General features: G+C 65.5%; 55 protein-coding genes (2 of these 55 only partly in view). 19 read left to right on the top strand and 36 right to left on the bottom strand.

All coding sequences use genetic code 11. From position 1 onward, the window contains the following. Both AC1DZT_RS06845 and AC1DZT_RS06840 read right to left on the bottom strand, forming a co-directional pair. Positions 1–973, bottom strand: the 5' portion of a protein-coding gene (locus tag AC1DZT_RS06845; RefSeq protein WP_478005865.1) for a COG4223 family protein. It extends 101 nt beyond the left edge of the window; the window shows 973 of its 1074 coding nt (coding positions 1–973); the start codon lies at positions 971–973; its stop codon lies beyond the left edge, outside the window. A 55-nt stretch (positions 974–1028) separates the two neighbouring features. Beyond that, positions 1029–1733: a uroporphyrinogen-III synthase gene (locus tag AC1DZT_RS06840; RefSeq protein WP_478005864.1), complete on the bottom strand. Its 705-nt coding sequence runs from the start codon at positions 1731–1733 to the stop codon at positions 1029–1031. Positions 1734–1833: 100 nt separating this feature from the next. Between AC1DZT_RS06840 and tsaD the strand changes: the two genes are divergently transcribed. Genes tsaD through AC1DZT_RS06815 form a run of 5 tightly spaced genes read left to right on the top strand, consistent with a single transcriptional unit; the run spans position 1834 to position 5035 of the window. After that, complete coding sequence (gene tsaD, locus AC1DZT_RS06835) at positions 1834–2931, top strand: tRNA (adenosine(37)-N6)-threonylcarbamoyltransferase complex transferase subunit TsaD (RefSeq protein ID WP_478005863.1); 1098 nt, start codon at positions 1834–1836, stop codon at positions 2929–2931. Beyond that, positions 2928–3887: an NAD(P)H-dependent glycerol-3-phosphate dehydrogenase gene (locus tag AC1DZT_RS06830; RefSeq protein ID WP_478005862.1), complete on the top strand. Its 960-nt coding sequence runs from the start codon at positions 2928–2930 to the stop codon at positions 3885–3887. The genes tsaD and AC1DZT_RS06830 overlap by 4 nt, the downstream gene beginning before the upstream one ends. Position 3888: 1 nt before the next feature. Next, positions 3889–4161, top strand: a complete 273-nt coding sequence (locus AC1DZT_RS06825) for a YciI family protein (RefSeq protein WP_478005861.1) — start codon at positions 3889–3891, stop codon at positions 4159–4161. Then, a complete protein-coding gene (locus AC1DZT_RS06820; RefSeq protein ID WP_478005860.1) occupies positions 4158–4577 on the top strand; it encodes an EVE domain-containing protein in 420 nt (139 codons plus the stop codon). Before AC1DZT_RS06825 ends, AC1DZT_RS06820 begins: the two co-directional genes overlap by 4 nt. Positions 4578–4636: 59 nt before the next feature. After that, positions 4637–5035, top strand: a complete 399-nt coding sequence (locus tag AC1DZT_RS06815; RefSeq protein ID WP_478005859.1) for a DUF1761 domain-containing protein — start codon at positions 4637–4639, stop codon at positions 5033–5035. Between the two features lie 9 nt (positions 5036–5044). Here AC1DZT_RS06815 and AC1DZT_RS06810 read toward each other — a convergent pair whose 3' ends face one another. Both AC1DZT_RS06810 and AC1DZT_RS06805 read right to left on the bottom strand, forming a co-directional pair. Further along, a complete protein-coding gene (locus tag AC1DZT_RS06810; protein WP_478005858.1) occupies positions 5045–5467 on the bottom strand; it encodes a GlcG/HbpS family heme-binding protein in 423 nt (140 codons plus the stop codon). After that, entirely contained in the window at positions 5464–7641 is a 2178-nt protein-coding gene (locus tag AC1DZT_RS06805) for a malate synthase G (RefSeq protein ID WP_478005857.1), read from the bottom strand. The genes AC1DZT_RS06810 and AC1DZT_RS06805 overlap by 4 nt, the downstream gene beginning before the upstream one ends. A gap of 99 nt (positions 7642–7740) precedes the next feature. On the opposite strand from AC1DZT_RS06805, the gene AC1DZT_RS06800 reads away from it, so the two are divergent. Next, on the top strand, positions 7741–8511 hold the full coding sequence (locus tag AC1DZT_RS06800) for an IclR family transcriptional regulator (protein ID WP_478005856.1): 771 nt from the start codon (positions 7741–7743) through the stop codon (positions 8509–8511). Positions 8512–8524: 13 nt separating this feature from the next. Here the strand turns inward: AC1DZT_RS06800 and AC1DZT_RS06795 are convergent, their stop codons facing one another. Then, complete coding sequence (locus AC1DZT_RS06795) at positions 8525–10075, bottom strand: DHA2 family efflux MFS transporter permease subunit (RefSeq protein WP_478005855.1); 1551 nt, start codon at positions 10073–10075, stop codon at positions 8525–8527. A 12-nt stretch (positions 10076–10087) separates the two neighbouring features. Beyond that, positions 10088–11320, bottom strand: coding sequence for an HlyD family secretion protein (locus AC1DZT_RS06790; protein WP_478005854.1), 1233 nt, complete (start codon positions 11318–11320; stop codon positions 10088–10090). A 117-nt stretch (positions 11321–11437) separates the two neighbouring features. Between AC1DZT_RS06790 and AC1DZT_RS06785 the strand changes: the two genes are divergently transcribed. Beyond that, a complete protein-coding gene (locus tag AC1DZT_RS06785) occupies positions 11438–12124 on the top strand; it encodes a TetR/AcrR family transcriptional regulator C-terminal domain-containing protein (protein WP_478005853.1) in 687 nt (228 codons plus the stop codon). Positions 12125–12138: 14 nt separating this feature from the next. Here the strand turns inward: AC1DZT_RS06785 and AC1DZT_RS06780 are convergent, their stop codons facing one another. The 4 genes from AC1DZT_RS06780 to AC1DZT_RS06765 all read right to left on the bottom strand — a co-directional run bounded on the left by AC1DZT_RS06780 (position 12139) and on the right by AC1DZT_RS06765 (position 15147). Beyond that, the gene (locus AC1DZT_RS06780) at positions 12139–13176 is read right to left on the bottom strand and encodes an AI-2E family transporter (protein ID WP_478005852.1); all 1038 of its coding nucleotides are present in this window, start codon (positions 13174–13176) and stop codon (positions 12139–12141) included. Between the two features lie 100 nt (positions 13177–13276). Next, positions 13277–13633, bottom strand: coding sequence for a diacylglycerol kinase family protein (locus tag AC1DZT_RS06775; protein WP_478005851.1), 357 nt, complete (start codon positions 13631–13633; stop codon positions 13277–13279). A 1-nt stretch (position 13634) separates the two neighbouring features. Beyond that, the gene (locus AC1DZT_RS06770) at positions 13635–14699 is read right to left on the bottom strand and encodes a C45 family autoproteolytic acyltransferase/hydolase (protein WP_478005850.1); all 1065 of its coding nucleotides are present in this window, start codon (positions 14697–14699) and stop codon (positions 13635–13637) included. Positions 14700–14712: 13 nt separating this feature from the next. Further along, a complete protein-coding gene (locus AC1DZT_RS06765; protein ID WP_478005849.1) occupies positions 14713–15147 on the bottom strand; it encodes a PaaI family thioesterase in 435 nt (144 codons plus the stop codon). Between the two features lie 273 nt (positions 15148–15420). Between AC1DZT_RS06765 and purU the strand changes: the two genes are divergently transcribed. After that, positions 15421–16305, top strand: a complete 885-nt coding sequence (gene purU, locus AC1DZT_RS06760; RefSeq protein ID WP_478005848.1) for a formyltetrahydrofolate deformylase — start codon at positions 15421–15423, stop codon at positions 16303–16305. Positions 16306–16357: 52 nt separating this feature from the next. On the opposite strand, the gene AC1DZT_RS06755 is transcribed toward purU, so the two are convergent. From AC1DZT_RS06755 to AC1DZT_RS06695, 13 genes are all read right to left on the bottom strand, one after another. Beyond that, complete coding sequence (locus AC1DZT_RS06755) at positions 16358–17269, bottom strand: GTP-binding protein (RefSeq protein ID WP_478005847.1); 912 nt, start codon at positions 17267–17269, stop codon at positions 16358–16360. Beyond that, a complete protein-coding gene (locus tag AC1DZT_RS06750; RefSeq protein WP_478005846.1) occupies positions 17262–17480 on the bottom strand; it encodes a hypothetical protein in 219 nt (72 codons plus the stop codon). Before AC1DZT_RS06750 ends, AC1DZT_RS06755 begins: the two co-directional genes overlap by 8 nt. Before the next feature lie 56 nt (positions 17481–17536). Beyond that, complete coding sequence (locus AC1DZT_RS06745; protein ID WP_478005845.1) at positions 17537–18439, bottom strand: polysaccharide deacetylase family protein; 903 nt, start codon at positions 18437–18439, stop codon at positions 17537–17539. A 9-nt stretch (positions 18440–18448) separates the two neighbouring features. Next, positions 18449–19114: an aspartate/glutamate racemase family protein gene (locus tag AC1DZT_RS06740; protein WP_478005844.1), complete on the bottom strand. Its 666-nt coding sequence runs from the start codon at positions 19112–19114 to the stop codon at positions 18449–18451. Then, a complete protein-coding gene (locus AC1DZT_RS06735) occupies positions 19114–19953 on the bottom strand; it encodes an ABC transporter permease (protein ID WP_478005843.1) in 840 nt (279 codons plus the stop codon). Before AC1DZT_RS06735 ends, AC1DZT_RS06740 begins: the two co-directional genes overlap by 1 nt. Continuing rightward, the gene (locus AC1DZT_RS06730; protein ID WP_478005842.1) at positions 19954–20805 is read right to left on the bottom strand and encodes an ABC transporter permease; all 852 of its coding nucleotides are present in this window, start codon (positions 20803–20805) and stop codon (positions 19954–19956) included. It lies immediately after the preceding gene. Positions 20806–20883: 78 nt separating this feature from the next. Then, positions 20884–22149, bottom strand: a complete 1266-nt coding sequence (locus AC1DZT_RS06725) for an ABC transporter substrate-binding protein (protein ID WP_478005918.1) — start codon at positions 22147–22149, stop codon at positions 20884–20886. 37 nt (positions 22150–22186) lie between these two features. Further along, positions 22187–23164: an ABC transporter ATP-binding protein gene (locus AC1DZT_RS06720; protein WP_478005841.1), complete on the bottom strand. Its 978-nt coding sequence runs from the start codon at positions 23162–23164 to the stop codon at positions 22187–22189. 293 nt (positions 23165–23457) lie between these two features. Beyond that, positions 23458–24615: an ABC transporter substrate-binding protein gene (locus AC1DZT_RS06715; RefSeq protein WP_478005840.1), complete on the bottom strand. Its 1158-nt coding sequence runs from the start codon at positions 24613–24615 to the stop codon at positions 23458–23460. Position 24616: 1 nt separating this feature from the next. Then, complete coding sequence (locus AC1DZT_RS06710; RefSeq protein WP_478005839.1) at positions 24617–25618, bottom strand: GntR family transcriptional regulator; 1002 nt, start codon at positions 25616–25618, stop codon at positions 24617–24619. Positions 25619–25688: 70 nt separating this feature from the next. Then, positions 25689–26909: an amidohydrolase family protein gene (locus tag AC1DZT_RS06705; RefSeq protein WP_478005838.1), complete on the bottom strand. Its 1221-nt coding sequence runs from the start codon at positions 26907–26909 to the stop codon at positions 25689–25691. Continuing rightward, positions 26906–28117, bottom strand: coding sequence for an amidohydrolase family protein (locus AC1DZT_RS06700; protein ID WP_478005837.1), 1212 nt, complete (start codon positions 28115–28117; stop codon positions 26906–26908). The genes AC1DZT_RS06705 and AC1DZT_RS06700 overlap by 4 nt, the downstream gene beginning before the upstream one ends. A gap of 129 nt (positions 28118–28246) precedes the next feature. Continuing rightward, positions 28247–28699 carry a MarR family winged helix-turn-helix transcriptional regulator gene (locus AC1DZT_RS06695; protein ID WP_478005836.1) on the bottom strand — a complete coding sequence of 151 codons (453 nt, stop codon included), beginning with the start codon at positions 28697–28699 and terminating at the stop codon, positions 28247–28249. A gap of 91 nt (positions 28700–28790) precedes the next feature. Here AC1DZT_RS06695 and AC1DZT_RS06690 point away from each other — a divergent pair, with 91 nt between their 5' ends. Next, entirely contained in the window at positions 28791–30083 is a 1293-nt protein-coding gene (locus AC1DZT_RS06690) for an MFS transporter (RefSeq protein ID WP_478005835.1), read from the top strand. A 61-nt stretch (positions 30084–30144) separates the two neighbouring features. On the opposite strand, the gene AC1DZT_RS06685 is transcribed toward AC1DZT_RS06690, so the two are convergent. The 4 genes from AC1DZT_RS06685 to AC1DZT_RS06670 all read right to left on the bottom strand — a co-directional run bounded on the left by AC1DZT_RS06685 (position 30145) and on the right by AC1DZT_RS06670 (position 33076). Then, positions 30145–31716 carry a GMC family oxidoreductase gene (locus tag AC1DZT_RS06685; protein ID WP_478005834.1) on the bottom strand — a complete coding sequence of 524 codons (1572 nt, stop codon included), beginning with the start codon at positions 31714–31716 and terminating at the stop codon, positions 30145–30147. Between the two features lie 12 nt (positions 31717–31728). Next, positions 31729–32253: a Twin-arginine translocation pathway signal gene (locus tag AC1DZT_RS06680; protein ID WP_478005833.1), complete on the bottom strand. Its 525-nt coding sequence runs from the start codon at positions 32251–32253 to the stop codon at positions 31729–31731. A 20-nt stretch (positions 32254–32273) separates the two neighbouring features. Then, on the bottom strand, positions 32274–32669 hold the full coding sequence (locus AC1DZT_RS06675; protein ID WP_478005832.1) for a VOC family protein: 396 nt from the start codon (positions 32667–32669) through the stop codon (positions 32274–32276). 113 nt (positions 32670–32782) lie between these two features. After that, on the bottom strand, positions 32783–33076 hold the full coding sequence (locus tag AC1DZT_RS06670) for a ribbon-helix-helix domain-containing protein (protein WP_478005831.1): 294 nt from the start codon (positions 33074–33076) through the stop codon (positions 32783–32785). A gap of 171 nt (positions 33077–33247) precedes the next feature. On the opposite strand from AC1DZT_RS06670, the gene AC1DZT_RS06665 reads away from it, so the two are divergent. Both AC1DZT_RS06665 and AC1DZT_RS06660 read left to right on the top strand, forming a co-directional pair. Continuing rightward, a complete protein-coding gene (locus tag AC1DZT_RS06665; RefSeq protein ID WP_478005830.1) occupies positions 33248–33913 on the top strand; it encodes a GntR family transcriptional regulator in 666 nt (221 codons plus the stop codon). 180 nt (positions 33914–34093) lie between these two features. After that, positions 34094–36457, top strand: a complete 2364-nt coding sequence (locus AC1DZT_RS06660; protein ID WP_478005829.1) for a transketolase — start codon at positions 34094–34096, stop codon at positions 36455–36457. A 53-nt stretch (positions 36458–36510) separates the two neighbouring features. Here AC1DZT_RS06660 and AC1DZT_RS06655 read toward each other — a convergent pair whose 3' ends face one another. From AC1DZT_RS06655 to AC1DZT_RS06620, 8 genes are all read right to left on the bottom strand, one after another. After that, positions 36511–37554 (bottom strand): NAD(P)-dependent alcohol dehydrogenase, encoded by a 1044-nt coding sequence (locus tag AC1DZT_RS06655; protein WP_478005828.1) that lies wholly within the window; start codon positions 37552–37554, stop codon positions 36511–36513. A 22-nt stretch (positions 37555–37576) separates the two neighbouring features. Then, complete coding sequence (gene groEL / locus AC1DZT_RS06650) at positions 37577–39208, bottom strand: chaperonin GroEL (RefSeq protein WP_478005827.1); 1632 nt, start codon at positions 39206–39208, stop codon at positions 37577–37579. A gap of 51 nt (positions 39209–39259) precedes the next feature. Next, the gene (locus AC1DZT_RS06645) at positions 39260–40054 is read right to left on the bottom strand and encodes an iron-sulfur cluster assembly protein (protein WP_478005826.1); all 795 of its coding nucleotides are present in this window, start codon (positions 40052–40054) and stop codon (positions 39260–39262) included. A 5-nt stretch (positions 40055–40059) separates the two neighbouring features. Continuing rightward, the gene (locus AC1DZT_RS06640; RefSeq protein WP_478005825.1) at positions 40060–41085 is read right to left on the bottom strand and encodes an amidohydrolase family protein; all 1026 of its coding nucleotides are present in this window, start codon (positions 41083–41085) and stop codon (positions 40060–40062) included. A 79-nt stretch (positions 41086–41164) separates the two neighbouring features. Further along, positions 41165–41533 (bottom strand): MmoB/DmpM family protein, encoded by a 369-nt coding sequence (locus AC1DZT_RS06635; protein ID WP_478005824.1) that lies wholly within the window; start codon positions 41531–41533, stop codon positions 41165–41167. A gap of 24 nt (positions 41534–41557) precedes the next feature. Beyond that, positions 41558–42616 carry an aromatic/alkene monooxygenase hydroxylase subunit beta gene (locus AC1DZT_RS06630; protein ID WP_478005823.1) on the bottom strand — a complete coding sequence of 353 codons (1059 nt, stop codon included), beginning with the start codon at positions 42614–42616 and terminating at the stop codon, positions 41558–41560. A 39-nt stretch (positions 42617–42655) separates the two neighbouring features. Beyond that, positions 42656–43723, bottom strand: a complete 1068-nt coding sequence (locus tag AC1DZT_RS06625; RefSeq protein ID WP_478005822.1) for a 2Fe-2S iron-sulfur cluster-binding protein — start codon at positions 43721–43723, stop codon at positions 42656–42658. Positions 43724–43819: 96 nt separating this feature from the next. After that, a complete protein-coding gene (locus AC1DZT_RS06620; RefSeq protein WP_478005821.1) occupies positions 43820–45487 on the bottom strand; it encodes an aromatic/alkene/methane monooxygenase hydroxylase/oxygenase subunit alpha in 1668 nt (555 codons plus the stop codon). 386 nt (positions 45488–45873) lie between these two features. Between AC1DZT_RS06620 and AC1DZT_RS06615 the strand changes: the two genes are divergently transcribed. The 6 genes from AC1DZT_RS06615 (at position 45874) to AC1DZT_RS06590 (ending at position 51529) form a co-directional block, all read left to right on the top strand. After that, on the top strand, positions 45874–46158 hold the full coding sequence (locus AC1DZT_RS06615) for a hypothetical protein (protein ID WP_478005820.1): 285 nt from the start codon (positions 45874–45876) through the stop codon (positions 46156–46158). 13 nt (positions 46159–46171) lie between these two features. Next, entirely contained in the window at positions 46172–47278 is a 1107-nt protein-coding gene (locus AC1DZT_RS06610; RefSeq protein WP_478005819.1) for a WD40 repeat domain-containing protein, read from the top strand. Between the two features lie 22 nt (positions 47279–47300). Continuing rightward, positions 47301–47516, top strand: coding sequence for a hypothetical protein (locus AC1DZT_RS06605; protein ID WP_478005818.1), 216 nt, complete (start codon positions 47301–47303; stop codon positions 47514–47516). Positions 47517–47565: 49 nt separating this feature from the next. Next, complete coding sequence (locus tag AC1DZT_RS06600; RefSeq protein WP_478005817.1) at positions 47566–48147, top strand: hypothetical protein; 582 nt, start codon at positions 47566–47568, stop codon at positions 48145–48147. A 78-nt stretch (positions 48148–48225) separates the two neighbouring features. Next, positions 48226–50190: a sigma-54-dependent Fis family transcriptional regulator gene (locus tag AC1DZT_RS06595; RefSeq protein WP_478005816.1), complete on the top strand. Its 1965-nt coding sequence runs from the start codon at positions 48226–48228 to the stop codon at positions 50188–50190. Between the two features lie 154 nt (positions 50191–50344). Then, complete coding sequence (locus tag AC1DZT_RS06590; RefSeq protein WP_478005815.1) at positions 50345–51529, top strand: thiolase family protein; 1185 nt, start codon at positions 50345–50347, stop codon at positions 51527–51529. A 34-nt stretch (positions 51530–51563) separates the two neighbouring features. On the opposite strand, the gene AC1DZT_RS06585 is transcribed toward AC1DZT_RS06590, so the two are convergent. After that, positions 51564–52448: a LysR family transcriptional regulator gene (locus AC1DZT_RS06585; protein ID WP_478005814.1), complete on the bottom strand. Its 885-nt coding sequence runs from the start codon at positions 52446–52448 to the stop codon at positions 51564–51566. Between the two features lie 228 nt (positions 52449–52676). Here AC1DZT_RS06585 and AC1DZT_RS06580 point away from each other — a divergent pair, with 228 nt between their 5' ends. Beyond that, positions 52677–53501, top strand: a complete 825-nt coding sequence (locus AC1DZT_RS06580) for an aldo/keto reductase (RefSeq protein WP_478005813.1) — start codon at positions 52677–52679, stop codon at positions 53499–53501. A 10-nt stretch (positions 53502–53511) separates the two neighbouring features. Next, on the top strand, positions 53512–54524 hold the 5' portion of the coding sequence (locus AC1DZT_RS06575; RefSeq protein WP_478005812.1) for an MFS transporter. Its footprint extends 175 nt past the window's final position; only the first 1013 of its 1188 coding nucleotides appear in the window; the start codon lies at positions 53512–53514; its stop codon lies off the right edge, out of view.

Below are 54524 nucleotides of genomic sequence, written 5' to 3'. Positions count from 1 at the left end.
GGGCCGAAAGCTCTTTCAGGGCAGTGGCGAGGTCGCCCTTGGCGGTGGCAGCCTCGGCCCGCGACAGCACGGCATCGGGGTCGTCGCCCTCACGCGGGGCCAGCGCACGGGCGCCGGTCTGGGCGCGCAGGAAGGTCGCGACCCGCTCGGACCAGGTCTGGCCCATATGGGCGCGCAGGGCAGCCTCGAGGGCGGCGCGGGCGGCGGCGGGGAAATCGGCCTGCAGGCCTTGCAGCGTCGGCAGGCCCGCGCTGGCATTGTCGGTCAGCACGGCCGGCAAGGTGGCGCCTTTCAGGTCCGCCAGGGCCGCCGTATAGGGCGCGCCACTGTCCAGCGCCGCCGCGATCTGGCTGAGCGCCGCGCGTGCCGTGACGGCCTCGGCATTGCTTTGGGCAGCGGCTTCGATGGCGGCCAGCTTGGCCTCGGTGTCCTTGACCTTGGCATCCAGCGCCGCCTGCACCTCGGGCGAGACGATGCCCGCGCCATTGGCCTTCAGCGCCTCGACTTCGGCGCGCAGCTGGGTCAGGGCGGCAGGGTCGCCGGTCGTGCCGCTGGGTCGCGCTTCCAGGGTGGCAATCCGCGCCTCCAGCGCCGCCACCTGATCGCCGCCTTGCGCGGCGGGGGGCGCCGTCTCCAGCTTGCTGACGCGGTCGGCCAGGGCCGAGACCGTCTCGATCCGCTGGCCCAGTTCGACGATCTGTGCCTTGAGCGTCTTGACCTCGTTCACCTCGGCCGCAAGCTGGCTGGACAGGCTGGTGGTGTCCTGAACCGGCCAACCGTTCGGCACCACCTGCGCCAGGCCAAATCCCGCCGCCGCCGCCACGACCCCGCCGAGGATCGGCCAGAGGACGGAACGCGACTTCTGCGGTGTCACGGCCTGCACTGGCGCGGGCGCTTCTGCAAGCACGGGCTCGTCCTTGACCGGTTCCGCCTTGCCCAGGTCTGCAGCACCCGTGTCATCCGTATCGGCCATGGTTCGTCCTTTTCGCACTGCACTTCTCGACTCAAGGTAATGCCGGGCAGCGCCGCTATTCAAGCGCGCTGGCCTGCGACCAATGGGCTAACACCGCATCCAGCATCTTCGTTCCATCGGGATGGGCAACAATCTGCACCGAACCCTGGCCGAAATCGGCGGATCGGGCGACGGCCTCGCTCATCGCGATCAGGGTCAGTGGGGCAGTGGCGGCGATCCGGCGACACTCTGAACCAAGGATTTCGGCGCTGCGGGGCGAAAACAGCGGCACAATCAGGCGGGTGGTGCCGCGCAGCGCGGCCGCAGCCTCGGGCGCAAGGGGGCGCGGGTCCTGGGCATAGACCACAAGCTCCTCGGTGGGCAGGCCGCTGGCCGAAAGCCGCCGAGCCAGATCGCCCCGCGCCTCGCGCCCGCGCAAATGCAGAAGCGGGGCCTTGGGCTGCGAGAGAATCAGCGCCAGCAGATCCTCGGCATCGCCATCCGCGACGATGGGCGCAAAGCCCGCCGCTTCCGCCGCAAGGCCGGTCTTGCGCCCGACGCAGAAGGCGAGGTCGGGCAAGGCGGCCTTCATCCGCGCCGCAGCCTCGGCCCCGGTTTGCGAGGTCAGGATCACCGCCGCCCAATTGCCCTGCGGCACGGGCGGGTTCAGCAGGGCCGGCTCCAGCAGGGGCGAGGTCACGATCGCCATCTGAGGCGCCCGCTGCCGCAGTTCGGCGGCAAAGCTTTCCGACTGCGCCTGCGGGCGGGTCAGCAAAACCACAGGGAAAACCACGGGGCGAGAGGATTGTATGGCCATGACCAAGGTGTTACCTGCGCAGAGGTTCCGGGGCAATCTGGCCCGAACATTCGTGATGGATGCCATGGACGCAACCTTGACCTTTTTGGGCATCGAAAGCAGCTGCGACGACACCGCCGCCGCCGTGGTGCGCCGCTTTCCCGATGGCTCGGCCCAGGTGCTGAGTTCCGATGTCGAAGGGCAGTCTTCCCTTCATGCCGATTTCGGCGGTGTGGTGCCGGAAATCGCCGCCCGCGCCCATGCCGAGCGGCTGGATCACAGCGTCGAACGCGCGCTGGCCTCGGCCGGGCTGACGCTGGTGGATCTGGACGCGGTGGCCGTGACCTCGGGGCCGGGGCTGATCGGCGGGGTCCTGTCGGGCGTGATGATCGCCAAAGGGATTGCGGCGGCGACGGGCCTGCCGCTGCTGGGGGTGAACCATCTGGCGGGCCATGCGCTGACGCCGCGGCTGACCGATGGGCTGGCGTTTCCCTATCTGATGCTGCTGGTCTCGGGCGGGCACTGCCAGTTCCTGATCGTGCAGGGGCCGGACCTGTTCCAGCGTCTGGGTGGGACGATCGACGACGCCCCGGGTGAGGCCTTCGACAAGGTCGCAAAGCTTCTGGCCCTGCCGCAGCCCGGCGGGCCCTGGGTCGAGGCCGAGGCCGCCAAGGGCGACGCCAAACGCTTTCCCCTGCCGCGTCCTTTGCTGGACCGGCCGGGCTGCGATATGTCTTTTTCCGGGCTGAAAACGGCGGTGCTGCGGGTGCGCGATGCGCTGGTGGCCGAAAAGGGCGGCATCACGGTGCAGGACCGCGCCGATATCTGCGCCGCGTTCCAGGCCGCCGTCGCCGCCGTTCTGGCCGAAAAAACCCGCCGCGCCTTGGAGGTTTACCTCGCCCTGAACCCCGCCAGCCCGGCGCTTGCCGTGGCCGGTGGCGTGGCCGCCAACAAGGCCATTCGGGCGGCATTAGAGACGGTTTCCACCCGCCTTGGCGTGCGGTTCACCGCCCCGCCCCTGCGGCTATGCACCGACAATGCCGCGATGATCGCCTGGGCCGGGATCGAGCGTCACCTGATGGGTGCCGAAAGCGGCAGCGACCTGGTGGCCCGCCCGCGCTGGCCCTTGGACAAGCTGGCCGCCCCCCTGATCGGTTCGGGCAAGAAGGGGGCCAAGGCATGATCGGGGTCGTCGGCGCGGGAGCTTTCGGGACGGCATTGGCCATCGCTCTTGGGCGCGAGGGGCATGCGGTGACCCTGTGGGCACGCGATGCGGCACAGGTTGCCGAAATCGCCGCAAGCCGGGCCAATCAGGCGCGGTTGCCGGGGGTTAGCCTGCCCGAAACAGTCTCTATCACTGCGGAAATCAAGGATCTGGCTGGGGCCGAGGCCATCTTGCTCTCCCTCCCGATGCAGGCGCTTTCGGGGTTTCTGGCGGAGCAGGGCCGCGCGTTGGATGGTCTGCCGCTGGTGGCCTGCTGCAAGGGCGTGGACCTCAGCAGCCTGCGCGGCCCGACGGCGCTGATCGCCGAGCATTGCCCGCAAAGCCCCGCCGCGATCCTGACCGGCCCCAGCTTTGCCGCCGACATCGCCCGGGGCCTGCCCACCGCGTTGACCCTCGCCTGCGCGGGGCCCGAGGCCGAGGCCCTGCAGCACCTGCTGTCGACCCAGACCCTGCGGCTTTATCGCACCGCCGATGTGATCGGCGCGGAACTCGGGGGTGCCTTGAAGAACGTGATCGCCATTGCCGCCGGCGTGGTGATCGGCGCGGGCCTCGGCGAATCCGCCCGCGCCGCCCTCATCACCCGGGGCTTTGCCGAGATGCAACGCTTTGCCGCAGCACTTGGGGCCAAGTCAGAGACGCTTTCCGGCCTCTCCGGCCTTGGCGATCTGGTCCTGACCTGCACCTCGACCCAGTCGCGCAACCTGCGCTTTGGCCTCGCGTTGGGCGCCGGGCAAGGCTTTGACGCAAAGATGACCGTGGAGGGGGTTGCCACTTCGCAAGCGGTCAGACACCTTGCCGCAAGCCGGTCGATCGACATGCCGATTGCCACGATGGTGGCGCGGTTGATCGCCAAGGATATCCCGCTGGATCAGGCCATCCGCAGCCTGATGTCCCGCCCGCTGAAAGAGGAATGACATGCGCGTAGCCCTGATCTGCATCGACAAGCCCGATTCGCTTCACATCCGCACCGCCAACCGGCCGGCGCATGTGGAGCATCTGAAGAACAGCGGCGTGGTTGAACTCGCCGGGCCGTTCCTCGATGCCGATGGCGCCATGTGCGGCTCTCTCGTCGTGGTGGAGGTCGAGACGATGCAGCAGGCGCAGGACTGGGCCGCCGCCGACCCCTATGCCCAGGCCGGCCTTTTCGCCTCGGTCGAGCTGCGCGAATGGAAGAAGGTCATCGGATGAGCTACTGGCTTTTCAAATCCGAACCCGACACCTGGAGCTGGGATCTGCAGGTGGCGCGCGGTGCGGCGGGCGAGGAATGGCATGGCGTGCGCAACTATCAGGCGCGCAACAACATGCGGGCGATGAAGATCGGTGACCTGGGGTTCTACTACCACTCCAACATCGGCAAGGAGATCGTGGGCGTGGTCGAGGTTTCCGCCGAATCCGCGCATGACAGCACGACCGAAGACCCGCGCTGGGACTGCGTCCATATCCGCGCGGTGAAATCCTTCGTCACGCCGGTGACGCTGGAAACCTGCAAGGTCCAGCCGGGGCTGGAAAAGATGGTCCTCATCAACAACTCGCGCCTGTCGGTCCAGCCGGTCAGCCCCGAGGAATGGCGGATCATCTGTGGCCTTGGTGGCGTGACCCCGTGAAAACCGTTCCGCGCTGCCCCGCGACGCGCTAGGCTGCCCCGAAAGAACAGGAGAAGACGATGCAGATTTTCGCCGTGATCCTCGCCGCCGTGGCGGCCTATGGGTTCGGGGCCTTCTGGTACATCCGGATGTCGAAACCCTGGATGCAGGCGGCAGGCATCCCGCTGGATGCGACGGGCAAGCCGATGGGCAACCGCAGCCCCTTGCCCTTCATCGTGGGCTTTGTGGCCGAAGTGCTGGTGGCCGGCATGATGCGGCATATCTTCGTCAAGGCCGGGCTCGACACCCTGCCCGAGGGGCTGATGGGCGGCTTCGGCATCGGGACCTTCCTGATCACGCCCTGGGTCACGATGAACTATGCCTTCGCCGGGCGACCCTACAAGCTTGCGCTTCTGGACGCGGTCAATGCCGTGGTCGGCTGCACCATCATGGGCGTGATCCTGTCGCTCTTCCTCTGAAACCCCGGGTCAGAGGGTTTTGAGGAAGGCGTCGATCCCGGCCTGGGCCACGTCCTGATCCTGCGCGGGCGAGCCGGAAGAAACGCCGATGCCGCCCACGACCTCGCCCTTCACCAGAACCGGCAGGCCGCCGCCCACCACCATCAACCTGCCGCCGATCGCCGAGGCGATGCCGTAAGCCGGGGCGCCCGGCTGGCTCGCCGCGCCATATTCATGCGTCGCCTTGCGCGCGGCAGCGGCGGTGAAGGCCTTGTCGATCGCGATGGTGGAGGAGGTGACCTTGCCGCCATCCATCCGCTCGAAAGCCACCAACTGGCCGCTTTCGTCGGTCACGGCGATGCACATTGGCACCCCAATGGCCGTGGCGCGGGCGGCGGCCCCGGCGATCAGGATGCGGGCATCGGCGATATCAAGGCGGGTGATCGTGATCATTGGGCGGCCTCCTGGCTTTGGGTCATGGCGGACTTTGCCATACGGCGGGCGCGGTGCAACAGGGGTTCGGTATAGCCCGAGGGTTGGCTGGCGCCTTGCAGGATCAGATCGCGGGCGGCGTGAAAGGCCAGTCCGTCAAACCCGGGCGCCATCGGCGCATAGGCCGGATCGCCGGCATTCTGGTCGTCGACCCGCAGGGCCATCCGCCGCAGGCTCGCGTCGATCTGCGCCTCGGTGATCAGCCCGTGCAAGAGCCAGTTGGCGAGGAACTGGGCCGAGATGCGCAGGGTCGCCCGGTCCTCCATCAGCGCCACATTGTCGATGTCGGGCACTTTCGAACAGCCGATGCCCTGATCGACCCAGCGCACGACATAGCCGAGGATGGATTGGCAGTTGAGGTCGACCTCATGGCCGATCTCTTCCGCCGAAAGGTTGCGCCCGGTCAGAAGGGGCGGGGTCAGAAGCGCGTCGAGGCTGGCGCGCAACCGTGATGCCAGCGCGGTCTGGCGGGCGGCGACATCGACCTGATGGTAGTGGACCGCATGCAGGGTGGCGGCGGTCGGGCTGGGCACCCAGGCGGTGCTGGCGCCTGCGATTGGATGCGCGGATTTCACGGCCAGCATCTCGGCCATGGCGTCGGGTTTGGCCCACATCCCCTTGCCGATCTGGCCATGCCCCGGCAGGCCGGTGGCAAGGCCCGCATCGACATTGCCGGCCTCATAGGCGGCAAGCCAGGGGCTGTCCTTCATCTCGGCCTTGGGGACCACGGGGCCGGCCTGCATGCAGGTGTGGATCTCGTCCCCGGTCCGGTCGAGAAAACCGGTGTTGATGAAGACTAGGCGCTGCTTCACCGCCCGCATGCATTCCCGCAGATTGGCAGAGGTGCGGCGTTCCTCGTCCATCACGCCGAGCTTTACCGTATGGCGGGAAAGTCCGAGGATATCCTCGACCCGGGCGAACAGCCGGTCGGCAAATGCCACTTCCTCCGGCCCGTGCATCTTCGGTTTCACCACATAGACCGACCCCGCCCTCGAATTGCGCGGGCCGGTGGCACGGCCCAGGTCATGCAGGGCGCAGGCGACGGTGACCATCGCGTCCAGCATGCCCTCGGGCGTTTCGGCCCCGTTCCACAGCACGGCATCGGTGGTCATCAGATGCCCCACATTGCGCACCAGCATGACGGCGCGGCCCGGCAGGGTGAGGGGCGCGCCCTCCGGCGTGGCAAAGCGGCGGTCGGGGTTCAGGCGGCGGTGGATGATCTTGCCGTTCTTCGTCAGCGTCTCGGCCAGATCGCCCTTCATCAGGCCCAGCCAGTTGGCGTAGAGCGCCACCTTGTCGGCGGCATCGACGGCGGTCACGCTGTCTTCGCAATCCTGAATGACGGAGAGGGCGCTTTCCATCTCCACATCGCACAGGCCCGAGGGGCTTTGCGCGCCCACCGGATGGGTGGGGTCAAAGCCAAGCACGATGTGCAGCCCGTGGTTTTGCAACAGGATCAGGCGGCGGTTGCCCTGCTGCCCGGTTCCGGCGAACTGGGCGGGGTTGGCGAGGGGCACGCGCCTGCCATCCGCCGCCTGAACCAAAAGCGCAGCGTCTTCAATGCTATAGGCCAGGGCACCGGCGTGGCTGGCACCTTCAAGCGGCACGGCCTTGTCGAGGAAACCGGCCGTCCAGGCCACGACCTCTGCCGCGCGGGCGGGGTTCAGACCGGCGCCGGCAGGCTTCGTTCCCATCGCGTCGGAACTGTAAAGCGCGTCGTAAAGACTGCCCCAGCGCGCGTTCGCGGCATTCAGCGCAAAGCGGGCGTTGGAGACCGGCACCACCAGCTGCGGTCCGGAGAGCGTGGCAATCTCGGGGTCCACCGGGCCGGTCTCGATGCGGAAAGCGGGGCCTTCCGGCACGAGGTAGCCGATGTCGGTGAGAAAACCGCGCCATTCCGCAGCGTCCAGCGGCGCACCGCGTCGGGCCGCAAGCCAGGTGTCGATCTCGGCCTGCAGCGCCTCGCGCCGCGCCAGCAGGCGGCGGTTTTCCGGGGCCAGATCGGCCAGAAGTGCAGCATAGCCCGCCCAGAAGGTCCGGGGCTCTACCGCCGTGCCGGCCAGCACCGCACCTTCGATGAAGGTTGCAAGAGAGGCATCAACGCGCAATCCGGCGCGGGGAAGGTAATCTGGCATGGCGGGTCTCCGAACTATGGCAAGACCGCTATAGGCTTGCCCTTGCCCCGCGGCCAAAACATCCGCAAAGCTTTCCACCATGTGGAAAGGGGCTGCCGGATGGGGAAAGATTCCGAAGCGCAGGGCGTCCAGTCGGTGGAACGCGCCTTGCGGATCCTAGAGGCGCTTGCCGCAAGGACCGAGGGGGTGCGCCTGTCGGATCTGGCGCGCAGCCTGGATCTGGCGGTCTCTACCACCCACCGCCTGCTGACCACGCTGGAACAGCGCGGCTTTGCCCAGGCCTCGGCCGAAAGCGGGCTTTGGGTCGTGGGGCGGCGGGCCTGGTTCGTCGGCTCTTCCTATGCGCGAAGGGTGAATTATGCCGCCGTGGCGCTGCCCTATCTGCGCCGCCTGCGCGATGCGACGCGCGAGACGGCCAACATGGGCGTGCTGGATGATGGCGAGGTGATCACCCTGGCCCAGGTCGAAAGCCGCGAGATCATGCGCGCCATCGCCCCGCCCGGCGGGCGCGCCCCGGTGATCAATTCGGCCATGGGCAAGGCGATGATCGCGGCCTGGCCGGATGAGGCGATTGTGGCTCTGATCCGGCGGAACGGCCTGCGTCCGCTGACCGCGACCAGCCTGATGAAGACCGAGGATGTGCTGGAGGAAATCGCCCGGATCAGGGTCGAGGGCTATGCCGTGGATGACGAGGAATTCGTCACCGGCATGCGCTGCGTTGCGGCCTCGGTCCTGTCGGCCGAGGGAGAGCCCTTGTTCGCCATCTCGATCTCGGGCCTCGCCGCACGGGTCACGCCGGACCGCACCGCCCGTTACGGCCAGACGGTCCGTGCCATTGCAGAACAGCTGTCAGCGGCGATCGAGGGATAGCGCCGGGGCGGCTTCAGTGCCCCGACGCCACCGGCCCGCCCGGTTTGCGCATCAGCAGCGCAAAGCCCGAGAGCGAGGCGAAGAGGAAGGCCAGAAGGAAGAAGACGTCGATGAAGGACAAAAGCCGCGCCTGTTGATTGACCTGCGCCATCATCTGCGCCAGCGCCGCCTTGTGCCCATCCAGACCCTTGGCCGAAAACGCCTGCGCCATCGTGTCCAGCTGATGTGCCACCGCCGGATTGGACCAGCTGACATCATCGGCCAGCCGGGCAAAGTGCAACCGGCCCCGGTCCACCAACTGCGTATTGATCAGCGCCAGCCCGACCGCCCCGCCAAGGTTCCGCGTCAGGTTGAAGAGGCCGGAGGCATTCTTCATCCGCTCGGGCGGCAGGGTGCCAAGCGCCAGGTTGTTGACCGTGACCATGCAGAGCATCAGGGACACGCCGCGCAGGATCTGCGGCAGGAACAGCTCGCGGAAGTCCCAGTCGCCGGTCAGGCCGGTCAGCATCCAGCTGCTGACGGCAAAGCCCAGAAGCCCGATCATGATCATGATCCGCATGTCGACCTTGCGCGCCAGGATGCCGGCAAAGGGGGCGGTGAAGAACATGGCCAAGCCGCTCACGAACATCGTCTCGCCGATCATCATGCTGTCAAAGCCGCGGATCTGGCCGAGGTAGAGCGGGTAGAGATAGGTCATGCCATAAAGGCCGGACCCCATCACGAAAGAGAAGGTCGAACCGAAGGCGAAGTTCACGTCCTTGAACGCGCGCAGGTCCACCACGGGCTCTTCCGCCGTCAGCACCCGCCAGAAGAAGGCCACCGCGCCGATCACCAGCGTGATCGAAAAGAAGAACACCGTCTCGTCATTCAGCCAGTCGTTGCCCGGGCCCTCCTCCAGCACATATTGGAACGAGCCGAGGAAGGCGACCATGGCCACAAGTCCGGTCCAGTCGAATTTCTTGAACAGGGCGAAGTTCGGCTTGTCGAAGTCGACCAGCATCCAGACGGCAATCGTGACCGCAATGCCCGGCGGCACGTTGACGAGGAACAGCCAGTGCCAGGACAGGGTATGGCTGAGATAGCCGCCGATGGTAGGGCCGACGGTGGGTGCCAAGGTCGCCACCAGCCCGATGATCGGCGAGACGATGGCCTGTTTCGACTTCGGAAAGATCGTGAAGGCGGCGGTGAAGACGCTGGGGATCATGCCGCCGCCGAGGAAGCCCTGCAGCGTGCGGTAGACGATCATCTGGTCGATGTTGGAGGCCGTGGCGCAAAGAAAGCTCGAGGCGGTGAAGCCTGCCGCTGCCACGGTGAACAGGATCCGCGTCGACAGCACCCGGCTGAGGAACCCCGACAGCGGGATCATGATCACCTCGGCGATGAGGTAGGCGGTCTGAACCCAGGAAATCTCGGAGGAACTGGCGCTGAGGCCGGCCTGAATCTCGGCCAGTGATGCCGAGACGACCTGAATGTCGAGAATCGCCATGAACATGCCGAAGACCATCGCCAGGAAGGCAAAGACCTTGCGCTTGCTGATGGTCGTGGGGGCGGCGGGGCCAGCCATGATGCGAAAGCCTTATTTGTCTGCCGTACCGGTGCGGCTGTCGATGTCGATCACGACGCTCAGCCCGGCGCGCATCTTGCCGCTGGCCAGAACGTCGGCCGGCAGGCTGATCCGGACCGGAACGCGTTGCACGACTTTGGTGAAGTTGCCGGTCGCGTTCTGAGCCGGCAGCAGCGAGAACATCGAGCCCGTCGCGGGCGAGATCGAGGTGACCGTGCCGGTGAATTCCTGACCCGGCAGGCCATCGACGGCGATTTTCGCCGTGGCGCCGGTCTTGATCCCGTCCAGCTGGGTCTCCTTGAAGTTCGCCTCGATATAAAGCTGATCGGTCGGCACGATGGCGCCGAGGATCTGGCCGGGGCTGACCAGGTCGCCCTGTTGCGGCGTCAGGTTGGTGAAGGTGCCGGCATAGGGCGCGCGCAATAGGGTCAGGTCCAGGTTGCGCTGGGCCTGTTGCACGGCGAGGTCAAGGGCGCGCATCCCGCTTTGGGTTTCGGCATATTCGGCCTGCATCACCGCGACATTCGCCTCGGCGCTGGTGATCTTGGCCTCGGCCCCGGCGAGATCGGCGGTGGCCTGCGCCAGTGCCGCATCGGCCGAATCGACCTGGGCCCGCGTCGCCGCATTGGAGGCGGCAAGGCTGCGGGCGCGGTCATCGACCAGCTTGGCATTCTTCAACGCGGCGATCATCGCGTCCTTGTTGGCCTGTTCCTGCAGCACGGCGGCCTTGGCAGCCTGGGTCTGGGCGTCGATCCGCTTCAGGGTCTCGGTCTGGGTCGCGATCTTGCTTTTCGCCAGATCCAGCGCAATGCGGTAATCGCCGTCATCGAGACGCACCAGCACATCGCCAGCCTGAACCTTCTGGTTTTCCTGCACCGGAATCTCGCTGACATAGCCTTGGATCTTGGCCGAGACCTGCGCGATGTTGCCCTGCACATAGGCGTCATCGGTGGAGACCATGAAACGACCATCCATCCAGTAGTCGCGGCCATAGGTCGCGCCAAAGCCGACCAGCGCCAGCGCCACGATGCCAAGGATCACGGTCTTGCGCCGGCTCTTCGGCTTGGCGGGTTCGGCGGCTTTCGGCGGCGCCTCTGCCACGGGTGCGGCAGGGGGAGCGACGGGGGGCGCGACGGGGGCTTGCGTCTCTTTCAACGCGGGCGACTGAACGGCGGGGGTCTGGACAAGGGCAAGGCGCGCATTGCCGGTTCCGACGTTGGGCTGGGGTTGATCATCAAGCGACATGTGTCTATCTCTGTCCAGATCGAACTGATTGGTTCGGTTCAGCAGGTAGGACGGGTGCGCGGCAAAATCAACTGAAATCGAACCGCTCAGTTCGATTTATTTACAGAAAGTGTTCTGATGACCGATCCAGACGTTCCGGTGGCGCGCGACTGCCCCAAGAAGCCGATGGCGGCGACCGGGGGGCGCTGTGCCGCAGGGCAGGATGTGAACAAGCGCGAGCAGATCCTGTCGGGCGCGCATCGGGTGTTTTCCTCGATGGGCTATGACGCCGCCAGCATGAACGACATCACGCGCGAGGCGCAGGTGTCCAAGGGCACGATCTATGTCTATTTCAACAGCAAGGAAGACCTGTTCGAGGCGCTGATCGAACGCGAACGCGCCGTGCTTTTCGCCGGGGTCGAGGCGGCGCTGCAAGGCAGTGGCACGCTGGAAGAACGGCTGCAGCGCCTTGCCGCGGCGGTGATCCGCATCCTCTGCTCGGACACGGTGATCCGGGCGCATCGCGTGGTGATCGGGGTCAGCGAAAGGATGCCCGAACTTGGGATGCGCTTCTTCGATCGCGGCGCGGCGCGGACGGTGCGGCTTTTGGCTTCGGTCCTGCAGACCGAGATCGACAAGGGCATCCTTGCCATCCCCGATGTCGACTTCGCCGCCTCGCAATTCGTCGAACTCGCGACCGCGGGCCTGTTCCGCCGGCGTCTTTTCGGCAAGGTGACGACCCTGCCGACCGAGGCGGAAATCACCCGCAATGCCACCAGCGCCACCGCGATGTTCCTTGGCTACTATGGCGCCCGCGAGGGCTGAGCTGGCCTCCGCCCTCAGTCCCGCGGGCGGGCGAGGCAGGTCGTCCAGACCGCGAGGAACAGCGCTGCCATCACCGGCCCGGTGATGAAGCCCTGCATGCCGAAGGTGGTGATCCCGCCGAGGGTCGAGATCAGCACCAGGTAATCCGGCATCCGCGTCGCCTGCCCGACCAGCCAGGGCCGCACGATATTGTCGATCAGGCCTACGACCAACACACCATACAGCGTCAGCGCAAGGCTGTGCCAGATCATGCCCTTGGCCAGGAAATAGATCGCGACCGGCACCCAGACCAGCGCCGCGCCGAAGACCGGGAACAGCGACAGCACCGACATCAGCACCATCCAGAGCAGCACGGCATGGACGCCCAGCACCCAGAAGCCAAGGCCCGCCACCGTGCCCTGCAACAGCGCCACGACGATATCGCCGCGCACCGTGGCGCGCACCACGACGGTGAAGGTCTGCAGAAGGTCGTCGAGCAGGCTGCGCTCCATCGGGATGGCGGCCTTGATCCGGGCCAGCACCAGGTCGCCGTCGCGGAACAGGAAGAAGGTCAGGTAAAGCATCACGCAGAGTTCGACGACGGCCCCTGCCGTGCTTCGGCCGAAGGTCAGGAAGGCGGTGCCATTTGCGGCGAGCCAGTCGCTGGCGGCGGCGGGGATGCCGTCCTGCAGTGTAGTCAGGTCGCTGATGCCAAAGCGCAGCAGCATGTCCTTGCTCCAGCCGGGCAGGATGTTCATCAGGTCCTGGAACATCGCATGCAGGTCGATCTGGCCGGACTTCACCGCCTCGACCAGCGAGGTCGCCTCGCGCACCACGGCGGCCAGGATCATCAGCATCGGCAGGATGATCACCAGCACGATGCCGAGGACCATCGCGACCGAGGCGAGGTTGCGCCGCCCGCCCATCCGGGCCTGAAGCCGCCGCGACATCGGGTCGAAGACGATGGCCAGCGTGACGGCCCAGAAGATCGCGCCGAAGAGCGGCCAGATCATCCAGGCAAAGCCGAGGCTCACCGCGATGAGGAGGGTGGTGAAGGTCTTGCTGTTTGGCACTTTCGCCCTCCGTCGCAGAAGGCCCTTGCGGGTCCGGGTCAAAGTAGAAGGCGGTTTCGCGGCGATTTACAAGGGCTTGGTCAGGGGGCGTGGGGCCGGATCATACGAAGAGATAGGGCAGAAACACCAAGACCCCCACGACCGCCGCCCCGATGGCGGTGATCAGGACGCAGGCCGCCGCCAGATCCTTGGCATCGCGGGCAAGGCTGCTCCACTGCGGGCTGGCCAGATCGACGGCCCGCTCCACCGCCGTGTTGATCGCCTCGGCGGCCAGGACGGCGGTGATGGCCAGGACCAGAAGCGCCCAGTCCCCGCCGCTGATCCGCAAGACCCAGCCGAGGGCGACGACAAAGACCGCCGCCGCCAGATGAATCCGCGCATTGGGCTGAGCCAGCAGCAGCCAGATCCCGCGACCCGCGTGGCGGAAGGAGGCGAGGCGCTGGCGGACCGCGCGCATCCTAGGCCGCGAAGCTCAGGCTCTGCCAGGGCGCGCTTCCCGGCAGGCCCAAGCGGAACCGCGCCCCCACCTCGGCGCCCAGCCGGAAGACGACCGTGCCGAAGGTCTGGCTGCGGTGCGGGGCATCGGCCACCATGCACATCGGCAGGCTTTGATCCGACAGCAGCGCCTCGACCTCCGCTGCGGTGGTCGTGGCACGGGCCCGGCCCTGCAGGCAGGCGAGCCTCTGTTCGGAATTGGCAATCCTGCCGCGCCCGGTCAGAAGCGCCAGCGCTGCGCCATCCAGATCGGCGCTGCGCAGCGGGTGGTTGGTGTGGAGCAGAAGGTGCCCTCCCGCGCTGCTGGTCACCGCCCCCCCGGCGCTGCATTCCAGCCCGGTCACGCCAAAGGCATCTGCCACCGCGTAATGCTGCCCGCTGGCATGGGACAGGCCGCGCAGCACCGCCAGGGCCTCGGCCGCGCTGCGCCGGGCGAGGGCGGCGCGCAGCACGAAGGCCACCGGCATCGCGCCGGTCTGGTGGCGCAGCATCAACAGCGTGTTGACGCAGATCGCCACCCCGGCGCGGTTCACCCCGGTCAGCCCGATCATGCCCGCCGCGCTCAGCAGCAGCGTCTCGGGCAGGTCGGGGCCGCTGAGGCGCAGGATGACCTGCGCGCCGTCCATATCGGCGGGCAGGTCCATGTTCTGTGCCAGAACACTTTCCCCCGCGCCCGCAACACCGATCAGGCTGCAGCCCGGCTCGGCCCGGGCCGGCGGGGCGAGGTCATACCACCATTGTTCGTCCATCAGGTTATAGGCGGCGATCAGACCCTCGGGCACGCCGGCACCCAGCGCAATGCCGCGCACCTCTTCGGCCAGATCGGGCAGCTGGCGGCGCACATGGGCGAAAAGCCCGGTGCGCGACAGGAAGCCTTCGGCATAATCCGCGATCCGCATCCTGCCGGGCAGGGCCGAAAGGGTCGCCGCCTCCCACCGGGCCAGCGCCGCGCCGATCAGGTCGCGGGCGCTTTCGCCATGGGCAATCCCGCGCGCAAGGCCGGTTCCGTGACAGTCGATGACAGGCATCCGCCCGATCCTTTCACGCGCCGGAGGAGGCGTTGCGGTCTTTCGGCAGGGTCATCTGGGTCTGGATCACCTGCGCCGCCAGCTTGCCGTCGCTGCGCAGGATCGAGGTCTGCCAGACCTCGGTCTTGCGGCCCTGATGCAGCGGCACGGCAATGGCGCGCACGAGGTCCCCCTCGGGGATCGAGCGGAAGAAGTTGGTCTTGCTTTCCAGCGTCGTGGTCATCGCCCCCTCCTTCAGCCCAAGGCTCGCCGCCACGCCGCCGACATTGTCGGCGAGCGCCATGATCGCCCCGCCATGCAGCACGCCATTGCGGTTCATCAGGTTCGGGCTGGCGCGCATCTCGGCCTCCACCCGGTCGGGCGCGGCAGAGACGATGCGGATGTCCAGCAGCAGGGCGAAGGGCGGCTGAAGCAGGGCATCAGGCGGGATCGGGGTCTGGTTGGTCATGGGGAAGTGCCTTGTCGTTGCCCCGCGCAGTCAAACGGGGAAGCAGGTCGCTGTCAATCGCGCCGCACCACCCGGGGTCTTGCGGGGAGGGGCGGCGGGGGCGCTGCAATGCTGTGCAATCTGATGCGCCAAATGCGGCGGAATCGGTCGGAAATCGCTTCTGCGCTTGTCTTCCCCGGGCCGCTCTGTTTGGATCCCGGCCGAAAGCAGGGGCGCTTGCCCTGGCTCCATCACCCACGCTCGCCCTCCAGAGAAAGACAAGGGACTACCGGCATGACGACCTATGTTCTGACCGTGCATTGCACCTCACGCCGCGGCATCGTGGCCGCGATTTCGACCTATCTTGCCGACAAGGGGTGCAACATCACGGATGCCGCGCAGTTTGACGACGATCTGACCGGCATGTTCTTCGCTCGCATCTCCTTCCGCGCCGAAACCGGTGCGACGCCCGAGGCGCTGCGCGACGGCTTTGCCCCGGTGGCCGAGGCCTTCGGGATGGAATGGGCGCTGCATGCCGGCAAGGACCGGATGAAGGTGCTGCTGATGGTGTCGAACTTCGGCCATTGCTTGAATGACCTTCTCTACCGCTGGCGCATCGGCGCGCTGCCGATCGACATCGTGGGCGTGGTGTCCAACCACCTGACCTATCAGAAGGTCGTGGTGAACCATGACCTGCCCTTCCACCACATCAAGGTGACCAAGGAAAACAAGGCCGAGGCCGAGGCGCGTCTGTTGGCCGTGGTCGATGAGTCCGGGGCCGAGCTGGTGGTGTTGGCGCGTTACATGCAGGTTCTGTCGGATGCTTTCTGCCAGCGCATGTCGGGGCGGATCATCAACATCCACCACTCTTTCCTGCCGTCGTTCAAGGGCGCCAATCCCTACAAGCAGGCCTATGAGCGTGGGGTGAAGCTGATCGGGGCCACCGCCCATTACGTCACCGCCGATCTGGACGAGGGTCCGATCATCGAACAGGACACCGTCCGCATCACCCATGCCCAAAGCGCCGAGGATTACGTCAGCCTCGGCCGTGATGTCGAAGCGCAGGTCCTGTCGCGCGCGATCCACGCCCATATCCACCACCGCGTCTTCCAGAACGGCAACAAGACCGTGGTCTTCCCGGCCTCGCCCGGTTCCTACGCGTCGGAACGGATGGGCTGAGGCGCCTTCCTTTGGTCTGCGGAAAAACCCGGTGCCAAGGCGCCGGGTTTTTTCATTCCCCGCACCACTGCGCCAAAGAGGCGGAAAGCAGCCCCGCATCCTCCACCGTGCCGATGACCGCCAGCAGGTTGCTGGTGCCATGACCCTCGGGCAGAACCTCAGGGGGCTGCACGCTGTGGCGCACGGTCTGGATCAGAAGCCGCCCGGCCGGGCTGTCCACCACGCCCTTGATCCGCAACAGCCGGTCGCCGTGGCGGTGGAGAAGTGCGGAAAGCCAAAGCGAAAGCGCTGCCCAATCCGCCCCGGGTGGCAGGGCTAGGGTCAGGGCGTGCAATGGGGTCTCGGCAGCGGTGGGCAGATCCAGCGGCAGCGCCTTGCCCTCCGGCAGGGCGACAGGCTGGCCCGCCACGGCGGCGGAGATTTCGGCCATTGGGTTGATCCGGCTGAGGGTCGCCGCCAGCCGCGCCACCCGGTCGGAGGCAACCGCATCGGTCTTGGTCAGGATCAGCCGATCCGCCGCCCGCATCTGCGCCAAAGCGAGGGGCGACATCGTCGCGCCAAGAAGCCCGTTCACCGCATCGACCAGAACCACAGTGCCGGTCATCCGGATGTGATGCACCAGAACCGGGTCGGCGGCGATGGCCGCCAGAACCGCCGCGGGATCGGCGAGGCCCGAGGTTTCCAGCACCAGATCGGCGATCTGCTCCCCCCTGCTGCGCCGGTCGACCAGATCGCGCAGCACCGCCACCATGGCGCCACGCCCCTCGCAACAGGCGCAGCCGCCGGCAAGTTCGGTGATCCCGGCGGCCCCGGAAAGCAGGGCATGGTCGACCGAAACCCCCGCAGCCTCGTTCACCACGACATGGGCACGCAGCCCATGGTGCAGCTGGTGGCGCAGCCAAGTCGTCTTGCCCGCGCCGAGAAAACCGCCAAGCAGGTTCAGCGGCAGGCGGCCATCAGCCATGCAGCACATCAAGCGGACGGCCCGCCAGACGTTCGACCGTGGGCCAAAGGTCGTCGGGGCGGATGACGATCTCACTGGCGCCCGAGAGGGTCGAGAGGGTGATCCCCTCGGTCACGCCATCGTCATGCGCGGTCAGCCCATAGGGCCGCAGCACCCGGGCCAGAACCTCCGCCCGGCGAAAGCGGGCGCGCAGGCGGTCGTGTGGCGTCATGAGCCCCGCATCCGTCCAATGCCCGGGCCGGGCCGGAAAGCCGCAGGCGTTGCACATCAGATGACCTCGGGCCGCGCGGTGCCGCCAAAGGGGTAACGGGCGCGGAAATCGGCGGCGATGTCCTCGAAGGGCAGCCATTCGACGCCGGAATGTCTGGAGATATACTCGATCAGCCGCTCCAGCATCAGCAACACCTGCGGACGGCCCGCCACATCGGGGTGGATGGTGAAGGCGAAGACGGCGTAATCCATCTCGCGGTAAACCCAGTCGAACTGGTCGCGCCACATCTCCTCGATGTCGCGGGGGTTGACGAAACCATGACTGTTCGGCGCTTTCTTCATGAACATCATCGGCGGCAGGTCATCGACATACCAATTCGCGGCAATGTCCACGAGGTCGATTTCCGCGCCGTGCTTCAGGGGCTTCATCCAGTCCTTGGCCTGCTTGGAATAGTCGATGGTGGTCCAGCTGTCGCCGACACGAGCATAGAAGGGCTGGAAATCGCGGTAGCCCTGGCTGTGGTCGTATTGGAAGCCGTGTTTCAAAAGGAGGGCGGCGGTGGAATTCGACATCTCCCACCAGGGCGCGACATAGCCGCGCGGGGCGGCGCCGGTCAGGTCCTTGATCAGCTCGATCGACTTGACCAGCACATCCTCTTCCTGGCTGGGCGTCATCGCGATCGGGTTTTCGTGAAGGTAACCATGGGCGCCGACCTCGTGGCCATCCTTGACGATCATCTCCATCTCTTTCGGGAAGGTTTCCAGCGAATGGCCGGGGATGAAGAAGCTGGTTTTGAGGCCATAGCGTTTGAACAGGCGCAGAAGACGCGGGATGCCGACCTCGGAGGCGAAGATGCCGCGCTGGATGTCGGAGGGGCTGTCGCCGCCGCCGTAAGAGCCGATCCAGCCCGCGACCGAGTCGATATCGTTGCCAAAGGCGCAGAGGATTTTCTTGGGCATATCCGTCTCCTAAAGGCGTGAATGGGGTCTGATCCGCACCAGCGCCGCGGCAAAGGCCGTGGCGGCCGCCACCCCGTCGATCACCGGCACGCCGTGTTCAGCCTCCAGCGCGGCGGCAAGGTCGGCCATCCCGGCACAGCCGAGCACGATGGCGCCGGCATCATCCTCGCAGATGGCGCGGGCAATCTCGGTCGAGATCTTGGCGCGGGCGTCGGAGCCTGTCCGTTCCAGCTCCAGCACCGGCACGTCCGAGGCGCGCACGTTCAGGCAATGCGAGGCAAGGCCGTAGGTCGCGATATTCCCCGCGATCACCGGGACCGAAACCGACAGCGTGGTGACCACCGAATAGCTTTTGCCCAGCATCATCGCGGCATGAAAGGCGGCCTCGCCGATGCCGAGAACGGGGATGGACACCGTCTGTCGCGCCTCGGCCAGGCCGGTGTCGTCGAAACAGGCGATCAGGGCGGCATCGGCGCCGGCAGCCTCGGCCGCGATGACCTCTGCCAGAAGGAAGGGCAGGGCGGCCGCGCCATCCGCGGGGCCCTGGATGGCGGGCGGGGCGCCGTGGCAGGTCCGCGCCTCGATCTCGGCCTCCGGTGCGGCAAGGCGCGCGGCGGCGGCGATCTTTTCGGTCATCGAGGCGGTGGAGTTCGGGTTGATCACAGAGATTCGCATCAGATCATGCCCTTGCCGGCATCCGACCCGGCGCGATTGCGGCGGCGGTTCATCGCCCAGACCGACAGGAGGAAGACGCCGATGACGAAGAAGGAAAACACCGTGGTCAGCGTGCCGAGCGCGAAGATCACCGGGGTCGTCACATTGGTCGTCATCCCGAAAATCTCCAAAGGCAGGGTGTTCTTGCTGCCAGAGGTCAGCAGCGTGCGGGCGAACTCGTCATAGCTGAGGGTGAAACCAAAGAGCGCCACCCCCAGAAGCGAGGGCGCGATCATCGGCAGCACCACATGGCGCACGGTCTGCCACGGCGTGGCGCCCTGATCGCGGGCGGCTTCCTCATACGCCGGGTTGAAGCGGTTGAAGACGGCGAACATCACGAGCAGGCCGAAGGGCAGGGTCCAGGTCAGCTGCGCCCCGAAGGCCGAGGTCGCCCAATGCACCGGAATCCCCGCCTGCGAGAAGAACAGACCGACGCCGAGCGAGACGAGGATCGACGGGATCACCAGCCCCGCCACCGCCAGATAGAAGAGGGCACCCGAGCCCTTGAACCTTTTGCGGAAGGCGAGCCCGCCCATAACCGAGACGACCACCGTCGTCACCATGACCATGAGGCCCAGGGCCAGCGAGCGGCGGAACGAACCCCAGATGTCACCCACCGCCTGCTGCTTGAAAAGCTCGTGGAACCAGTTCAGCGAAACGCCCCGCATCGGGAAGGTCAGGCCACCGGTCGGGCCCTGAAAGCTGAGGATGCCGATGGTGATGGTCGGGCCGTACAGGAACAGGACGTAAAGCCAGAAGAAGGCGCCAAGGATGTAGAAGCTGCGCGGACGCGGTTCCATTTACAGCTCCTTCCGGATGTCGACGACACGCAACAGGCCGCCGACGATCACCAGCACCGACAGCAACAGCACGACCGAAGTGGCCGAGGCCGAAGGGTATTGCAGCAGCCCGATGTCGTTGGAGATCAGCCGCCCGACATTGGCGCTCTGGCTGCCCGACATGAAGCGCACGGTGATGAAATCGCCCATCACCAGCGTCAGCACGAAGATCGTGCCGATCATGATGCCGGGCTTGGTCAGGGGAATGATCACGTTCCACAGGATCTGCGCGCCGGATGCGCCACTGTCACGCGCCGCCTCGATCAGGGATTTGTCGATCCGCATCATGGTGTTGAGGATCGGGATCACCATGAAGATCGTGTTGATATGCACGAAAGCCAGCATGACCGAGAAGTCGGAAAAGAGAAGCCACTCCAAGGGCTTGTCGATCACCCCCATCGACAGCAGCGCCGAATTGGCCAGCCCGTTGCGCCCGAGGAATGGGATCCACGAAATCATCCGGATGATGTTGGAGGTCCAGAACGGCACGGTGCAGATCAGGGCGAGTGCGATCTGCGTCGTCTGGCTGCGGATGTGGAAGGCAAGGAAATAGGCCACGGCAAAGCCGATCCCCAAGGTCAGCGCCCAGGTCATCGCCGCATAGCGCAGGGTGTTGAAGAACACCTGATAGGTGACGGGAGAGCCGAACAGGAATTCGTAATTGCCCAGGTCGAAGGCCGGAACGATCGAAAACTCGGTCGCCTGCCAGAAGCTGACGATGACGATCATGATTACCGGAATGACCAGGAAGACCACCAGCACCAGGACCAGCGGCAAGGCCAGAAGCCAACCCAGTAGGTTGGGAGATTTCATCAACCGCTCCACGCGCGCCCTCATTGCCCGGAAAGGCCCTTCCCCCGGGCGGGGAAAGGGCGGGTTTCAATCACAGCCTCAGGCGGCGATGAATTCGTTCCACTTGCGGACCATGTACTGGTTCTCATCCATGACCGAGTTCCAGCAGGCGACATGGCCCATCCGGTCGGCGAAGGAGCCGCCATCGCGCACCGCGCCGGCATGTTCCATGACCTGGCCCTGCGGGTTGGTGATGTCGCCCGCGGCGGGCTTGCCTTCGAACCAGTAGCCCCATTCGTCGGCGGTCATGAAGTTCTTCGAGGTTTCCGGCACGGCCGAGTAATAGCCCTGACGCATCAGGAAGCCGCCGACCCAGCCCGACAGATACCAGTTGATGTATTCATAGGCGGCATCCAAAGCGACGCCCTTCAGACCCGAGGACAGGCCCAGACCGCCACCCCAGCTGCGATAGCCTTCCTTCAGCGGCTGGAACTTGCAGGCGATACCCTTGGAGCGCACGGCGGTCACGGCGGGCGACCACATCGACTGGATCACCACCTCGCCCGAGGCCATCAGGTTCACCGACTCGTCGAAGCTCTTCCAGAAGGCGCGGAACTGGCCGGCCTTCTTCGCCTCGGTGAAGATCGCCATGGTCTGGTCGATCTCGTCCTTGGTCATGTTGCCCTTGTCGGCATATTTGATCTTGCCCATCGCCTCGCAGACCATCGCCGCATCCATGATGCCGATCGAGGAGATGTCGAGGATCGAGGCCTTGCCCTTGAACTCGGGGTTCAGCAGTTCAGCCCAGCTTTCGATCGGGCGGCCGATCAGGTCGGGGCGGATGCCGAGCGTGTCGGCGTTGTAGATGGTCGGGATCAGGGTCATCCAGCCGGTCGGCGCCTTGGCGAAGGTCTTGCCATCCACCGCATCGACGAAGCCCACGGTATGGGGGGCGGTGCCCTGGGCGATCTTGGATTCCGGCGTCAGCTTGCCGTCGATGAAGATGCCGACGATCTTGTCGTAATTCTTGATCTTCGACACATCCATCGCCTGCAGGTTGCCGGTCGGCCAGACCTTCTTGCAGATCCAGTATTCGATATCGGCGATGTCATAGCTGTCGGGCTGGGTCGCGACCTTCTGCGTGACCGAATCCGAATCCAGCGCCGTCATCTCCAGCGTGAAGCCGAGGTCTTCCTTCACCTTGGCCGCCACCTCGTTGAAGGCCGACACGCCGGTCCCGGCCTGCCGCAGGGTGATGTCCTTGATGTCCTGCGCCCAGATCATCGGTGCCGGGAAGGCCGAGGCCGCCACGGCGGCGGCGCCACCCTTGAGCAGGCTGCGGCGGGAATAGTGGTTCTTCTTCATCATGTCCTCGCTGTTGGTTGGTTTTTTGGCTGGTGTTTCAGGCAGAAAGCGGGTGCAGGCGCTGCGGGTCCCAGGTCAGGCCGACCGTGTCGCCGGGCGCCTTGGGGTCGGCGTAGAAGATCGCTTCGGGGATCAGGGCCAGAACCTCCTGATCGCCGGCGGCGCGGGCGGTCAGGGCGACATGGGCGCCCTGAAACTCGATCGAGGTGACGACGGCCTCGGTCCCGGCAGCGCCCAGACGCACCTCATCGGCGCGCAAGGCAAAGCGGCCCTGGGGCAGGGACAGGACGTTGTGGCCGCCCAGAAACTTGGCGACAAATTCGGTGGTGGGCGCGTTGAAGACCTCGCGCGCGGTGCCGGCCTGTTCGATGCGGGCGTTGTTCATCACCACGATCTCATCGGCCAAGGCCAGCGCCTCGTCCTGGCCATGGGTGACGTGCAGGAAGGAAATCCCCAGCTCGCGCTGCAGCTTCTTCAATTCCGCTCGCATCCGGATGCGCAGGAAAGGGTCGAGCGCCGAGAGCGGTTCATCCAGCAACAGGACCTGCGGATTGGTGATCAGCGCCCGGGCCAGGGCCACGCGCTGCTGCTGGCCGCCCGACAGCTGGGCAGGCAGGCGGTCGGCGTATTTGGTCATGTCGACGAGTTCGAGAAGCTCCAGCGCCTTCTTGCGCCGCACGTCAGCCTCCACCCACTTCATCTTCAGGCTGAAGGCCACGTTGTCGGTGACGCTGAGGTGCGGGAAGAGGGCGTAGCTTTGGAACATCATCGCCGTGCCGCGCTTGGCGGGGGGCAGGTTGGTGACTTCCTTGCCGGCCAGAACGATCTGGCCTTCGCTGACCGTCTCGTGCCCCGCCACCATCCGCAGGGTCGAGGATTTGCCGCAGCCCGAAGGCCCGAGCAGGCAGACATAGCTGCCGCCCCGGAACAGATGGCTCACGTCGGACACCGCCACCGCGCCCCCGGCATAGCGTTTGGTCACATGGACGAGTTCCAGATCATGGGGGGTTCGCAAGGTGGATGCTCCAGCGCCGGATGGGTCACGCGTCAGCCTAGCTTGCCGCCCCCGTTCCTCACCAAGCGCCGTCTGCGCCGTCTTGGCCGCGGCGATGCGGCCGCTTTGCCGCAGGAAATATTTCAGGCAGGGAAATCGGCTTTTGCATGAATTTTGGACAAGAAATGCATCAGGGCGCGGAAGGGGTGATTCGCGGCAGCGGTGGATTCTTGATCAATAGACACTCAAATTGCAGTCCAGCTATCGTGCAGCGCCCGTGAGCGTCCCTTATGAATGCACTATGGATGCAAAGTTTAGGCAGAAAGAAACTCGCGCCAGCGCCGGACGACATGGGTGTGTTCGTCCATGAAGCTGTTCCAGACCCGGGCGCGGCTCATCCGGTCGCGGTGCGATCCGCCCTCGCGCAGATGGCCCGCCGGGATCGAGACGCGGCCATAGGGGTCTTTCAGCGGATGGGGCGCGGGCTGGCCCTCGTACCAATAGTCCCACTCGCCCGGCTCCAGATGGGCGCGCACCCGGGCGGGGAAGGTCGCGTAATAGCCCTGCCGCGCGGCAGAGGCCCCGGCCCAGCCCTGCATCCACCAGTTCAGATAGGCATAGGCCATATCGCGCTGCTCCCCCTCGCAGGCCTGCGACAGGCAGAGGTCGGCATGCCAGCCGCGACAGCCCTCCACCGGGGTCGACACCGTGATCTTCGCCCCCTTGCTGCGCAGCTGCGCCACGGCGGGCGAGAAGACCGAGGCGATCATCACGCCCTTCGAGATCAGCTTCACCGAATCCTCGACCGAGTTCCAGAAGCCGCGGAAATGGCCGAGCCGCTTGCGCGAGATCAGCGCCTCTGCGACCTCGTCCACCTCTTCCAGCGTCAGGTTGCCGATATTGGCAAAGGCGGCGCCGCGTTCGGCCTCGACCGCCAGGGCGGCCTCGATCATGCCCAGAACCGGGTCGTTGATGAGTGCCACCCGACCTTTCAGACGCGGGTCGAGCAGCCAGCCCCAGCTTTCGGCCTCCTCTCCGATCAGGTCGCGCAGCCCCGCACCATAGGCAAAGCTGTCGACGCCGTGCAACAGGGGCAGCATCGACAGTTCCGCCGTGGGTGCCGGGCCAAGGCGGCCATCCTCCTGCACGAAAAGCCGGTCAAAGACCGTGTCGATGGCCCGGCTTGGGCCGGACTTGCCGCGCACCGTCTGCAGGATCTCGGCGCCATGGGTCAGACGGTCCAGCCGGATCGGCTGGATGCAGCGCGCCGTCCAGGTCAGATCGACGGTATGCCATTGATGATAAAGATCAAAACTCTCGGGCCTTGTAATCACGCGTTGCAGGCCTTCGATGCTGTCGACCATCTCGAACTCGATCGGAAAGCCCAGATCGGCCTGCGCCTGTTTGCGGATCGGCAGGGTGATGATTTCCGACCGGCCGAGGACGCGGAGTTTCGGGGGGCGCGCGGGCATGTCAGAACACCCGGAGGAGATAGGGCGCCACCGAAGGGTCGGCAAAGACCGAAAGGACCTTGAGCCGGTCGCGGGTGCGGTCGTGGTCGGCATCCAGATGAAAGCGCAGGGCGGCGGCGGCACCTGCGGCATCGCCGAGCCGCAGATGCGCCAGCACAAGGCGGTGTTCGGCCAGAAGGTCGGTCTCGTCGTGCTGGACGACATGGGTGGCGAAAAGCCGGTTCACGACCCGGGCGCTTTGCACTTGCGCGATCAGGCCGCCGATGCGCCGGTTGGGCTGGGTCGCAAGACAGGTGTCGTGCAGATCGGCTTCCAGCGACGCCATCACATCGGGCGGGATCGTCGGCCCGACCGCCGCCGCCGCATCCAGCCGCGCCGACATCTCGGCCAGCGTGGCGCGGGCCAATAGAGGGGCGGCCTTCTGCAGGGCGGCAGGCTCCAGCAGGCGGCGGACCTCGTGCTGTTCGTCCAGGGCGCGGGCCGACAGCGGCCCCGCCGTCCAATGCGCGCCGCGGTCCTTCAGGATCGAGCCGCGTTCGTGCAGCCGGGCCAGCACCTCGCGCGTCACGGTGCGGCTGACGGCAAAATGTTCGCACATCGCACTTTCCGAGATCTGGTAGATGCCGAAGGGGATGCAGCTTTCGACCGCCAGCGCGACCTCGGCCAGAACACGCTCCCATTCCGGCGGGGCGTTCAGCAGGTCATCGGTTTCCGGCAGGCTGACGGGAAGGGAGAAGAGGTTCAGCACCTCGGCCCGCAAGGGCCCCGCGCCCTCGGCCGGTTCGGGGCCGACCAGATAGCCCGCCCGGCCCTGCGGGGTCAGGGTGCGGCTCGCCACCAGATTTTCCATCGCCCGCATCACCGGCGAGCGGCTGACCGCCAGCCTTTGCGCCACGCCGGCCACCGTCAGCCGCGCCCCGGCGGGCAGGGTGCCACGCGCGATGTTCTCGGCCAGCCAGTCCTGGACGATCAGGTAATAGGGGCGGCTCTCGGTCTTCTCCATCTCGCCTCGGGTCTTGGCATCTGGCGCAGTGCGTCAGGGCTTGGCCGTGAAGTCAAGCCGCAGTCGGGGGTCATGCCCGGGTCAGAGACGCGGCGGGCGCGGTGAAGGTGGGCTTGCCCGCGCGCCAACCGGCCCGCGCCGGGGCGAGGCTGCGGACCGCGGTGGCGGGGTCGGGTGCCGCGATCAGCACCAGATCGGCGCTGGAACCGACGGTTAGGGCGCGGCTCTTGCCGATCAGCCGCCCTGCCCCTTCGGCCACCATGTCAAAGCAGGCGCTCAGGTCCTGCGGGGCGGCGAGATGGGCGAGGTTGGCGTAAAGATTGGCCATCCGCAGCACATTGGCATCGCCGTAGGGGGTGAATGGGTTCATCACATTGTTGGTCGCCACCGCCACGCCGACGCCCAGCGCGGCCAGCCGCCCCAAGGGCGCCACGCCGCGGGGGATCAGCCGGTCGGCCTCGCGCCCCAGCAGGAAAAGGTCGGTCGCGGGCAGGGCCACCACGGCAATCCCCGCCTCGGCCAGTTCCCGACCCATCGTTTCGACCTTGTCCGGCGCCATCGCCGACAGGTTGGTGACATGGCCCGCCACGACCCGGCCTTCATAGCCATGCGCCCTTGTGGCGGCGATCAGCGCGGGCAGGTCGCCGGCCGCGGGGTTCAGGTCGAAGTCGATGTGAAAATCGGCATCGACGTCGAAGCGCCTGGCCAGCTGGAAAATCCGCTCGATATGCGCCAAGGGGTCGGGGTCGCGGTAGGAACAGCCGCCGACCAGATCGGCCCCTTCCTCCAGCGCCTTGACCAGCAGGGCTTCGGTTTCGGGTTCGTTGGTCAGACCCTCCTGGGCAAAGGCGCAGATCTGGATCTCGATCGCCGAAGCATAGTCGCGCTTGATCTGGCTTAACGCATCAAACCCGCGCATCCCGGCGCGGGGGTCGAGTTCGACGAAGCTGCGCATCAGCGTGGTGCCGTGCAGGATCGCCGCCTCGACCACGCGGGCAGCACGGGCGTAGACGTCTTCCACGCTCGCCTCGGCCTTGACGCGGGCGGTTTCGCGAACGGCAGAGGCGAGGCTGGGCGCCGTCATGTCGCAACGGTCAAGGATATGCGCCTTGTCGAGGTGGATATGCGCCTCGACATAGCCGGGGAAGGCGAAACAGCCCGTCGCATCCTGTTGCGGCAGGTCGGCGGTGATTTGACGTTCGATCCCGACGATGCGCCCCCCCAGGATGGCAAGGTGCCAAAGCCCGTCGCGGCCCGGCAGGGCGAGGTTGGTCAGCAGAAGATCACTCACAGGGGCAGGACCTTGCCGCCTTCGGCCACCAGCCGCCCAGCCTTGAAGACCCGGCGGGATTTCGGCGGGGTGACCACGGCTTGCGGGATATGGGCGGTGTCGAGCACCACGAAATCGGCCGGCGCGCCGGGCGTCAGGCCAGAGGCGCCCAGATCCAACGCCTTGGCCCCGGCGCGGGTGACGCAATCGAAGGCCAGTTCCAGATCTTCATCCTCGTAAAAGCCCGAGCAATAGCCGATCAGCATGGCCCGCCCCAGCATGTCGCCATCACCGTAAGGCCACCAGCTGTCGCGGATATTGTCGCTGCCGGAGAAGACCGTCACGCCCTGATGGCTCAGCGGTTTGACCGGCGGGAAAGGGTGCGAGCCCGGCGCATTGGTCATGATCGCCACGCCGCCCGCCACCAGCGTCGCGGCGGTGCGCGCCAGCGTGTCGGCATCGACCTCGCCCAGCGCATAGGCATGACTGATCGCCACCTGCCCCTGCATCCCGGCAGCGCGGGAGCGGCGGGCGATGTCCTCGATCTGATAGATGCCGAGCGAGCCGTGGTCATGCAGATGGATGTCGACGCCGCAGCCGTGTTTCTCGGCCAGGCCAAAGACCACATCCAGATGCCCGGCGATGTCGCGGTCGAAGGACCCCGGGTCCAGCCCGCCGATCAGATCGCAGCCCGCGCCCAGCGCCGCATCCAGCAGGGCGGCGGTACCGGGGCTGGACAGGATGCCGCTTTGCGGGAAGGCCACCAGCTGCACCTCGGCCCGGCCGCGGTATTCGTCGCGCACCGCCAGAACCGCCTCGACATGCGACAGGCCGACCTCGGCCGAGACCATGACATGGCTGCGGATCACGGTGGAGCCATTGGCAAGGCACAGTTCGAGCTGTGCGCGGGCGCGGTCCTGCATCGGGGCGGCCTTCGCGATGTTCTGCGCCTGGAAGGCCACCCTCTCGCGCACGTCGAAGCCGGCAGTGCAGGGTTGATGCGGGATCCACGTGTCGCCCCAGAAGCTGGTGTCGAGGTGGATATGGCCCTCCACGAAAGCCGGCAGCACGAGTGCGGCGCCCAGATCCTGCGCCGTGGCGACGGGGGCTGCGCCCTCCATCGGGGCAAAGCCTGCAAAGCGCCCGCTTTCCACGGTGAGGCGGACCAGCCTGCCATCCGGCATCCGGGCATTGTCGAAGGTCGAACGGGTTGGCGGGGCGTCGTGCATGGGCATCCTGCGGGCTGGCTGGTTGGGGCGAGGATGCACCAGCTTTCCCGTTCCTGCCAAGAACCCGGTCACCTGCAGCGCCACCTTCCGCCCGCCGCGCCGAAGGTTGCCCAATTCCAAGGCTTGGCCTCAGCCGCGCAGGGCCTCTTGCACCGGGTCCGAGATCAGATGGTTCAGCGCCGCACGCAGACGGGCGGCCTCCTCCACTCCGAAAGCCAGTTCAAACCGCGCCTGCGCCGCGGCAAAGCCGGAATCCGAGGCGCGCAGGCGGCGGACCCCCTCTGCCGTTGCGGCGATCAGCCGGTTGCGCTTGTCCTCCGGGTCGACCGAGGTTTCTGCCAGCCCGTCGCGGATCAGGGGTTTCAGCGTATGGGCCAGACCACCGGGGTCCATCACCATTACCTGGGCCAGCGCGCCCACGGTGATCGGCCCGTCGCGTTCCAGCGTTGCCAGGATGGCGCGCTGGGTGGTCTTCAGCCCGCTGCCGTCCAAAGCCGCATCATAGGCCTGCGACATCAGCCGCGAGGCTTTGCGCAAGGCCGTGGCATAGCATTTCACCCCCCTGACGCCGCGATCTGCCATCTTCCCCTCCGAATTGGTCTTGAAGTGCTAGCATATGCTGGTGTATGCCGCAATACCAGCATATGCATGTATCTCAACCGCAGGAGCCGTGATGATCGCACAACCGCTGTCGAGGGCGCTGGCCTCCCGCCGCATCCATTACGGATGGGTGGTGGCCGGGGTCACCTTCCTGACCATGCTGGCCACCGCGGGGGCGATGGGATCGGCTGGCGTGCTGATCCAGCCGCTGGAGAAGGAGTTCGGCTGGACGACCGAGCAGATCTCCACCGCGCTGGCGCTGCGGCTGGTGCTTTACGGCGTGCTCGGGCCCTTTGCGGCGGTCTTCATGAACCAATGGGGCATCCGCAAGGTCGCCTCCTTCGCGCTGGCGATGATCATGGGCGGGGTCTTCGCCTCTTTCTTCATGACCGAGCTTTGGCAGCTGATCGCGCTCTGGGGCGTGGTGATCGGGATCGGCACCGGGATGACGGCGCTGGTCCTTGGGGCGACGGTAGCGACGCGCTGGTTTGCGGCGCGGCGCGGGCTGGTCGTCGGGCTGATGACGGCGGCCAATGCGACCGGATCGCTGGTCTTCCTGCCGATGCTGGCGGCGGTGACCGAGGCGGTCGGCTGGCGCAGCGCGCTTGCGGTTCTGGTGGCCTTCCTTGCGGCGGTCGTCCTGATGATCCTTCTCTTCATGCGCGACCGCCCGGCGGACCTTGGCCTGCCGCGCTTTGGCGAGACGGCGCTGACCCCGGCCCCGATGCGCGCCGCAAGCCTCGGCGCCCTGCTTCTGCAACCGCTGCGCGCCCTGGCCGAGGCTGCGCGGAGCATGGTTTTCTGGGTGCTGTTCTTCACCTTCTTCGTCTGCGGCTTCAGCACCAATGGGCTGATCCAGATGCACTGGATCTCGATCTGCGGCGACTTCGGCATCGCGGCGGTCGGGGCGGCGGGTCTGCTGGCGGTGATCGGGGTGTTTGACCTGATCGGCACCATCTCCTCGGGCTGGCTGTCGGACCGCTACGACAACCGCTGGCTTCTGTTCTGCTTTTACGGGTTGCGCGGGCTGTCGCTGATCTATCTGCCGTTCAGCAGCTTTTCGATCGCGGAACTGTCGGTCTTCGCGGTGTTCTACGGGCTGGACTGGGTCGCGACCGTGCCGCCCACGGTGAAGCTTGCCGCCGAACGCTTCGGGCCGGAGCGGGCGCCGATGGTCTTCGGCTGGGTCTTCATGGGCCACCAGCTGGGCGCCGCCTCTGCCGCCTATATCGCGGGGGCGGTGCGCACCGGGTTTGACACCTATATGCCGGCGCTGTTCGCCGCCGGCATCCTCTGCCTGATCGCGGCGCTGTCGATCCTGACCCTTTCCAAGCCGCAGCCGCGCGGCCTTGCCGCCGCCGCCTGACGGGCAAGGCGAAGGGCGGGCCCCGGGGAGGGGGCCCGCCCTTTTGGTGCTCATGCAGCGGTCAGAGCGTGCCCTTGGCCATCTCGCTCGCGATGTGATCGGCCTGCCGGATCGCCAGCGAGACGATGGTCAGCGTCGGGTTCTCCGAAGCGCCGGTGGTGAACTGCGACCCGTCCGAGACGAAGAGGTTGGCGATGTCATGGGTCTGGCCCCATTTGTTCACCACCCCGTCGCGCGGATTTTCCGACATCCGGTTGGTGCCAAGGTTGTGGGTCGAAGGATAGGGCGGCGTCGGGAAGATCCGCGTGGCCCCCACCGCCTTGTAGATGTCGGCCCCGCGCTTGTAGGCATGGTTGCGCATCGCCACATCGTTCGGATGGTCCGAGAAGTTGACATTGGGCGTCGGCAGGCCGAACTGGTCCAGCTTGTCCTTGTTGACGGTGACGCGGTTCGTTTCCTGCGGCATGTCCTCGCCCACGATCCACATCCCGGCCATGTTCTCATAGCTGTCGAGCGCGGTGGTGAACTCGCGGCCCCAAGCGCCGGGGTCGAGGAAGGCCGCCATGAAGGGCAGGCCCAGCGAGAGCGTCTCCATCTCGTAGCCGCCGACGAACCCGCGTGAGGGGTCGAGGTGCGCCTCGTCCTGGATGATCCCGGCCATCGTCGTGCCGCGCCACATCTTCACCGGCTTGTCGAAGACCCCATAGACCGAGCCGGTGACATGCCGCATGTAATTGCGCCCGACCTGGCCGGAGGAATTGGCCAGACCATCCGGGAACATCTCCGACGCCGAGTTCAGCAGAAGCCGCGGGCTTTCGATCGAATTGCCGGCGACGCAGACGATCCGCGCCATCTGGGTCTGCGACTTTCCGTCCTTGTCGAAATAGGTGACGCTGGTCACCTTGCCCTTGTCGTCATGGTTGATCTTGGCGACATGGCAATGCTCGCGCACCTCCAGATTGCCGGTCGCCTCGCCATCCGGGATCTCGGTATAGGCGGTGGACCATTTGGCGCCCCATTTGCAGCCCTGAAAGCAGAAGCCGGTCTGCTGGCAGGAGGTGCGGTTGCCGGAATCGTCGGACTGGATCGCCATGCGCCCGGTGTGGACCTTGGTATAGCCCACGGCGAGGGCGCCCTTTTCCAGCACCTTGTAATTGTTGTTGCCGGGCAGGCCGGGGCGCTTGCCGGTGCGGGTGACGCCCATCTTCTCTTCGGCCTTCTCGTACCAGGGCGCCATTTCGGCCGCATCGATCGGCCAGTCCAGCAGATTGGCGCCATCGACGGGGCCGTAATTGGTGCGCGCTTTCCATTCGTGATCCTGGAAGCGCAGCGAGGCGCCGGCCCAATGGGTCGTCGTCCCGCCCACCGCCTTCACGATCCAGGCCGGCAGGCCCGAGAAGTCATGCGCCACGCGCCAGTCGCCGCTGGTGGTACGCTTGTCGAGCCAGGCGAGCTGGCCGAAGCTTTCCCATTCGTCGTTGATGTAATCCTCGGGCAGATAGCGCCCGCCGGCTTCCAGCGACACCACCTTGATGCCCTTTTGCGCCAGCTCATTGGCCAGGGTGCCGCCCCCGGCACCGGTGCCGATGATCACGACAACGGAATTGTCTGTCAGGTCGAATTTCGCAACCATATCCGTTCTCCCCTACAGCCAGTTGATGTCGTTGAAGCCGCGGTTGATATAACCGCCCTTCGAATAGCTTTCGCCCTCGTAGCCGAATATCGGCCAGACCGCCTTCTGATTATAAAGGCCGGTCACCAGACCACCGCGGATTTGCTGGAAGAAGGCGCTCTTTTCCATGCCGCGCAGAATGGCGACGCGGTCGCTTTCCCAACCGGTGGCGGAATAGCTGGCAAATCCTTGGCCTACGGCCGCCGCATTCAGCGCGGCAATTCCTTCCTCAATTCCCGGCGCCGCCTCGGCGGTGTCATAGCCCTTGACGGCAATGACGTAATATTCGTCGGCGATCTTGTCATGCGGGTAGATGTCCCGCGCCATCTGCACGAGCGTTGCGAGGGTTTCGGGCTTCAGCGCCGTGGCCTCCACGGCCCAGGCCGCATCGGGAGCGGCGACGAATCCCGCCCCGATCACGAAAGTCGCCCCCACTGCCGTCGCCCGCGACAACAGCTGGCGGCGGGTCAGCCCTTTCGGGCCTGCCTTGTCTAGCATGTCTCATCCTCCCTGGATCATCATTTGAAACGACCGGACCGCTCCAGCACTTCGATCTGGTAACCATCTGGATCGGCTACGAAAAAGAAGCGCGCGACGAGCGTGCCGTCGGGACTGAAGGCCACGAGCTTGCGGGGGGCCAGCCCCTCGGCCTCGAAGCGGACATGTTCCGCGTCAAGGTCATCCACCGACACCGCCAGATGGCCGTAGCCGTCGCCGAGGGTATAGGGCTCGGTCCGCCCCTTGTTGATTGTCAGCTCAAGCTCGAAGCCGCTTTCGGGATTGCTCAGATAGACGAGCGTGAACCCCGTAAAGTCGAGACGGTCCGCCACGGACAGGCCAAAGGCCTTCTGGTAGAAATGAACCGAACGCTCCTCCTCAAGAACCCGGATCATCGAATGTATGGTCTTGGCCATGGAAGCCCTCCCTGCATGCCCGCAAGGTCAGGCTAAGTTTACCGCCGAAGCGGCTGGTAGTATGGACGTACTACCCCTGCTTTTCTTTCAGGGGGCATCATCGGCGCAGGGGCCTATTCTGCGGCAACCGCCATCGAGATTTGCGCCGAGGATGTTTCCATGAATTTGAGGCAGGCACAGCGCAGGAGCGAGGTGAAATTCTCCGGTTCACCGCGCAATTGCAGCACTTCCGAATGCAGCTTTGAAATGAAGGCCGGGGTGGTCATGCCGTCATTGCGCGAAATGATGTCCAGAACGCCCCAGAATTCATTCTCCAACCGGATGCTGGTGCTTTGACCATTCAGTCGCAACCTGCGTGTCGTGCTGGCATAGTTGTGCGGGTCCTGCCCGGCGAAAACTTGGCACATCCGATTTCCTCCCCGAAACCGCCCGCTGCCAAAGACGCGAAAACCTTTGCAGCGAGTCACTGCTTTGCATTTCGTATGCGAGATGCAGGTCCAAGCCTACGCCTCCGACCATGATGTGACAAGTCTGCCCGTCCCGTCGTTACCAGTCCAGTCCTTGCAGGGAGCCGGCGCATGGAAGCGGTAAAGCCCAAGCGGTCCTTGGTCGAAGAGGCCCATCAGATCCTGGTCGAGGCGATCTGCATGGGCGAGCTTGCCCCGGGCACCCGACTCAACCAGGACGAGATCGCGGCACGGCTGCAAGTGTCGCGCCAGCCGGTCAACAGCGCCATCGTGATCCTGAAGGCGCAGGGCCTGGTGGAGGATACCGGCCGGCGCAGCGTCATCGTCACCCGCATCGACACCGGCCTCTTGCGCGCCATCCACGACTACCGCCGGGTGATCGAGCCGTTTGCCGTACGGCTGGCCGGGCGCGCCCTGGGCGATCTGCACCGCAAGGAGGCGGCGCGGGTGATGAAACTGGGGCAAAGGGCCATAGAACGCGGGCATCTGGCCGAACTCGTGCAGGCCGATGTGCAGTTTCACGAGATGATCTACGCCTGGAGCGGCAATCCTGTCATCCAGGCCGCGATGCGCACCAACTGGCACCACATCCGCCGCGCCATGGCCGAGGTGCTGCGCGATCCGGCGGCGGTCGTCCCGATCTGGCAGGAACATGGCGCGATCCTCGACCACCTTCTGACGGGCGAGACCGAAGCCGCAGCACAGATCATGGAAAGCCATATCCAGGCGGCCTGGGCCCGCCATCTGGCCTGCCTGCCCCAACCCGGCGCCGGGTGACGGCGATGCGCCCGCCCCGAGTCGCCCTGCCGCTTTCCGCGCCTTGGTGGCATCCACCAGCCACGCCGCGATTCTTGGCGTTTTCCACTGATCCGTCGCCAATCCCTGCCAGAGAACGCCGGGTTTCGTCCGATCCTTGCCGATAGTCTGCACCGACCCCTGCACAGCTGGAAGGCCGCCATGTCCCACCTCAAGACCATCGAACAGCGCCTGCTCTGGCTGTCGCACTGGATGATCCACCACGCCAACCACATCCGCCCCAAGGTGGATGGCATCAAGATCGGCGGGCATCAGGCCTCTTCCGCCTCGCTGGTCTCCAGCATGGCGGCGCTGTACTTCTCGGCGCTCCGGCCCGAGGACCGGGTGGCGGTCAAGCCGCATGCCTCGCCGGTGTTTCACGCGATCCACTATCTGATGGGGCATCTGAGCCGCGAGAAGATGGAGAATTTCCGCGGCTACCATGGCGTGCAAAGCTACCCCAGCCGGACCAAGGACGGCGACGATGTGGATTTCTCGACCGGGTCGGTTGGTCTGGGGGTGGCGATCACCTCCTTTGCCTCGATCGTGCAGGATTACATCGCGGCCAAGTCCTGGGGCGAGGGTCTGCCTTTGGGCCGGATGGTGGCGCTGGTCGGCGATGCCGAACTGGACGAGGGCAATATCTACGAATGCCTGCAAGAGGGCTGGAAGAACGACCTGCGCAACACCTGGTGGGTGATCGATTATAACCGGCAGTCCTTGGACGGCATCGTGCGCGAGGGTCTGTTCCAGCGGGTGGAGAAGATCTTCGACGCCTTCGGCTGGGAGGTGGTGCGCATCAAGCACGGTGCTTTGCAACGCGCGGCCTTTGCCGAACCGGGCGGTGCCGCGCTGCGCGACTGGATCGACGCCTGCCCGAACCAGCTTTACGCCGCGCTGACCTTCATGGGCGGGGCGGTCTGGCGCAAACGCCTGATGGAGGATCTGGGCGATCAGGGCGAGGTCAGCGCGCTGATCGACCGGCGCAGCGATGCGGACCTCGCCGCCTTGATGGAAAACCTCGGCGGCAATTGCGTGCAAACGATGGCCGAGGTTTTCGCCTCCATCTCCCATGACCGCCCGACCTGCTTTCTCGCCTATACGATCAAGGGCTGGGGCACGCCGATTGCCGGCCACAAGGACAATCACGGCGGGCTGATGACCAAGGCGCAGATGGCCGAATGGCAGGCACATATGGGCATCCCCGAGGGGCAGGAGTGGGATCCTTTCGCCGGTGTGGCGGATGTGGCGGGACTGAAGGACTTTCTGTCTCGCGCCCCCTTCTTCGCCAAGTACCCCCGGCGCTGGCAGGATGCCCGGCTGCCGGTGCCCGCGCTGTCGACCGGGGCGGAGCGGGACATTTCCACCCAGATGGCCTTTGGCAAGATCCTCGACGATCTGTCCAAGGGTGACTCGGCTCTGGCGGCCAGGATCGTCACCACCTCGCCCGATGTGACGGGCACCACCAGCCTTGGCCCTTGGGTGAACCGCCGCAAGCTTTTCGCCCGCAAGGCGCAGGCGGATATTTTTCAGGACCAGAAGATCCCCTCGACCGCGAAATGGGAATTTGCGCCCGAAGGCCAGCATATCGAGCTTGGGATTGCCGAGATGAACCTGTTCCTGCTGCTGGGCGCTGCGGGGCTGGCGCATTCCCTGTTCGGCAAGAGGCTGATCCCGATCGGCACGGTCTATGACCCCTTCGTGGCGCGGGGTTTGGATGCGCTCAACTACGCCTGCTATCAGGATGCGCGCTTCATGATCGTGGGCACGCCTTCCGGTGTGACACTGGCGCCGGAAGGTGGGGCGCATCAGTCGATCGCTGCCCCGCTGATCGGCCTGGCGCAGGATGGGCTTGCGGCCTTCGAGCCGGCCTTCGCCGATGAGCTTGCGGTGATCATGGAATGGGCCTTCGACTATCTGCAACGCGACGGTGCGGCGGACCCCGACGAGCGGACCTGGCTGCGCGACGAGACCGGCGGTTCGGTCTATCTGCGCCTGTCGACCAACCCGATCGAGCAGCCGGGCAAGCGTGTTGACGATGCCTTCCGCCAAGGCGCCATCGACGGCGCCTATTGGCTGCGCAAGCCGGGGCCGAATTGCGATGTGGTGATCGCCTATCAGGGCGTCGTGGCGCCGGAAGCGATCCGTGCGGCGGGCCTGATCGCGGAAGGGCGGCGCGATGTCGGCGTGCTAGCGGTCACCTCGGCCGACCGGTTGAACGCGGGCTGGACGGCGGCGCAGCGTGCGCGGGCGCGGGGCAACACGGCGGCGCTGTCGCAGGCCGAACGGCTGCTGGCCGACCTGCCGCTGCATTGCACGCTGGTCACGGCGATCGACGGCCATCCTGCCACGCTCGCCTGGCTGGGCGGGGTGCGCGGGCATCGGACCGTGTCGCTCGGGGTCGAACATTTCGGCCAGACCGGCACGATCGGCGACCTTTACCGCCATTTCGGCATCGACACCCGCAGCATCGTGGAGCGCGTGGCCGGGCTGACGGCGGGGGCGCGGATCGCGGGACATGGGTGACAAAAAAGGGGGGCGAGTTGCCTCGCCCCCCTTTTAAGCCATCCCTGACGCCTTTACGGCACGATCACCCCGCGCCCGGTGAAGCGGCGGTTCTTGAAATCGTCCAGGGCCTGGTTGATGTTGTCGAGACTGTACTGGGCATAGTGCATCTTGACCTTGCCATCGGCGTTCAGCTCCATCAGCTCCACCAGTTCGGTGTAATTGCCGACGAGGCTGCCGCCGATGTTGATTTCGTTGATCACCAGATGCGCGGTCGGCACCTCGATCTTGCCGCCGTAGCCGATCATGATCAGCTCGCCACCCGGGCGGACCATCTTCCAGCAGAGGTTTTCGACGCCGAGTTCGCCCACGAAATCCATCACCACCTGCGCGCCGCCGCCGGTGATCTGCTTGATCTCGTCCACCACATTCGGGCCGCCATCGAGGACGAAATCGGCCCCCAGCTCCTTGCACAGCTGCCGCGCCGCAGGTTCGCGGTCCACCGCGATGATCCGGCAGCCGGAGATTTCGTGAAGGCATTGCAGGGCGATATGGCCGAGGCCCCCGACGCCGACGATGACGCAATAGGCCCCCGGCCGCAGCCCCTTGGCGGCCTTCTTGGCCGCGCGGTAGGCGGTGATCCCGGCATCGGCCATCGGCGCCACGTCGAGCGGCGTGATATTGGGGTTCAGCTTGATCAGCGAGCGTTCCGAGGTCAGGAAATACTCGGCAAAACCGCCGTCGAGGCCGAGACCCGGAAACAGGCTGTGCTCGCAATGCATGTCGTCGCCATAGCGGCACGAAAGGCAAATGCCGCAGGTCCGGTGCGGGTGGCAGATCACCGTATCGCCCGGCTTGACCGAGGTGACGCCAGAGCCGACATCCTCCACCCAGCCGGCGTTTTCATGGCCCATGATATAGGGCAGAAGATTGCCGCCCTGATCCATGATGTCCTTCCAGACGCCCTCGATGATGTGCAGATCGGTGCGGCACAGGCCCGCGGCGCCGACCTTCACGATCACGTCGTTGGGCCCCATGATGGTGGGGGCTTTGACGTTCTCGATCTTCAGCTGCACGTTCATCGTCGGGTCGTATTCGTAAAGTCTTGCGGCTTTCATGGCGCGCCCTTTCCTGAAGTGGTTACTTGCGACCGAGTTTCTCTGCGCCGCCGCCAAGGGCGCCGCCGGCGGTGGGGTCTTCATCCTCGGCCAGATCGGCGATCAGGGTCTCGGTCGTCAGGATCAGCGTGGCGACGGAGCCTGCGTTCATCAGGGCCGAACAGGTGACGCGGACCGGGTCGATGACGCCGGAGGCCATCAGATCCTCGTAAGTGCCCGTCGCCGCGTTGAAGCCATGGTCGCCGTGCAGGGCGCAGACCTTGCGGACCACGTCATTCGGCTCGGCCCCCGCGTTGAAGGCGATGCGGGCGAGGGGGAGGGTCAGCACCGATTGCACCAGTTCGACGCCCTTGCGCACATCGCCCTCCACCGTTTTCGCCAGATCGGCGAGCGCCGGGGCGATGCGGGCGAGCGCCACGCCGCCGCCGACCAGCACACCTTCTTCCGCCGCCGCACGGACAGCGTTGAGCGAGTCCTCGATCAACTGGATGGTGCGCTTCTGCTCCACCGGGGTCACACCACCCGCCAGAATGGTCGCCGTGCCGCCGCACAGCTTCGCCAGGCGTTCCTGCAGCTTGTCCTTGTCGATGTTGGGCGGGGCGATCTCGTACAGCCGCTGCACCTGAGCGCGACGGGCGGCAATCGCCTGCGGGTCGCCATTGCCGCGGATAATCATGGTGTCGGTATGGGTCGCCTCGACCCTTTCGGCGCTGCCAAGGTCCAGACGGGTGATCGCCTCCAGACTGTCGCCCAGATCGCGGGCCAGAACCTTGCCGCCGGTCAGGATCGCCAGATCCTCCATCATGTTGCGGCGCCAGTGGCCAAATTCCGGCGGGTGGACGACGAGGAACTTGCCGGGGCCGTCCTTGCCCAGAAGGGTCAGCAGAACCTCCGGCGCGATTTCCTCGGCGATGATGACGAGGGGGCGGTTGTCCTCGGCGGCAATCGCCTTGGCGGCGTCCAGCTGGGCGGGGGATTTCAGCTTGATGTCGGTCAGCACGATATAGGGGTTCTGGACGACGGCGCGCATCGCCTCCAGATCGGTGACCATGTGGTGCGAGACATAGCCGCGGTCGAAGGCCATTCCATCGACCACCTGCAGGCTGGATTGCGTGCCGGTGCCGTAATCGGTGGTGATGACGCCCTGCGCGCCGACACGGCGGAACGCCTCGGCCACCAGCCCGCCCAGATCGGCGTCCGAGGCCGAGATTCGTGCCACCGCCGACAGGATGGCGTGGTCCTTGACCGGCTTGGCCACGGCGCGCAGGGCGCGGGTCGTGGCCTCCACCGCCAGGGAAATCCCCCGGCACAGTTCCACCGGCTTGGCGCCCTTGTCGATCAGGATGGTGCCCGACTGGATCATGCCGTTGGCCAGCACGATCGAGGTCGTGGTGCCGTCGCCCGCCACGTCATTGGTCTGCATCGAGACCTCGCGCAGCACCTGGGCGCCCATGTTCTCGAACCGGTCGAACAGCTCGATCTCGGACGCGATCGACACGCCATCCCGGCTGATCAGAGGCGTGCCCATCGGCCGGTCGATCATCGCGTTCATGCCCATCGGGCCGAGGGTCGATTCAACCGCCGCCGACAGTTTCTGCACGCCATGCGCCAAAGCGCGGCGGGCATCGTTGCCGTGGATCATGATCTTGGGCATAGTTCCTCCTTCGGCCAAAGCCGGTGTTTGCAGTGTTTTTGGGATCGCCTGTCAGCGGCAGGCGTGAGCAGGTTCAGGCTTGGTAAAATCGACCAGCACGGGCACATCGCCCGACAGGTCCGCCTCCATGTAGCGGGAGCGTTTCAGCCCCCGGCAGAGCGAGCCGGAAAACTCCATGTTGATCCGGACCGACCGCAGAAGGCCCATATAGGCCGGGTAATCGGTGATTGCGGCGCCCTGATAGGTCGGAAAGGCCCGGTCCTGCGGGCGGGGCGACAGGCCCTTCTGACCGAGGATGGCAAGGTAGCGGACCTTCTGGCGCGCGGCCTCCGCGTCCGGCAGATCGGTCGCCTCCAACAGGGCGCGGGGCATGGCGGTAACCTCGTCGGGCAGGAAGCCCATCGCGATCAAGGCCTTGATCACGCTTTCCTGCCGGCGCTGAAAGGCCTTGATGTCGAACTTTTCGCGCAGGGCGGCGAGGTCTTCATCGGGGTGCAGATCGGCGAAGACCGAACCGAAACTGGCGCCGGCATTCACGGCGGCGTTCATCTCCTCCGCCGCCATGTGGTCGTGCAGGGTGACCACGGCTTGCGCGACCCAGGGCAGGGCCTCGACCTGGCGCTTGATGTCCTCGGCCATCAGGAAGGCGAAGTTGGGCGAACACCAATAGGTCGGCAGGCGGAAGCTGACCTGCACCGTGGCCGTGTTCTGGCCCTGGCTGGTGACGGCGACCGCCTCGATGAAGCCCATGTCGGTCACGGGCTCATCCAGTTCGGGGTCCATCACCAGATCCAGCCGCGCCCACACCTGGTTGAGTTGCGCATCGTCCAAAAGGGGCGCGGTCATCGGACTTACTCCGCCGCGATGGACATGGGGCTGGCGGCAAGTTCCGCCTTCTTCGCCGCCACGTCGATGTTGTAGAGCCGCGCCATGTTGAGGCCGAGGATCTTCTCCTTGATCTCGTCGGTCAGCTGCACCCCGGCGCGTTCGGCCGAGATATCCTCCGGGATCTGATAGGCCCAAAGCTTCTCGACCAGCCATTTCGGCGTCCAGATCGCATAGTCCGAGCCGAACATGATCTTCTCCGGCCCAAGCCAGAACAGGAGTTCGGAAATGATCTCGCCGAAGTAGCGCGGGCGGGAGTGGATGAAGGGCAGGGCCACGGCCAGACCGCCGTAGACATTGGTCTCCTGCGTTGCGATCCAGCAGAAATCGTCCAGGCGCGGCAACCCGCAATGTTCGATGATCCAGTTCAGGTTTTGGAAATCGGTCGCGGCATAGTCCACGTCATGCACATCGAAGGCATCCTTGTTCAGCGGGATGATCGTCGGGCCCTTGTGGACATGGATGTTCTTGATGCCGAGCTTGTCGCAAAGCTCGAAGCATTTGTAGGCGTCCGGGTCGTTCAGCCGCCAGCCCTTGGAGGACCCGTTCCACTCGGCCGTGTACATCTTCACGCCCTTGATGTCGTAGGTCTCTTTCATGAAATGGATGTATTCCAGGGCCTTCTCGCCATCGCGCGGGTCGAAGGCACCGTTCACGATGAAGCGGTTGGGGAACTTCTTGGCCACCGACATGTTGCGTTCGATGTTGTTGAAGCCGGTCTTGTAGAAATCCGACAGATAGGTCGAATTGAGGATCGCCATATCGTCCGGCCCGTCGATGAAGAGGTCGTTGTAAAGGTCATCGGCGGAGTATTTCTCGAACTTCGACTTCTCCCACAGCTGCTCCTTGGGGGAGAGGCCGGTGTGATAGGCGTAAAAGCAGTCGATGAACTGCTTGCCGTGGATGTTCTTCTGGTTTTCGGGGCTGCCATCCCAGAAATGGGTGTGGCCGTCGAGAACGAAGATCTCTTTGCCTTCGGGGGTTACATACATCTGGGATGCCTTTCGGAATGGGTTTGGCAAGGAAGGGGGCGGCGCGAGGGGGGAGCGCCCTCGCGCCAGAGGGGCCGGGTCAGATGAACTCGAGCATCTCGTTCATGTCGCCGAACAGGATGACGGTGTTGTCGTCGATCCGGACCATGCGGCCGTAGTGGGTGGAGGAGTTGACCTCGAACAGTTCCGCCGTCATCTCGCGGCCCAGGAATTCGCTGATCTCGTCCATCTTGAAGATCAGCTTGCCCGAACCGTCGATGCGGATCAGCGCGGGGTTGTAAGTGACCGTCACCCCCGGCTTCTGGTCCATGAATTCGGCGATGGCGCGGGCCTCGACCGAATCCGACATGGTGACACCGCATTGATGGGAAACGGTTTTTTCAAAGGTGATGTCCTTCATCGCCTTGAAGATGTTGTCGTGCGAATTGTCGCGTGCAATCGTGGACATGGGTGTTCCTTTCAGCGGACTGGGTCAGCGGGACAGGGCGAGTTCGCCAAGGATCTTGGCGAAGCGTTCTTCGGACACGGCGCGGGCCTCTTCGAAGCTGAGCGGCTTGGAATGCGGCTGCGACCAGATCGGCTGCAGCTGCTTGGCGGCCTTGTCGGCGAGGGCGGCGTGTTTCTTGACCCAGGTCTGGAACAGCGCCCGGTTCTGCGCGCCGAACGTCTCGTCATTGGCCAGAAGCCACATCAGGTCGATCGTGTTGGCGAGGTTGCGTTCGTAATCGCCTTCCGCCGCCGCGATCACCGAGGGCGTCATGAAGTCGTTGTTGGCCGCCCCGAACTGCATCAGGAAGCCCGAGCGAAACAGCTCGCCCACCAGGGGTTCGAAGACCAGGTTGATGGCAAAGTACTGCTCCAGATAGTCGGTGCAGCCCATGATGGTTTCCACCGCCTCGCGGGTGCCCTGCCACATCGGGTCTTCCAGCCAGGCGGTCTTGCCCACCTCGTCATCCCAACCCGGGATATCCATGCCGATCTCGGCCAGATAGAGCGTGATGTCCTGCGCCAGCCGCAGCTTGTAGCTGGAGTTGGTCAGGGTCGCGTTGTTGATCATCTGGGTATAGCCGTAGCGCTGGGCCTGCATCAGGCTGGTGCCAAGGCCGAATTCGGCATGTTTCCAGGCGCCGAGGTGCTTTTGCAGCGTCTTGGCCCAGGCGGCGTCGAAGGCGTGCTGGGCGCCGGATTTGCGGCCATTGGCGATGACGGCCTGCACCATCACCTCGATGCGGGACTGGCGCTGGTAATGCGTGCGCTCCCATTCCTGATCCGGGGCGCGGAAGGCATGCCAGTTCGAGCTTTTGGCATGGGTATTGTCCTTCTCGTAGGCGCCCTTGCCGTTGGAGAAGTTGATGATCCAGTTCTGGATCAGATAGCGCTCCGGATCGGGCTGCACGTCCACCGTGACGTCTTCGTAATGGGTGGCGCGCTTGGCGCGCGGCTCGAAATAGCGGTAGCGGCGGCTTTCGCTGTCGGCAAAAATCGCGGCCCCTGCGGCGCCGGAACCGACCGAGCTTGAAGTGGCAACCATGTCTCTCTCCCTTGTGGTGATGGGGCTAACCCCCTGGTGTCAGTGTGCTTTGATCGGCGCCGGCGCGGTGGACGGCGTGAACTTGTCGTAGAAGGTGCGGTCAGGGTCGAAGTCGAGCATGAAGAGGATCGGGCTCAGCGCGTCGATCATCGGCGGCGGGCCGCAGGCATAGGCATCGCCGCCGCCCTCGATCCCGAGGCGCTTCAGTTCCGTGCCCACGACCTGGTGTACAAAGCCCTGCGCGCCCTTCCAGCTGGCATCGTCGCCGGCATGGGACAGGACCGGGATGAAGGTCACTTCCGGGTGCGCTGCGGTGATGGCCGCGATTTCGGCCTGGTAGAAGAGGTCGGCCTGCGTCCGCGCCCCATAGAAGAAGTAGACCGGACGCGCCTCGCCGCTGGCCACATGGTCATGCAGGATCGACCAGATCGGCGACATGCCCGAGCCTGCGGCGACCAGGACTATGGGTCCGTCTCGTCCTTCGCGGCGGAAGCAGGACCCATAGGGTCCGCGGACGGAGACGCTGGCGCCGACTTCGATTCCTCCGGCGTCGAGCTCATTGCTGAACTTTCCGTCGGGGTATTTCTTGATGATGAAACGCAGGTTTTTGGCTTGGTCCGGCGTATTTGCCATGGAGAACGAGCGCGTAATCTCCTCCCCATCTTTGATCCTGACGGTGATGTCGACATATTGCCCGGCCCAGAATTTGATCGGCGTTTCCAGTGTGATCTCGATGGAACGAATGTCGTGCGTCAGGTTCGACTTGGCGGTGATCCGCCCCTTGAAGTCCTTGACCGCGATGGATTTCGACAAAAGCTCTTCGTCGAAGTTCAGAAGGTCGATCACCAGGTCTTCCTGCGCCAGGGACCGGCACAAGAGGATGCCGCCATTCTCCCTCTCGGCATCCGAAAGGGCGAAGGTCGAATATTTCATCAGTTCGACATCGCCCTCCAGAAGGTTGCATTTGCAGGCCGAACATTGGCCCTCCTTGCAGCCGTGCGGCAGCGAGATGCCCTGGCGGAAGGCGGCGTTCAGGATGGTTTCCCCGGTTTCGACGTCGAATTCGACGCCCACGGGTTCCAGCCTGACGGTAAAGGTTTCTGTCATCTGCGAGCCCCTTTTCTGGCCATGTCTTTCAACCCGGCACCCGCGAAGGGCCGGCTGGGGGAACTGGGCCGGAAGATCCGGCCCAGGGTCAGGGGTTCAGTTGCAGGGGTTGATGGTGAAGCCCTTGGCGTAGTCCGCCAGGTGCGCCTTGCGGGCGGCCTCATCCATGCCGCGCAGGGTGATCAGCGGCGAGGCGAGCGTGTTGCCGCGCACATGATCCAGCGTCCACATGTCCTTGTCGTCAAAGCGCAGGTGCGGTTGCGGCACCAGCGTCTTGCCGTCAGAACGGACGAAGTTCAGATCCACGATGGCATCGGCAAGGTCGACGCCGTGATAGATCGTCTCCCATTCCCGCTTGCCCGAGAAGCGGCCCATCGCCGGGGTCGGGCGGCCCTGGTATTCGTCCGAGAAGGCCTCGACAGCGGTCCAGCGGTCGATCTCATGGGCGAAGGTGTGCAGCTGGCCGTCGATGGTGTCGGTGACCATATCCTCGCGGATCAGGCAGGGCACGAGGCAGGACCAGCAGCGGTGCGGGTAGACGTAGCCCACATCCTGGTTGAAGGTGATGACCTGCTGGCCGGGCTTCGAAAGCTTGGCGTACCATTTCCAGAATTCGCCGAACTCTGCGTACCAGCCGGGGTACTTGTGTTCGAACCATTCAAAGTCCTTCTCGGTCTGCGCCTCGATCCGCCAGAAGTTCACCGGCCAGCCGACGGCAAAGAACTGCCCGACCTTGTGGACATAGTTCTTCTTGGTGATCCGCTCCCAGGCCGCCGTCACGTCATCATGGTGGATCTTGATGCCGTACTTTTCCATCGGCAGCATGTAGGTGCGGTAGTAGTCCTCGTAGACCCAGCGATGCCACATCTCGGCATAGCTTTCCTTGTTCTTGTCGCGGTCGGTGGTGCCGTATTCGATGAAGGTGCCGATGGCCGCATCGACGATGGCATGGTTCTGCCAGAAGGCATATTTCATGTCGCGTTCGATGAGCAGGTGGTTCTCCGGCTCTTTCAGCGCGGCCATCATCAGGGAGTGGCCATTGCCGATGTGACGGCTTTCATCCGACTGCACCGACAGGAAGACGGTCGGCAGCGCATAGTCGCCGTTGCGCGCGGCTTCGGAGGGCATGGCGACGAAAAGCGTGTTGGTGAAGGCGGTTTCCGCGACCACAGTCAGATACATGCAGGCGGAGGTCATCGCATCGCCGGTGATGAAGCCTTCGCCGAATTGCCGGCCGATGGTGGTGGCATAGCACTTCCCGAACGCTTCTTCGGTAATGTCGAAACCGGCCGGGTCGATGTAGTTTTCCATGTACCACTTCTTCAGGTTCATCTGAATCGTGGAATGGCGGAATTCGTCGACCATCTGCATGGTGAAGCCGGTGCGCAGATCCTCACCCGGCGCGAGACGGCTGACCATCGCCATCGACCGCGCCGCCGAGATTTCCGGGAAGGGGATGATCGCCAGGAACAGCTTCATCCATTCCACCCAGCGCGGTTCGACATTGCGGAACATGTCGCCCCGCAGCGCCGCGTCCAGCGCGCCGTAAACCCGGTTGTCCTTCTCCTCCTGCATCGAGAAGTAGGAGCGCAGCACCTGCTTCATCGGGTCGCGGGGGGCCTTGGTGATCTTGTAATCCGAAGGATAGGTCATCGCTTCCTGCACATAGGAAGGATTCCACCCCAGGTCCGCGCATTTCTTGGTGGCTTCGGCCACCGAAATGCCCTTCTGCGCCGTGATCTTGTTGAGTGTCAAAGTCGACATGTGTGCTCACCTTTTTGGTTAAGGTTGATGTGGGCAGGACCGTCGGCAAAGGTCAGAGAACGGCATGACGCCGCCATCCAGCACGTCGGATCAGCTTCACGGGATGTGAATCTCGGTCGCAACGCAGGCCTCCCTTCCTTCGTTCTTGAACCACCGCATCCGGGCGGCAGCCGTCTTTTTTCTTCGATGAGGAAACCTAGGGCCGGAAGTTCGGCGCGGCCAAACGGATAATTTTCCGTAACGAACTGCGACAATATGTAACGGAAATTTACGTTCCCGGTTTCTGTCGCAATCTTTTCGCACGCCGTTACCCTTGGATTTGCGAACAGGGACCCTGTCAGGGACGGAGCACTCAAGTGGCTGATGCAGCGGCATTTTCAGGAAAGATGGGAGAGCTGCAGAAGCTGCGGGTCGCCCTGGTGATTCTGCTGAGCGAGGAAAATTCCAAGCTGCTGAGTCGCCGCCAGCGTGTCGCCGGCAAGGAGATCGAGGTAATGACGGCCGAACGCGACATGGCCGCGGGCCGGGCCTCGGAAAAGCTGCTCGCCGCGCTTTATGTCGAGGACACCGCCCTGCGCGCCGCCCTGCAGGAAACCGAGGATGAAATCACGCGGATGGAGGCTTTGATGGTCAAGATCGACGCCGACATCGCCGCACTCTGCCAATCCTGAGAAGGAGATACCGATGAGAGACGAACGCGCGCATCTGCAGCTTTTCGACCTGATCGCCCGTGATTGGACGGTGGCTTCGCCCGTGCGGCAGATCGCCTTCACCGCCGACAGCTCTGCCGTGGCCTTTGCCTGCGCCGATGGGGCGGTGATGCTGGCGGCGACGGCGGACAAGGCGTCGGTCGCAGTGCGGACCAAGCGGGCGCTGGACACCGGACGGCTGACCATCGCGCCACGCGAAAAGCCCTTCCTGCCGCTGAAGCCGGCCGATTTTTCGGCGGGGCGCAGTTCGGATGTGGTGCCCCTGGGGGCTGCGGGCTTTGCCTTTGCCAAGGACACCGGGCGGATCAACTCGCTGAGCCCCGGCGGCATCGCGGCCCATCTGCCCGCCCGCGCGCCGAAGGGGATCACGGTTCTGGCCGCAGCACCCGATGGCAAGACGCTGGCCTATGCCTGCGGGATGCAGGTGCTGATCTCGCCCACCGATCGGGACGCGCCGCGCAGCATTCCGGCGGCCAATCCGGTGCGGGCGCTGGCCTTCTCGCCCGATGGCGCGACGCTGGCGGTGGGCTATGCCAACGGGCTTTGCCGCTGGTCGCTGACCGAACCCGAGGCGCCGCCGGTCGAAACTGCCCTGACCGGCACGCCCTCCTACCTTGTCTGGCATCCGCAGGGCACCAGCCTGACCGCCGCGCTGGGCGCGGACGGCTTCTGCCTGATCGACGCCGTCAGCAACACCACCACGACGCGGCGCAATTTCCCTGCCCCGGTCGGACGCGCCCTTTACAGCCCGACCACTGGCACGGTCGTCGCCTCTGGCGCCTACCGGGTCGCGGCCTGGTCGCTGGCGACGGGGGGCGATGTGATGACCGGCAGGCCGGGCCTCGTCCTTGTCAACGCGCTTGCCACCAGCCCGAACCGCAACCTGGTGGCGGTGGGCTATGCCAACGGGCTTCTGAGCCTGGCCGAGATCGGCCAGCCCTCCGAAATCCTGCTGCGCGAGGACACCGGGGCCGCGATCACCGCGCTGGAATGGTCGCCCGACGGCCGCTTTCTCGCGCTGGCCGGCGAGGATGGCTCTGCCGCGCTGGTCGAATTTCCTGACGCCATGTTCAAATCCTGAAACCCATGCAGAGAGGGTCACCATGACCAGCCCACAGACCGCCGAACTGACCGAGGAAGAGAAAAGCAAGGATGCCTTCTTCCAGCGCATCGCCCTGATCGGGGAAGAGATGATCGCCGCCCATGGCAAGGATTTCGCCACCGGGGCCTTCGTTCTGGCCGCGCGCTGGATCAGCGAGGGGCGGATGGGGGCCAAGGTCAGGCCCAAGGCCGAAACTGCCACGCCGCGCGCGAACTGACGGCGCCCGGCGCGGTCCGCTTGTAACGTTTCGTTACGAAAATCCGGCTTTGCGCAGGCCCGACACATCGGATGCGACAGAAACCATCCCCCGTGATACGGTTCCGAATCTTCTGCGCAAAGTGACATGCCAGCCCGAACTGAGGAGACGTCACTTGGATATCCACTCCAGACATAGCGGCCCGAGGGAAGAAGACAAGCACGCCAAGGAACATCTGCGGCGCAATTGGGGGACGATCGAGAAACTGGCCGATACGCTCAGCGGCGGCAAATATTCCGCCGACAAGGCCCGCAAGGCCGCGCCGCCGCCGCAGGCGCAGGGCCTGATCATCATCGACCAGGCCCGACCCCGGCTGCCCGATGCGCCGGTGCCCTACCTGCGCATCAGCATGAATGGCCGGGTGGTGCTGGCAGATACCGATTCAGGCATCCAGCTGCACTTTCTGGGCCAGATCAAACGGATCAACGGCGCGAAATGCTTCGTGATCGCCAGCAAGGAGAACGGCTTCTTCACGCCCCTGGCGGAGGAGATTGCCGCTAAGATCGCCGATCTGGCCCATCGACCGATCACCCGGGACTATCCGGAGGAGACGCTTGCAGAGGACATCCGCCAGCGGCTGCAGATCACCTGATCGCTGCCGCGGCCTTGTCTGCGACGGGTCCTTGCCTTGGGCCCGACAGGGAAAGTTAAGTTCACGGGAGGGGACTTAATGATGACTTCAGATCAGCGCTCTGCGCCACGACCCCCACGACTGGGGTTCGATTTCGCCGATGTCGACCCGCGCGAGACATCGAAGGCCTGGAACCGGTTCCTCGCCAACCGCAATGCGCCCAGCCTGCCGATGCCGGGGGTCCGCTCGCTCATCTATCAATCCTGGGTCCGCTCCACCTCGACCGGGATCAAGCCCGAGCAGTTTGCCGCCCCCTCCCTGCCGCGCAGCGCGCCGCAGGCCAAATCGACCTTCGATCAGGCCGAGCTGCGCCGCGCCACCCAGGCCTCGATGGCGCGGATCGGTGATCTTCTGTCGGGGGCCGAGGCGATGCTGCTTCTGACCGACCGCGACGGGGTGATCCTGGAAACGGTGGGCGACCGCTCCACCCTCGCCAAGGCGGGCAAGATCAACCTGACCGTGGGCGGCGTGTGGAGCGAGGACGCCTCGGGCACCAATGGCATCGGCACCGCGCTCTGGACCGGCCAGCCGGTCTATGTGCATGGCGAGGAGCATTTCTGCGAGGGCATGAAAGCCTGGAGCTGCGCCGCAGCCCCGATCCGCGACCCGATCGACCACAGCATCATCGGCGTGGTCAACCTCTCGGGCCTGACCAGCATCTTCCAGAAACACAACGCCGCCTTCGCCGCCACCGCCGCCCGCGACATCGAACTGGTGCTGCAGCAGGAGCAATCCCTGCTCAACATCCGCCTGATGGAGGCCATCATCGGCAAATTCCCGTCCGAGCCGCAGGGCAAGTCCGACAGCCTCGCCATCGTCGACCGTTTCGGCCGGCTGATCTTCAGCCGCAACAGCGGCTTGGATGTCGGCTGTTCGGACCGCGATCTGGGGCTCGGGGCGCGGTTTCTGGAGCTGCCGGACGGGATATCCGAGGAGAATATCCTCGCCGCCCTGCCGCGCGAGAATGTCTGCGAGGATATCCGCCTGATCGAGATCGACGGCGCGGTGAAAGGTGCTGCCCTGGTCTTCAAGCCCAAGGCCAGCCTGCCCTCGCCCGCCCTGTCGCGCCCGATCATCAGGCCCCTGCCCGGGGTCGAGATCGGCAAGACCGGGCTGAAGATCGTCGGCAAAAGCGATGTGATCCTCGAGGCGCTGGAAAGTGCCGAGCGCATCGCCTCGGTCCATGCGCCGGCCCTGATCGAGGGGCAGACCGGCGTGGGCAAGGAGCTTTTCGCCCGGCTGATCCACTCGCGTCTGGACCCCGATGGCGCAGACCGCCTGCGGCTGATCAATTGCGGGGCGATGGCGCCGCAGATGTTCGGCTCGGACCTTCTGCGCGACACAAGGGCGCTGGTCTGCCTCGACGAGGTGGGCGAGGCCACGCCCGAAACCCAGCTTTACCTGCTGCGGGTGCTGGAAGAACGGATGACCCGCCTGCAGGACCCGACCCAGCCCGAGGCGCCCCAGCTGCAGCTGTCGCTGACCAACCGCGTGCTGCTGGACGAGGTCGAGGCCGGGCGCTTCCGCCGCGATCTGTTCTACCGCCTGAGCGCCGTGATCCTGACCATCCCGCCACTGAAGGCGCGGGGCGGGGATATCCTGCTGATCGCCGAACATTACAACCGCAAGATCAGCATCGAATCCGGCCGCGACCTGCTGATCCTCGGGTCAGAGGTGCAGGAGGCGCTGATGCGCCACACCTGGCCCGGCAATGTGCGCGAGCTGCGCAATCTGATGGTGGGGCTGCATGGGTTGGCGAAATCGCGCAGCCTGTCGCTGTCCGACCTGCCGCTGGAAATCACCAACCCCAGCGCCGCCAAACCCGATCCCGCACCCGAAACCCGCCCGGCGCCCGACGCCTCGCTGAAGGATGCCCAGGTCCGCCTGATCGAACGCGCCCTGCAGGCCCATCACGGCAACCTCAGCAAGACCGCCATCGCGCTGGGCATCTCGCGCCCGACGCTGTACCGCAAGATCGAGGCCTACGGCATCAAGCTGCCCTGAGGCGGATGAGGTCCGCTCATCGCCCGCGGCCGCCCCCTTGACCCCATACCTTTGCAACGGGCGCGCCGCTTGACGGCGCGGTTTGGCGTAAATATATGACTATCGTAATCCAATTCAGGCCGGAAGCGCTGCGCGACCCGGCCAGGGAGATGCCATGAAACCTGTTGAAATCGTTCTCTGCCATCCGGTGCGCACCGCCATCGGCACCTTTGGCGGCAGCCTCAAGGACACGCCCGCGACCGAGCCTGGCGCGGTGGTGATCGCCGAGACGCTGAAACGCTCGGGCATCGACCCGGCCTCGGTGGGCGAGGTGGTGATGGGCAACGTCATTCAGGCCGGCAACCGGATGAACCCGGCGCGGCAGGCGGCCATTGGCGGGGGCTTGCCGGTCTCCGTGCCGGCGATGACGGTGAACCGGGTCTGCGGTTCTGGCGCGCAGGCGGTGGTCACCGCGGCGCAGGATATCCTGCTGGAGCTGCATCCCCTCGCCATCGCCGGCGGGATGGAGAACATGGACCGCGCGCCCTATCTTCTGACCAAGGGCCGGCAGGGCTATCGGATGGGCCCGGCAGAGATCCTCGACAGCATGCTGACTGATGGGCTGAACGACGCCTTCTCGGGCGAACATTCCGGCTGGCATACCGAGGATCTGGTGACCGCCAAGGGCCTCAGCCGCGCCCGGCAGGATGCCTGGGCCCACCGCTCGCAAAGCCGCTTCTCTGCTGCCCGCGACGCCGGGCTATTCGCGGCAGAGATTGCGCCCGTCACCCTGCGCGACCGCAAGGGCGAGCGCGCTTTCCTGACGGATGAGGCGCCGCGCCCCGAGACCACGCTGGAAACCCTCGCCAAGCTGAAGCCCGCCTTCCGCAAGGACGGCACGATCACCGCCGGCAATGCGCCGGGGCTGAACGCCGGAGCGGCGGCGATGGTGGTGGCGGACCGCGCCCATGCCGAGAAGATCGGCCTGCAACCGGCTGCCCGCATCGTCAGCTGGGGCATCGGCGCGGTGGAGCCGGGGATGTTCGGCCTCGGCCCGGTGCCCGCCGTCCGTCAGGCGCTAGCCCGCGCCGGTTGGAGCATCGGTGATATCGAAAGGGCCGAGATCAACGAGGCTTTCGCCGCCGTGCCCTTGGCCGTGGCCGATGAACTGGGCCTGCCGGAGGATCTGATCAACGTCGAAGGCGGCGCCATCGCGCATGGCCACGCCATCGGTGCCACCGGCGCGGTGCTGATCACCCGGCTGATCCACAGCCTGGCGCGCGACGGGCTGAAACGCGGGCTGGTCACGCTGTGCATCGGCGGCGGGCAGGGTATCGCCGTGCTGCTGGAACGCCTGTAACGGCGCGTCAAAGGCCCGGTGACCAAGCCGGGCCTTACCGGCCCTCCAGAAAGTCGCGCAGCCGCGGCACCATGAAATCGACGAAGGCGCGCACGCGGTGGGGCAGACGCTCGCCGCCCAGAAACAGCGCGTGGATATCCTCGACCTCGCTTTCCACGGCATCGGCCATGACCTCGACCAAGGTGCCTGACTGCAGGTCGTCGCGGATGTGGAACTCTCCCAGCCGGGCCAGTCCCATGCCCGCCAGCGCCATCCGGCGCACCGTCTCGCCATTGTTGGCCAGAAGCGGGCCTGCCACCGTCCGGTCGACGATCCGCCCCGATTCGCGCAGCGGCCAGACCGGGGCCGAGCGGCGGAAGTTGAAGCCAAGGCAGGCGTGGCGGGCCAGATCCTCCGGGCGCTGCGGCACACCACGCCGCGCGAGGTACTCCGGCGCGGCCACGATCTTGCGTGGCGTCGTGCCGATCTTCAGCGCCGTCAGGCTGGAGTTTTCCAGCGCGCCGATCCGGAAGGCCACATCGGTCTGATCCACATAAAGGTCGATGATCTCGTCCGAGAGCGACAGATCGACCACGACATTGGGGTATTCGGCCCAGAACGCCGGCAAAAGCGGCTCCACCGCGACCATCCCGAAGACGACCGAGGCGTTGACCCGCACCTTGCCCCCCATGTTGTGCGCGCCGGAGGAGAGCGAATGTTCGATATCCTCCAGCTCGGCCAGCAGGCTCTGGCTGCGCGCGTAATAGATCCGCCCCTCGGCCGTCAGTGACAGGCGGCGGGTGGAGCGTTCCAGGAGGCGCACGCCCAGCCGGGTCTCGATCCGGTCGATCAGCTTCGAGATGGTCGAAGGCGTCATCAACACCTGTCGGGCGGCTTCGGAAAAGCTGCCGCTGTCGACCACCCGCAGAAAAATCTGCATTTCTCCTGCACGATTATCCATCAACGGCCTGCTTTATGAACTGGTTTCACAGATCATGTGCTTTTGGCATGGATTATCAAGACAGCACCACTGGCTTATGTCCTGATCTGTAAACAAGGTAAGCAACACGGACCTGTTTGGCCCTGCCCGATCTGCCGCGACGGCCTCGGGCGCTGGACCATCCGCGCCCAAGCCACCTGCCCCTTGTCACCCGATCAGGAGAGAAAGATGCAGTTTGTAAATCCCCATGGCGCAAGGATTCCGGCGCTGGGCTTCGGCGTGTTCCGCATGTCGGAGGCCGAGGTCGAAGAGGTGGTCCCCGCCGCCTTTGCCACGGGTTTCCGCCACTTCGACACCGCGCAGATCTACCGCAACGAGGCCGCGCTGGGCCGGGCGCTGGCCAAGGTCGGCGCGCGGCGCGAGGATCTGTTTCTGACCACCAAGGTCTGGGTCGACCAGTACTCTGCCGCCCGCTTTGCCGCCTCGGTCGAGGAAAGCCTCGAGAAGCTGAAGGTCGCCCAGGTCGACCTGCTTCTGGCGCATTGGCCGGGTGACACGGTGCCGGTGGCCGACCAGATCGCCTGGCTGAACGAGGTGCAGGCCGCCGGCAAGACCCGCTTCATCGGGGTCAGCAATTACAACCTGTCGCAGTTCCGCGAGGCGGTGGCGCAAAGCAAGGCGCCGATCCTCACCAACCAGATCGAGATGCATCCCTATCTGGACCAATCGGCGATGCTGGCACTGACCGGGGCCTCCGGCGCCACCGTCACCGCCTATTACGGCATGTCCGACGGGGCGGTGCCGCGCGATCCTGTGCTGCAGGCGATCGGTGCGGCCCATGGCAAGACCGCGGCCCAGGTCGCCCTGCGCTGGCTGCTGCAGAAGGGCTGCATCGCCCTGTCCAAGACCGCCAAGACCAACCGTCTGGCCGAGAACTTCGCCATTTTCGATTTCACCCTGACCGCGGCCGAGATGGCCACGATCACCGCCCTTGCGCGGCCCGATGGCCGCATCGTCTCGCCCAAGGGTCTTGCGCCCGACTGGGCGGCTTGAGGATAGAACCATGACACAGATGCAAGACAAGACAGGTTTCAACTGGCCGGTGCTGGCCCTCGCCATCGGCGCCTTCGGCATCGGCACGACCGAGTTTTCGCCGATGGGGCTTTTGCCGGTGATCGCCGATGGCGTCGGCGTCTCGATCCCGCAGGCCGGGCTTCTGATCAGCGCCTATGCGATCGGCGTGATGGTCGGCGCGCCGCTGATGACGCTGGTCTTCAGCCGCTTCGGCAAGCGGGCGGCGCTGATGTGCCTGATGGCGATCTTCACCATCGGCAACGCGCTGTCGGCCCTGGCGCCGGATTACTGGACGCTTCTCGCCTCGCGGATCGTGACCAGCATGAACCACGGGGCCTTCTTCGGCCTCGGTTCGGTCGTGGCGGCCAGTGTCGTGCCGAAGGAAAAGCAGGCGAGCGCCGTCGCCGCCATGTTCATGGGCCTGACCATCGCCAATATCGGCGGCGTGCCGATGGCCACCTGGATCGGCCAGCAGATCGGCTGGCGGATGTCCTTTGCCGGGACCGCCGTGCTGGGGCTGATCGCGATGACCGCTTTGGGCCTTGCCTTGCCGAAGGTCGGCGCGGGGCAACGGCCGGATGTGAAGCGTGAGCTGCAGGTCCTGGTCCGGCCGCAGGTCTTGCTGTCGCTTCTGACCACGACGCTCGGCGCCAGTGCGATGTTCGCCGTCTACACCTATGTCGCGCCGATGCTGGAAAGCCTGACCGGGGCCTCGGGCAACTTCGTGACGCTGGCGCTGGTTCTAATCGGCCTCGGTTTCACCCTGGGCAACGGGATCGGCGGGCGGGTGGCCGACTGGTCGCTGGAGGGGGCCACCGCGCTGTTCCTCGCCGCTCTGGCGGTGATCAGCCTGGCGATGCCGCTGGTTCTGGGCAGCCATGTCGGTGCGGCGATCGTGCTGACCTTCTGGGGTGCTGCGGCCTTCGCCATCGTGCCGCCGGTCCAGATGCGGGTGATGCAGACGGCTTTCGATGCGCCGGGTCTGGCCTCCTCGGTCAATAT

Source organism: Rhodobacter sp. P1_C2 (genome assembly GCF_056406375.1).
This window is presented reverse-complemented; position numbering and strand designations above follow the sequence as displayed.

What these genes read in the sequence shown, in the direction of transcription:
- tsaD (WP_478005863.1), top strand. Translation starts at nt 1,834, where the DNA reads ATGGACGCAACCTTGACCTTTTTGGGCATCGAAAGCAGCTGCGACGAC.
- AC1DZT_RS06830 (WP_478005862.1), top strand. Translation starts at nt 2,928, where the DNA reads ATGATCGGGGTCGTCGGCGCGGGAGCTTTCGGGACGGCATTGGCCATC.
- AC1DZT_RS06825 (WP_478005861.1), top strand. Translation starts at nt 3,889, where the DNA reads ATGCGCGTAGCCCTGATCTGCATCGACAAGCCCGATTCGCTTCACATC.
- AC1DZT_RS06820 (WP_478005860.1), top strand. Translation starts at nt 4,158, where the DNA reads ATGAGCTACTGGCTTTTCAAATCCGAACCCGACACCTGGAGCTGGGAT.
- AC1DZT_RS06815 (WP_478005859.1), top strand. Translation starts at nt 4,637, where the DNA reads ATGCAGATTTTCGCCGTGATCCTCGCCGCCGTGGCGGCCTATGGGTTC.
- AC1DZT_RS06810 (WP_478005858.1), bottom strand. Translation starts at nt 5,467, where the DNA reads ATGATCACGATCACCCGCCTTGATATCGCCGATGCCCGCATCCTGATC.
- AC1DZT_RS06805 (WP_478005857.1), bottom strand. Translation starts at nt 7,641, where the DNA reads ATGCCAGATTACCTTCCCCGCGCCGGATTGCGCGTTGATGCCTCTCTT.
- AC1DZT_RS06800 (WP_478005856.1), top strand. Translation starts at nt 7,741, where the DNA reads ATGGGGAAAGATTCCGAAGCGCAGGGCGTCCAGTCGGTGGAACGCGCC.
- AC1DZT_RS06795 (WP_478005855.1), bottom strand. Translation starts at nt 10,075, where the DNA reads ATGGCTGGCCCCGCCGCCCCCACGACCATCAGCAAGCGCAAGGTCTTT.
- AC1DZT_RS06790 (WP_478005854.1), bottom strand. Translation starts at nt 11,320, where the DNA reads ATGTCGCTTGATGATCAACCCCAGCCCAACGTCGGAACCGGCAATGCG.
- AC1DZT_RS06785 (WP_478005853.1), top strand. Translation starts at nt 11,438, where the DNA reads ATGACCGATCCAGACGTTCCGGTGGCGCGCGACTGCCCCAAGAAGCCG.
- AC1DZT_RS06775 (WP_478005851.1), bottom strand. Translation starts at nt 13,633, where the DNA reads ATGCGCGCGGTCCGCCAGCGCCTCGCCTCCTTCCGCCACGCGGGTCGC.
- AC1DZT_RS06770 (WP_478005850.1), bottom strand. Translation starts at nt 14,699, where the DNA reads ATGCCTGTCATCGACTGTCACGGAACCGGCCTTGCGCGCGGGATTGCC.
- AC1DZT_RS06765 (WP_478005849.1), bottom strand. Translation starts at nt 15,147, where the DNA reads ATGACCAACCAGACCCCGATCCCGCCTGATGCCCTGCTTCAGCCGCCC.
- purU (WP_478005848.1), top strand. Translation starts at nt 15,421, where the DNA reads ATGACGACCTATGTTCTGACCGTGCATTGCACCTCACGCCGCGGCATC.
- AC1DZT_RS06755 (WP_478005847.1), bottom strand. Translation starts at nt 17,269, where the DNA reads ATGGCTGATGGCCGCCTGCCGCTGAACCTGCTTGGCGGTTTTCTCGGC.
- AC1DZT_RS06750 (WP_478005846.1), bottom strand. Translation starts at nt 17,480, where the DNA reads ATGACGCCACACGACCGCCTGCGCGCCCGCTTTCGCCGGGCGGAGGTT.
- AC1DZT_RS06745 (WP_478005845.1), bottom strand. Translation starts at nt 18,439, where the DNA reads ATGCCCAAGAAAATCCTCTGCGCCTTTGGCAACGATATCGACTCGGTC.
- AC1DZT_RS06740 (WP_478005844.1), bottom strand. Translation starts at nt 19,114, where the DNA reads ATGCGAATCTCTGTGATCAACCCGAACTCCACCGCCTCGATGACCGAA.
- AC1DZT_RS06735 (WP_478005843.1), bottom strand. Translation starts at nt 19,953, where the DNA reads ATGGAACCGCGTCCGCGCAGCTTCTACATCCTTGGCGCCTTCTTCTGG.
- AC1DZT_RS06730 (WP_478005842.1), bottom strand. Translation starts at nt 20,805, where the DNA reads ATGAAATCTCCCAACCTACTGGGTTGGCTTCTGGCCTTGCCGCTGGTC.
- AC1DZT_RS06725 (WP_478005918.1), bottom strand. Translation starts at nt 22,149, where the DNA reads ATGAAGAAGAACCACTATTCCCGCCGCAGCCTGCTCAAGGGTGGCGCC.
- AC1DZT_RS06715 (WP_478005840.1), bottom strand. Translation starts at nt 24,615, where the DNA reads ATGCCCGCGCGCCCCCCGAAACTCCGCGTCCTCGGCCGGTCGGAAATC.
- AC1DZT_RS06710 (WP_478005839.1), bottom strand. Translation starts at nt 25,618, where the DNA reads ATGGAGAAGACCGAGAGCCGCCCCTATTACCTGATCGTCCAGGACTGG.
- AC1DZT_RS06700 (WP_478005837.1), bottom strand. Translation starts at nt 28,117, where the DNA reads ATGCACGACGCCCCGCCAACCCGTTCGACCTTCGACAATGCCCGGATG.
- AC1DZT_RS06695 (WP_478005836.1), bottom strand. Translation starts at nt 28,699, where the DNA reads ATGGCAGATCGCGGCGTCAGGGGGGTGAAATGCTATGCCACGGCCTTG.
- AC1DZT_RS06690 (WP_478005835.1), top strand. Translation starts at nt 28,791, where the DNA reads ATGATCGCACAACCGCTGTCGAGGGCGCTGGCCTCCCGCCGCATCCAT.
- AC1DZT_RS06685 (WP_478005834.1), bottom strand. Translation starts at nt 31,716, where the DNA reads ATGGTTGCGAAATTCGACCTGACAGACAATTCCGTTGTCGTGATCATC.
- AC1DZT_RS06680 (WP_478005833.1), bottom strand. Translation starts at nt 32,253, where the DNA reads ATGCTAGACAAGGCAGGCCCGAAAGGGCTGACCCGCCGCCAGCTGTTG.
- AC1DZT_RS06675 (WP_478005832.1), bottom strand. Translation starts at nt 32,669, where the DNA reads ATGGCCAAGACCATACATTCGATGATCCGGGTTCTTGAGGAGGAGCGT.
- AC1DZT_RS06670 (WP_478005831.1), bottom strand. Translation starts at nt 33,076, where the DNA reads ATGTGCCAAGTTTTCGCCGGGCAGGACCCGCACAACTATGCCAGCACG.
- AC1DZT_RS06665 (WP_478005830.1), top strand. Translation starts at nt 33,248, where the DNA reads ATGGAAGCGGTAAAGCCCAAGCGGTCCTTGGTCGAAGAGGCCCATCAG.
- AC1DZT_RS06660 (WP_478005829.1), top strand. Translation starts at nt 34,094, where the DNA reads ATGTCCCACCTCAAGACCATCGAACAGCGCCTGCTCTGGCTGTCGCAC.
- AC1DZT_RS06655 (WP_478005828.1), bottom strand. Translation starts at nt 37,554, where the DNA reads ATGAAAGCCGCAAGACTTTACGAATACGACCCGACGATGAACGTGCAG.
- groEL (WP_478005827.1), bottom strand. Translation starts at nt 39,208, where the DNA reads ATGCCCAAGATCATGATCCACGGCAACGATGCCCGCCGCGCTTTGGCG.
- AC1DZT_RS06645 (WP_478005826.1), bottom strand. Translation starts at nt 40,054, where the DNA reads ATGACCGCGCCCCTTTTGGACGATGCGCAACTCAACCAGGTGTGGGCG.
- AC1DZT_RS06640 (WP_478005825.1), bottom strand. Translation starts at nt 41,085, where the DNA reads ATGTATGTAACCCCCGAAGGCAAAGAGATCTTCGTTCTCGACGGCCAC.
- AC1DZT_RS06635 (WP_478005824.1), bottom strand. Translation starts at nt 41,533, where the DNA reads ATGTCCACGATTGCACGCGACAATTCGCACGACAACATCTTCAAGGCG.
- AC1DZT_RS06630 (WP_478005823.1), bottom strand. Translation starts at nt 42,616, where the DNA reads ATGGTTGCCACTTCAAGCTCGGTCGGTTCCGGCGCCGCAGGGGCCGCG.
- AC1DZT_RS06625 (WP_478005822.1), bottom strand. Translation starts at nt 43,723, where the DNA reads ATGACAGAAACCTTTACCGTCAGGCTGGAACCCGTGGGCGTCGAATTC.
- AC1DZT_RS06620 (WP_478005821.1), bottom strand. Translation starts at nt 45,487, where the DNA reads ATGTCGACTTTGACACTCAACAAGATCACGGCGCAGAAGGGCATTTCG.
- AC1DZT_RS06615 (WP_478005820.1), top strand. Translation starts at nt 45,874, where the DNA reads ATGGGAGAGCTGCAGAAGCTGCGGGTCGCCCTGGTGATTCTGCTGAGC.
- AC1DZT_RS06610 (WP_478005819.1), top strand. Translation starts at nt 46,172, where the DNA reads ATGAGAGACGAACGCGCGCATCTGCAGCTTTTCGACCTGATCGCCCGT.
- AC1DZT_RS06605 (WP_478005818.1), top strand. Translation starts at nt 47,301, where the DNA reads ATGACCAGCCCACAGACCGCCGAACTGACCGAGGAAGAGAAAAGCAAG.
- AC1DZT_RS06595 (WP_478005816.1), top strand. Translation starts at nt 48,226, where the DNA reads ATGATGACTTCAGATCAGCGCTCTGCGCCACGACCCCCACGACTGGGG.
- AC1DZT_RS06590 (WP_478005815.1), top strand. Translation starts at nt 50,345, where the DNA reads ATGAAACCTGTTGAAATCGTTCTCTGCCATCCGGTGCGCACCGCCATC.
- AC1DZT_RS06585 (WP_478005814.1), bottom strand. Translation starts at nt 52,448, where the DNA reads ATGCAGATTTTTCTGCGGGTGGTCGACAGCGGCAGCTTTTCCGAAGCC.
- AC1DZT_RS06580 (WP_478005813.1), top strand. Translation starts at nt 52,677, where the DNA reads ATGCAGTTTGTAAATCCCCATGGCGCAAGGATTCCGGCGCTGGGCTTC.